Raw genomic sequence first — 56,991 nt, 5'->3', positions numbered from 1 at the left:
CGGCGGCACGACACTCGGGCTGCTGTGCACGGCACCCTCCAACTCCCCTGACGCGACGTCAGGAGACCGGTCGGACCAGACGGTCACCCGTACTGTGCTGGCCCGCTCGCTCACGGGTCAAGAGGGGCACGACGGGCCAAGAGGGTCATACGTGAGGAAGGGGCGGCAGGAGTGGGGCCGGGGGCGATGCACGTACCGTCAGAGGCGTGTGCCCTCAGGGATGCGTGCCCTCAGGAGCGCGCGTTGGCGGCGGAGCAGCGGTAGAGGTCCTGACGCGGGCCGGATGCGTGGCCGGGGCCGGCTTGCGGTCCGCTCCCGGTGCCGGTGCTGGTGCCGGTACTGGTGCCACTCCCGGTGCCGGTGCCGGTGCCGGTGCGGGTACGAGCCTGTCCCTGCTCCCCGCTCCCCGCCCGGGTCTCACCGCCGTACGCCGACGGATCCACCTTCTCGCACGCCGACCGCACCCACCGGCTGATCCGCGCCTTCTCCGACGTGCCCACGTCGTCCCCCTTGCCGACGAGCGCGAAGCGCAGTTCCCCGGCCGCCACCAGGCGCTGGTACTCGCCGAGGGTGACCGGTTCGGTCCCCGCCGCAAAGCCGCCGAGCGGCAGGACGGCGGAGCCGCCGAGACGGATGTACGGCTCCGCGGTGAGCAGCCCGGCCGAGAAGCTGTGGTCAGCTGTTCCGCGGCGGCGCTCCACGTAGTCGAGGATCTTGCGCTGGGTGTCCGTCAGCCGGGCGGGCGTGCCGAGCGTGGAGTCCTGCGGGCCCGCGGACGCCGAGTGCGCGGAGCCGGTGTAGCGCGGGTCCAGGACGGACAGCGACCAGGTGGCGGGGGCCGCGATCATCGTGACGCAGCCGGCGACCAGACCGGCGGTGGCGATACGCCGGATACGCCGGGCCCGGATGCTCCGCCGGGCGCGCAGGGCGCCGTGGGCGAGCAGGCCGAGGGCGACGAGTGCCGTCACGATGAGTACGGGGATCAGCCACGGCACCCAGTCCGAGTGGCCGGAGACGAGGTACACCGCCCAGGCCGCCTGGACCGCGACGACGGCCGGCAGCGCCCACGCCCGGAGGGCCCCGGTGTCCTTGCCGGCCTGACGCTCCGTCGCCTGCCGATACGCGCGCCACAGCGTGACGACTCCGGCGGCGGACAGCGCGGCGAGGCCCGGTGCCAGGGCCGCCATGTACGTGGCGTGCGGGACATTGATGGCGCTCATGACCGCCACCGCTGTCAGGAGCCAGCCGCCCCACAGGAGGTAGCCGCCGCGTACCGGGTCCGTACGGGGCTGCCTGCGGCGGGTGACGAAGCCGAGGACGAGGGCGGACAGCGCGAGCGGGAAGAGCCAGCCGATCTGCTGTGCCAGGGGGGCACGGAAGAGCTTTAGCCAGCCGCTGATGGGATCGCCCACCGCCACCTGCGACCCGCCGCCGCCCGGGGCCTGGCGGGCATCCCGCGCCAGGCCGGTGCCGGGCGCGGAATGGTCGCCCGCACCGGCGCTCTTACCGGGCGCGTGCCGTCCGGAACCGGCCCCCGACGGACGCCCGTCCGCCCCGGCCCCGGCTCCGCTCTTGGCGCCGTTCCTGGCGCCACCGTCGGTACCGTTCTTGGCGCCGCCCTCGGTACCGTTCCTCGCATCGTCCTTGGCCTTGTGCCCGGCCCCGCCGTCCGCTCCGGACGTGCCCTTGGCCGCGCCCGGCGTCGTACTGTCGGCGGCATCGATGTTCCAGCCGGAGCTGAGCCGGTCGAAGCCGTTGTAGCCGAACACCATCGACAGGGCGCTGTTGTCGCGCGACCCGTCCACGTACGGCCGGGCACCCTGCGGGACGACGGTCATCAGCAGAACCCAGGAGAACGAGACGGCGAACAGCACCGCGCCCGCGGTCAGCAGATGTCCGAGCCGCTTGCGCAGCGTGGCCGGTGACGCCACGAAGTACGCCACGGTCAGCGCCGGAACGATGATCCACGCCTGCATCATCGCCGCCTGGAAAGCCACTCCCACCCAGACGGCCGCCAGCAGCAGGTGCCGCGGCCGCCCGCCGGCCATCGCCTTCGCGCACTGGTCGGCGGCAAGCACCAGGCACATGGTCAGCGGCGCCTCCAGCAGCGCGTGCCCGAACATCGACGCCGCCACCGGCGTGAGCGTCAGCGCCCCGGCGGCGAGGAGGCCGGCTGCCGGGCCGCGCCAGCGCCGTACCGTGCGGTGGATCACCAGGACGCAGACGACGCCCTCGACGCACTGCGGGAGCGTCAGGGCCCAGTTGCTGAACCCGAAGAGCCGCGCGGACAGCGCCTGCGGCCACAGAAAACCGCCGATCTTGTCCAGGGTGACGGTGGAGGCCGGGTCGAAGGACGTGAAGAGGAACGCCTTCCAGCTCTCCGACATACTGCGTACGGCGGCGGCGTAGTACCCGGCATAGTCGCTGCTGGTGATGTTCCAGGCGTACAGCACCGCGGCGAGCGCGGCGATGCCCAGGAGCGCGGGCCGGTCCCAGCGCGGCCGGCCTGCGGGGGTCTGCCAGAACTGCCAGCGACTGTGCGGCCGTTCGGTGAGGACGGGCCGGTCCACGAAGGTGGTGGCGGACATGGTGGTCTCTCCCGGATGCGGAGGGGGTCGGGGCACCGCAGGGCGACGGTGGGTTCCCGGCGCGGACACGACCGAGCGGGGCGCCGCCGCGGACGGCACCTTCGGGGTCGGCGGCCTTGCGCCGAGGCCGGATTTCGGGGGCAGTGCATCACCGGCGACGACGGCACCGAACAGCGGGATGTCCCGCCACAGGAAATGGGCACGACCGTACGTGGTTTCCGGTGCCGCCTCGAACACGCAACCTCACCGTGCCACGCGAACATGAGAGAAAGATGAGCCACGGAAGCGGAATGGCGAATCCTGCTACGTCCAGCACCTTTCCGGTCAAGCTCCCTGAGGGAAACCCGTGATCACCACCGCCGGGAATTCCCTCCTGGCGGGAACGCTTCTCCTCATGCCCCCGGCACCCGCCTCCACCCATCCGACCTGCGCGTCCGCCGGCATCTCAACCCCCGCCCACGGGCGCGCTCTTGACCGATCACCCCTCAACCTGCGAGTTCCCGCCCCCTCCCCTTCGCCCTCTCCCGCGAATGACGGTACAAAGCATGGCCGATACCGGTTCCCTCACAGAATGCAGATAGTCCGCACACAGTCATTTCACAGCCGGGTTAATACCCATGACCTGACACCGGCACAACAGGACAGGCCCGAGCCACCACGTCCGCCGACCGCGCCCCGCCATCCTCCGTCGGGAATACACGGGGAACGCCGAGCGGCCGCGGGAACGTATCTTCTGCCCGTCACCGGCCCGGGGGCTTCTCAGTGCGGTCCCGTGGCGGGCCGCAACCCGGGGCGCGAGGTTCCTGTTGGATCCGGTCATGAACGGCGCACAGAGCCATCCCTACCCACCACCCCACGCGCACGCCACACATCAGGCACGCCAGCCCCACCGGCCGCCCGACGGGAACACCCCGATCTTCGACCAGCTGCTCAGGGAGTGGCGCACCGGCGTGCTCCGCCCGTGGCCGGGCCGGCCGCAGGAGGAGCGGCAGCCGGGGAAGAACACACGTGCGGGCACTGTTGCCCCTGAGGAAGTCTGTCCGCAACCGCGGTCCCGTAGCGAGGAGCCTGAACGTGAGCCTGTACGACATCCCCCTGCGCACCCTGAACGGTGAGCCCGCCTCCCTGGCCGACTACCGGGGCCGCGCCCTGCTGGTGGTCAACGTGGCGTCCAAGTGCGGCCTGACGCCGCAGTACTCGGGGCTGGAGCGGCTGCAGCAGCAGTACGGTGACCGCGGCTTCAGCGTTCTCGGCTTCCCCAGCAACCAGTTCGCGGGCCAGGAGCCGGGCAGCGCCGAGGAGATCGCCACCTTCTGCTCGGCCACCTACGGGGTCAGCTTCCCGCTGTTCGAGAAGACCGACGTCAACGGCCCGGACCGGCACCCGCTGTATACGGAACTCACCCGCACCGAGGACGGCGCGGGTGAGGCCGGTGACGTGCAGTGGAACTTCGAGAAGTTCCTCATCGACGCCGAAGGGACGGTCGTGGGGCGGTTCCGGCCCCGGACCGAGCCCGAGGCGGCGGAGCTGACGCAGGCGATCGAGGCGGTACTGCCCGCCTGACGCGGACTCTCAGGCCACGGCGGTGTCCGTGGAGGCGTCCGGTGTGGCCGGGTGTCCCCCGCCCTCGGTCCGCGCGCAGGCCCGGTCGCTGTCCGGCCGGGCCTCGGTGCAGCCCTCGGCGCGGGTCCGGACACGGGTCTCGACACGGGTCTCGGCACAGGACTCGACGCAAGTCTCGGCACGGGCCTCGGCGCGGGATTCGGCGCGGGTTTCGCAGGCCGGTTCGAACGCCGCCCCGGGGCCAGGGTCGAGGCAGAGGTCGAACGCGGACAGCAGGCCGGTCAGCCGCAGCAGCCGCAGCACGGTTGGGCTGTCGGCGACGCCGGCCAGGCGCAGGCGCCCCGCCTTGGCCTCGGCCCGGCGCCGGGCGCGGCACAGCATCGACACGCCGCAGCAGTCGATGAAGGTCACGTCCCGCATGTCCAGCACGAGATCGGGGCAGCGCGCGCCAGTGATCTCGTCGAGCCGCGCCGACAACGCGGTCGCCGCCAGGATGTCCATTTCTCCACTCAGTTCCACCACCGTGGTCGCGCCCACCACGTGTTCCCGGCTCGCGTAGTTCCGCCCCTGGTCCACCATGCCTGTCCCCATTTCCGTGCCGGTGCGCGAGATGCCGCCGCACGCTGGCGGTGGAGACGTACGGAAGTTGGGGGGGCTCGCCCGTTGCGGCCCGGGCGGGGATGACCACCGTCGGCGTTCGGCATCCGCGCGGTGCCAGCCTCCGGCGGGGTCCGGGTCGTCGGCTGCGCCCTACGTGTCTACGGCTTACCCGCTGGCCCCACCATCAGTCCGGACGGCGCATACGTAATGAAGTTGTCTCAAACTCATACTGTGCGCCACAACGGTGGACACCCGCCCACCGACGACCACCCACGGAACGGCGGTCACCGCGTACGGTGCCGGAAGGTGGGCCGGTGACAGGTGAGGCGGAAGCGGTGAAGAGAGGCCACTGATACCCGGAGGATGCGGCCCACTCCGTCCCCGGACCCACGAGTCGTCCAAAAGACCGAGCCGTTTCCGGTCAGCGCTTATCTCCTTCCCCATCTGCCTTACACGGCGTCCGCGCCTCCTCGTCGTCGATCAGCCGGACATTCGTCTCCCCCGTCCCGTCGGGCGGAACTCAAGACGGTCTTCGCCACCGGCGAAGACACCACCCCGCCACCTTCGTCAACCCCATCGGCTGACCGACGCTCTCCCTTGCGTTCCTTGCAGAGGTGCCGGGTGACCGGCAGGGTGCCGGTCAGCAGTTCCGCGCCCTACGTACCGATGACCTGCAAGGCCCCCCACAGGGCCAGCGTCGAGAAGACCAGGCCACCCGGAACGGTCAGCAGGCCGAGCCGGGTGAAAGTGCCCAGGTCCGGCGCGTCGTTCCGGTCCTGGAGGATGCGTCGCCACAGGAGGGTGGCCAGCGAACCCACGTACGTCAGGTTCGGGCCGAGGTTCACGCCGATCAGCACCGCGAGGACGGGGCCGGCGCCGCCGTGTTCCGCCACCGGCAGCAGTGCCAGCACCGCCGGCAGGTTGTTGATGACGTTGGCGAGGAGGGCGGCGAACCCGGCCACGCCGAGGAGCGCGGGCAGCGAAGCACCTTCGGGCAGCAGCCGGTCGACGGCCCCGCCGAGGCCGTTGGCGACGACCGCCTCCACCACGACCCCCAGGGCCAGTACGAAGAGGCAGAAGAACGGGTTGGCCGCCTTCACGATCCCGGTCACGGTCGTCTCCCGGCGCGTCAGCGCGCGTGCTCCCAGGACCAGTACGCCGGCCAGCGCCGCCCAGACCGGGTTGAGCCCGGCGAAGGAGGTCACGACGAACCCGGCGAGTGTCAGGGAGAGGACGACGAGTGCGAAGACGGGGAGGGGTGGATCTGTAGCTTTTGCGCTGTTTGAGGCGTCTATTGTTTCTGAGGCGTTGCCGTATCCCTCGTCGTCCGCCAGGTCCCGGCCGAAGAACCGGCGGAACACCAGGTACTCGAAGACCACCACGACGGCCCACGGCAGCGCCATCAGGGCCGCGAACCGCGTGAAGGACAGCCCGGCCGCGCCGAGGGCCAGCAGGTTGGTGAGGTTGGAGACGGGCAGCAGTAGCGAGGCGGAGTTCGACAGGTGGGCGCACGCGTACAGGTGCGGGCGGGCGCGAGCGCCGGCGTGTGCGGCGGTGGCCACGATCACCGGCGTCAGCAGCACCACCGTCGCGTCCAGACTGAGCACCGCCGTGACCGCGGCGGCGAGTACGAAGACCCCGGCCAGCAGGAGCCGCGGCCGTCCCGCGCAGCGCCGCGCCAGCGCCGAGCCCGCCGCCTCGAACAGCCCCTCCCGCGCGCACAGGTACGCCAGGACCAGCACGGCGGCCAGGAAGCCCACGACCGGCAGCAGCGTGTGCACCTGCTGCCACGCGGCGGCCGGCGACACCGCGCCGGCCAGTACGAGCAGGCCCGCCGCCGGTACGGCCGCCACCACCTCGGGGGCGCCGCCCGGCCTCCGTACGGCGAAGACCAGGACGCAGACCAGCAGCAGGAGGGAGAGGATCTCGGCGGCGGATGTGCTCACCCTCGCAAACTACAAGGGCGGACCCGCGGCCCGAGGTCGCGCCGATTAGGGTGGGTTTATTCCCTTACGCGCCTGGCCCGTGCTCAGCACATGTCCGGCACGCGCCCGGTACGCATCCAGCTCATACCCAGTACCCCCCGTACGTTCCTATACGTCCCCGTACGTGCCCGCCGAAAGGAGCGCCGGCCATGCCGATACCGGCCGCCCACGACCCCGAGATCACTCTCCGCCCCCTGCGGCCCGAGCACCTCCCCGCCGTCCTGGAGCTGGGGGAGCGGGTCTACGACACCGGCTCCATGCCGTACACCGGCTGGTCGCTGACCGCCGTCGCCACCCACCTCGACGCCTCCGTGCCCGCGTGCCGGGTCGCCATGGCCGGGGAGCGGCTAGCCGGGTTCGTGCTCGGTTCGATGACCTTCGAGCAGCGCGAGGACTGGGGCTACCTGGAGTGGATCGCGGTGGACCCGGGCTTCCAGGGGCGCGGCGTGGCCGGGCGGCTGGTGCAGGACTGCTGCGCCGTGCTGACGGAGGCCGGCGCCGCGTCCGTGGTGACCGATGTCGAGGTGGGCAATACGGCGTCGGCGACGCTGATGCGCCGTAACGGGTTCACCGAGGGCGTGACCGTCACCCTGTTCGTACGGCCCGGCGCAGGCGAGGCAGCGCACCGTGGCGGCATCTCCCTGCCGCACTTCGCCCGCACCGGCCGCCCCCGGCCCACCCACCGCGACGGCCGCTGAGCCGGGACAGCGGGACGGTCCGGACACATCGCGGCAGCCGTGACGGCCAGGACGTACCACGGCACCTGTGGCGGCCGGGACCTCCGCGACACCTGGTACCCCTGTTTCTCACCCGGTCGCAGGAGGTACCCGGTGGGCGCGGTGGCGGGGCCCGCCGCCCCGTGCCAGCGTGGCCGGGAGCCGACACAGCTGCTGACAGAGGCGAGGACGCGTCATGGAACGACCCAGAGTCCTGATCGTGGGCGGCGGCTTCGCCGGGGTGGAGTGCGCCCGGGGCCTGGAGCACGGGCTGTCCGCCGAGACGGCCGAGATCGTGCTCGTCACCCCCAACAACTACGAGCTGTATCTGCCGCTGCTGCCGCACGTCGCCGCCGGAGTGGTCACCCCGCAGTCGATCGCGCCCTCCCTGCGGCGGATCCTGCGCCGGACGCGTCTGGTGCCCGGCGGGGTGATCGGCATCGACACCGCGGCGAAGGTCTGCGTCGTACGGCTGATCACGGGCGAGACCACCGACATCCGCTACGACCGGCTGGTGCTGACGCCCGGCAGCATCACCCGCACGTTCGACATCCCCGGCCTGACGACCTATGCGCGGGGCATGAAGACGCTGGCCGAAGCCGCGTACATCCGGGATCACGTCATCGCCCAGCTGGACATCGCCGCGGCCTCGACGGACCCGGAAGAGCGCGCGGCGCGGCTGCAGTTCGTCGTCGTCGGCGGCGGCTACGCGGGGACGGAGACGGTCGCCTACCTGCAACGGCTCACCAGTGCGGCCGCCCGCCGCTACCCGCGTCTGGACACCACCCAGATCAAGTGGCACCTGATCGACATCGCTCCGAAGCTGATGCCCGAACTGGGCGACCGGCTGGGCCGGAAGGCGCTGGAGCTGATGCGGCAGCGCGGTACGGAGGTGTCGCTCGGCGTCTCGGTCGCCGAAGTGACCGAGGACTGCGTGCAGTTCACGGACGGGCGGGTGCTGCCGTGCCGGACGCTGATCTGGACGGCGGGCGTGGCGGCCAGTCCGCTGATCGGCACGCTCGGCGCGGAGACCGTACGAGGGCGGCTCGTCGTCGACGCCGACCTGACCGTGCCGGGCATGCCGGACGTGCTGGCCTGCGGTGACGCCGCGGCCGTACCGGACCTGGAGAAGGGCGCGGGCGCGGTCTGCCCGCCCACCGCGCAGCACGCCTCGCGGCAGGGCAAGCACGCCGCGCGCAACATCATCGCCGGGCTGCGCGGGGCGCCGCGCTCGCCGTACCGGCACAAGGACCTCGGCCTGGTCGTGGACCTCGGCGGCATCGACGCGGTGTCCAAGCCGCTGGGGTACGAGCTGACGGGGCTGCCCGCCCAGGTGGCGGCGCGCGGCTACCACCTGATGGCGCTGCGCACCGGCGTCGCCAGGTTCCGTACCGTGGCGAACTGGCTGATCAACGCCACTGCCGGGGACGACTTCGTACGCACCGGCTTCCAGGCCGAGAAGCCCGCGACGCTGCGCGACTTCGAGCGGACCGATGTGTACCTCTCGGCGGAAGATGTACGGGAGCGACTGGCGGCGCACGGGGCGGGGTGAGCGCCGGGGTGCACGCCGGGCCGAGAGGGTCCGGAGCGCCGAGGTGCGCGCCGGGCGCACCGGCGGTCATCAGTGGCCGCGGGGCCGCTCTCCGATTCCCGCCTTGCCCCCGGCTCCGGCCCGTTCCTCCGCCCCGCCCCCGCCCGCCTCTTCGCTCTCCGCCATGTCGGGCAGATCGCGCGCGCCGAGCCGCAGGTGCTCGATGTGGTAGACGGCCTCGTCGAGGAGCTGGGCGACGTGGGTGTCGTAGAGGCTGTAGACGATCCGGCGACCCTGCCGGGAGCCGGTGACCAGGCCGAGCGCCCGGAGCAGCCGGAGCTGGTGGGAGACCGCCGACTGCTCCATGCCGACCGCCCCGGCCAGCTCGCCCACCGGGCAGGGCCCCTGACGCAGGCGGGTGAGGATCATCAGCCGCGACGGGGTCGCCAGCGCCTGGAGAGTGGCGGCGATGGTCGCGGCGGCATCCGCGTCCAGGTGTGCTGCCGGTGTGGTCCTGCCGTCGACTCCGTGTCCCATATGCCTCATCGTATATTCGGCAATACTTGAAGACGTCTTCATGTGTTCGGCTATGGTGTCCGGGTTCCGTCCCGCCCCCCGTCCCGCACCGAGGTACCGATGACGTCCACGTCCAGCCATGGCCGTACGCAGCAGCCCCCGACCGCCGCCGAACCACCGGCCACCACCCCACCACCAGTCACCACCGCCCCGTCACCGGCCACCGCGGCATCCCCGGCATCCACCCCCCTCCACACCCCCGTAGGACCGGCGGCCGCTCCCCCGCCCCGACCGCGCCGCACCCGGCTCTTCGCCCTCCCCGAGGTGCGCTGGGCAGCCCTCTCCGCTCTCGCGTTCCTGCTCGCCTTCCCCCTCGACCTGACGGACGCCCCGGCGTGGGCGTGGGGGCCGCTGTACGTGGTGTGTTACGCGGCCGGCGGCTGGGAACCGGGCCTCGCGGGCCTGCGGGCGCTACGCGAACGCACCCTCGACGTCGACCTGCTGATGATCGTGGCGGCGGTCGGCGCGGCGGCGATCGGGCAGTTCCTCGACGGCGGCCTGCTGATCGTGATCTTCGCGGTCTCCGGCGCCCTGGAGGCCCTGGCCACCCGGCGCACCGAGGACTCGGTGCGCGGCCTGCTCGACCTCGCGCCCACCACCGCCGTACGGCTGGCGGCCGACGGCCGGGAGGAGACCGTCGAGGCGGCCGCGCTGCTGGTGGGCGACACCGTGCTCGTACGCCCCGGGGAGCGGCTGCCCGCCGACGGCACGGTGCTGGACGGCGCGAGCGAGGTGGACCAGGCCACCATCACCGGCGAGCCGCTGCCGGTGGACAGGGGACCGGACGACGAGGTGTTCGCGGGCACGCTGAACGGCACCGGCGCGCTGCGGATACGGGTCGGCAAGGACGCCTCCGAGTCGGCGATCGCCCGCATCGTGGCCATGGTCGAGGAGGCAGGCCGGACGAAGGCCCCCACCCAGGTGTTCATCGAGAAGGTCGAGCAGCGCTACTCCGCAGCCGTGGTGGCCGCGGCCCTCGCCCTGTTCGCGCTGCCGCTGCTGTGGGGCGCGGACTTCACCGCGACCCTGCTGCGGGCCATGACCTTCATGATCGTGGCGTCACCGTGCGCGGTCGTGCTGGCCACCATGCCGCCGCTGCTGTCCGCGATCGCCACCGCCGGGCGGCACGGCGTCCTGGTCAAGTCGGCGGTGGCGATGGAGCGTCTGGGCGCGGTGACGCGGGTCGCGATGGACAAGACCGGCACGCTCACCGAGGGCGCGCCACGGGTCGCCGCCGTGCGTCCGCTGGGCGGCGCGGACCAGTCGCGGGCCCTCGCGCTCGCCGCCGCGGCGGAGCGGCCCAGCGAGCACCCGCTCGCCCGCGCCGTGGTCGCCGCCGCCCGGGAGCACGGTCTGCGGGTGCCCGGCGCGTACGACTTCTCGTCCACGCCGGGCCGGGGTGTGCACGCCGTCGTGGAGGGGCGCACGGTACGGGTCGGCAGCCCTGCCGCGCTTCTGGGCGCGGGGGCGGAAGGGAGCGGTGATGGGCTCGCGGAGGAGCGCCTGCGCGAGGCGCGTGCTGCTGCGGCAGAGGTCGAAGCCACCGGTCGGACAGCGGTGGCCGTCCTGGTGGACGGTGCGCCCGTCGCCGTACTGGCCGTCACCGACCGGCTGCGCCCCGGCGCCCCGGAAGCCGTGGCCCGGCTGCAGCGCCTTACGGAAGCCGGTTCCGGGCCCGCAGCCGGTGTGACGCTGCTGACCGGCGACAACGCCCGCGCCGCCCGGCGTACGGCCGAGGAGTGCGGCATCACGGACGTACGGGCCGGGCTGCTGCCGCAGGACAAGGTGGCCGCGGTCCGCGCCTGGCAGGACGACGGGGCGAGGGTGCTCATGGTCGGCGACGGGGTGAACGACGCCCCCGCGCTGGCCGCCGCGCACAGCGGCGTCGCGATGGGCCGGGCGGGTTCCGACCTGGCGCTGGAGACGGCCGACGCGGTGGTGGTACGCGACGAGGCCGGTGCGGTGCCGACGGTCGTCGCGCTCTCCCGCCGGGCACGCCGGCTGGTGGTGCAGAACCTGGTCATCGCGTCCGTGTGCATCGGTGCGCTGGTCACCTGGGACCTGGCGGGGCACCTGCCGCTGCCCCTGGGGGTGCTCGGGCACGAGGGTTCGACCGTCCTGGTCGGACTCAACGGGCTGCGGCTGCTGCGCTCGACGGCTTGGCGACGGGCGGCGGGCGCCTGAGGGGCGTGCGCCCGGCGTACACATCAGCATGTACGCCGGGCGTCGCCGCATCCCGCCCGCTCCCCCGGCGTGCCGACAAGGGAATCCCTTGACCTCAACATTGGTTGAGGTCATAGCTTCTGGCATGTCGCCGGTCACCACGGCCCGCGATCGATCCCGTGCCGACCACGCCGCCCTGGAGGACCGCGATGGACATGGAAGTCACCGCCTGGCACTCGCTGCACAGTGCCCTGAACGCGCAGCAGGACAAGCGCCCGTTCTCCCGTTCCACCCTGCGGCGCATCGTCGCCTTCGCCCGGCCGCACCGGCGCTCGCTGGCCTGGTTCCTGGTGCTCAGCACGGTGACCGCCGTACTGGCGGTCGCCACCCCCCTGCTCGCCGGCCGGGTGGTCGACGCCATCGACCGCGACGGGGCGGCCGGGACCGTCCTGGCCTTCGCCGGACTGATCGCCGCCATCGCGGTGGCGGAGGCCGGGCTCGGACTGCTGACCCGGCGGCTGTCGGCGAGCCTGGGCGAGGGGCTGATCCTCGACCTGCGGACCACGGTCTACGACCACGTACAGCGGATGCCGGTCGCCTTCTTCACCCGTACGCGGACGGGCGCCCTGGTCAGCCGCCTGAACAACGACGTGATCGGCGCGCAGCGGGCGTTCAGCGACACGCTGTCCAGTGTGGTCGGCAACGTCGTGACGCTCCTGCTGACACTCGTGGTGATGCTGAGCCTGTCGTGGCAGATCACATTGATCGCGCTGGTGCTGCTGCCGGTGTTCGTGCTGCCCGCGCGCCGCGTCGGCCGGCGGCTGGCCGGACTGCGCCGGGAGGCGTCCGACCACAACGCCGCGATGGGCACACAGATGACCGAGCGGTTCTCCGCGCCGGGCGCCACCCTCGTCAAGCTGTTCGGCCGCCCGGCCCGGGAGTCCGCCGAATTCGCCGCGCGGGCCCGGCGGGTGCGGGACATCGGGGTCCGTACCGCCATGGTCCAGACGTACTTCGTCACCGCGCTCACCCTGGTCTCCGCCCTCGCCCTGGCCGTCGTCTACGGTCTCGGCGGCCTCCTGGCGCTGCGCGGCCACCTCGAAACGGGCGCGATCGTCTCGCTGGCCCTGCTGCTGACCCGCCTGTACGCGCCGCTGACAGCGCTGTCCGGCGCGCACACCGAGGTGATGAGCGCCCTCGTCAGCTTCGAGCGGGTCTTCGAGGTGCTCGACCTGAAGCCGCTGATCGAGCAGAAGCCGGACGCCCGTACGGTGCCGGACGGTCCGGTCTCGGTGGAGTTCGACTCCGTGCACTTCGGCTACCCGTCCGCCGACAAGGTCTCCCTCGCCTCCCTCGAAGAGGTCGCGACCCTGGACACCCGGGGCGGCGCCGAAGTGCTGCACGACGTCTCCTTCCGCGCGGAACCGGGCCAGATGGTCGCCCTGGTCGGCTCCTCGGGCGCGGGCAAGTCGACGATCGCGCAGCTGCTGCCGCGGCTGTACGACACGGACACCGGCGCGGTACGGCTCGCCGGCGTGGACGTACGCGACCTGACGGCCGACTCGATCCGCGACACCCTCGGCATGGTGACCCAGGACGGGCACCTCTTCCACGACACGATCCGGGAAAACCTGCTGCTCGCCAGGCCGGAGGCGGACGAGGAGGAGCTGTGGGACGCGCTGCGCCGCTCCCGCCTGGACGGCCTGATCGCCTCGCTGCCCGACGGCCTGGACACGGTGGTCGGCGAGCGCGGCTACCGGCTCTCCGGCGGTGAACGGCAGCGGCTGACCATCGCCCGCCTGCTGCTGGCCCGGCCGCGCGTGGTGATCCTGGACGAGGCCACCGCCCACCTGGACAACACCTCCGAGGCAGCGGTGCAGGAAGCACTGGCCGAGGCCCTGGAAGGCCGTACATCCGTGATCATCGCGCACCGCCTGTCGACCGTACGGGCCGCCGACCTGATCCTGGTGGTCGAGGACGGCCGGATCGTGGAGCGCGGCACCCACGACGCGCTGCTCGCGGCGGGCGGGCGCTACGAGGAGCTGTACCGCACCCAGTTCGAGCAGGCGCGGACCTCCGGGGAACGCGCGGCGCGCGCAGCGGCGGAACCGGCTCCGGCGCACTGACCGGCAGGCCGGTCACTTCCCGTGTGCCCCCGTCCCCGGACGGGGCACACGGCCGTACCACGCCCGGGCCCACGGCCAGGCTGTCCGGCCGCACCGCTCGGGCTCCCCCGGCCCTTGGCGCGGCCCGTTCCATGCCGAACACTGAGGCGATGACCCAGCGCGTGGAACACACCACTGTCATGGACCGCATCGCCATCGACGACCTGGTCACCGGCTATGCGATCGCCGTCGACGACGGCGACTGGGCCGCGTACCGGGCCCTGTTCGTCCCCGAAGGCCGCGTCGACTACCGCTCGGCGGGCGGCATCGCGGGCAGCGTCACCGACGTCGCGGACTGGCTCGCCGAGGTGATGCGGCGCTTCCCGGTGCGCCAGCACCTGATCGTCAACCGGCGGATCGGCATCGAGCTGCGCGACGGCGGCGCGCCCGGCGACATGGCCACCGTGCAGGCGGACTACCTCAACCCGATGCACCTCGCCGGCCCGCACGACACGCCGCCCGGCGAACCTGCGGGCGCGTCGGCCACCCCCAACTACACCTGCGCCGGCCGCTACGTCTTCGCCGCCCGCCGCGCCGCCGAGGGCTGGCGGCTGAGCGAGGTCGTCGTCCACGAGAAGTGGCGGCAGCTGGCCCCGGCACGGGCCTGACGGACCACGTCCGCCTTCTGTCCATGATCGGCCGACGCGCGCACACTGGGTGCTGCGATCCGATGGAAGGAGCGGTATGCGGGAGCCGGCCGGCTGGTGGGAGAAGACGCTCGCGTCGCCCTGGGGACGTGGTGCCGCGGCGGTCGCGGCCGGGGCGCTGCCCGCCCTGGCCTTCCCGGCGCCAGCCCTGTGGTGGCTGGCCTATGTCGCCCTCATCCCGTGGCTCCTGCTGGCGCGCTCGGCCCGTTCGAACCGCCGGGCGGCGCTGGACGGCTGGCTGGGCGGCGCCGGCTTCATGCTGGCGGTGCACCACTGGCTGCTGCCGAGTCTGCACGTCTTCATCCTCGTGCTGGCGGCGCTGCTCGGCCTGTTGTGGGCGCCGTGGGGCCTGCTCGTACGGGCCCTGCTGCACGGGACGCCCGGCGCGCGCCGGTGCGCGGCGTCCCTCGCCCTCGTACCGTCCGGCTGGCTGATGGTCGAACTGGTCAGGTCCTGGGAGTACTTGGGCGGGCCATGGGGGCTGCTCGGTGCCAGCCAGTGGCAGGTGCCGCCCGCCCTGCGGCTCGCGTCCATCGGTGGAGTCTGGCTGCTGAGCCTGCTCATCGTGGCGGTGAACACCGCGCTCGCCGTGCTCGTCGCGCTGCCGCGCGCCCGCGTACCGGCCGTGGCGGGCCTCCTCGTGTGCGCGGTCGGCGGCGCCGCGGCCTGGCTGTGGACGCCCGTGCCGCGCGCGGCGGGCACGGTCCGCGTCGGCCTCGTCCAACCGGGCGAGATCGCGGGCGCGGACGCACGGATAGCGCGCGGCGAGGAGCTGACCCGTTCGCTGGCCGGGCGCGGCGTCCGGCTGGTGGTCTGGGGCGAGAGCAGCGTCAACCGCGACCTGACCCGCAGCCCGGCCATGGCGGCCCGGCTCGCCGCGCTCTCCCGGGAGGTGGGTGCCGACCTCCTGGTGAACGTCGACGGGCGGCACGCCGGGCAGCCCGGCATCTACAAGAGTTCCGTGCTGGTCGGCCCGCGCGGCGCGACCGGCCACCGCTACGACAAGATGCGGCTGGTCCCCTTCGGCGAGTACATCCCGCTCCGCTCCGTACTGGGCTGGGCCACGCACGTCGGCAAGGCCGCGGACCAGAACCGGATGCGCGGCACCCGCCAGGTGCTGATGCCCGTCGGCACGGCGGACGGGCTCCGCGTGGGGCCGCTGGTGTGCTTCGAGTCGGCGTTCCCGGACATGAGCCGGCAGCTGGTGCGCGACGGCGCACAGCTGCTGGTCGCGCAGTCCTCCACGTCGACCTTCCAGGACAGCTGGGCGCCCGCCCAGCACGCCTCGCTGGCCGCGCTGCGCGCTGCCGAGACCTGGCGGCCGATGGCGCATGCCACCTTGACCGGGGTCAGCGCGGTGTACGGACCGCGCGGCGAGCCGGTGGGCGGCCGGCTCGGCACCGAGCGCGGCGCGGCGGCCGTGTACGACGTCCCGCTGGCCGCGGGCACCAGCCCGTACGTCCGCTTCGGCGACTGGGCGCTGTACGGCGCGATGCTGGCGCTCGGCGCGTACGCGGTCGTGACGGGAGCCCGTGCGCTCCGTTCACGCCGGGGAGCGCCCGGACCGGGCGGGAGCCGCCAGGACACGTCCTGAGCCCGCTCCAGGAGGACCGCGGTGGGTCCTACGCCCCCTGCCCCAGCGCCTCGTGGATCACCCGCTCGCACAACTCGTGCGTACGCAGCGCGTCCTCGGCGGACACGAAGCGGTCCGCCCGTACGTCGTCCAGGAACGCGAGCACGATCTGCTCGATGCCGCGCTGCCGGGCCACCGGCACCCAGTCGCCGCGCCGCCGCACACTCGGCTGTCCCTTGTGGTCGATGACCTCGGCGAGGTTGACGACCTGGCGCTTGGTGTCCTGCCCCGACACGTCGAGGATCTCCTCCGCGGAACCGCTGAGGCGGTTCATGCTGCCGATGGCGCTGAAGCCGTCGCCGGAGAGGTGCAGCACCACATGGTGCATCAGGCCGTCCTCGACCTTCGCCCGTACGTCCACGTGGTCGACGGTGCCGGGCGCCAGGAAGCGCAGCGTGTCGACCACGTGGATGAAGTCGTCCAGCACCAGCGAACGCGGGTCCTCCGGCAGGCCGACCCGGTTCTTCTGCATCAGGATCAGGTCGCGGGGGTGCTCCAGGCACTGCGCGTAGCCCGGCGCGTAGCGGCGGTTGAAGCCGACCGCCAGGCTGACGCCGCGCTCCTCGGCGAGCCGCACGATGCGCTCGGTCTCGGCCAGCTCGTAGGCGACCGGCTTGTCGACATAGGTCGGTACCCCGGCCTCGACGAGGCGGGTGACGATCTCCGGGTGCGCGGTGGTGGGCGCGTGCACGAACGCCGCGTCCAGCCCGGCGGCGAGCAGCCCGTCCAGGTCGGTGTGGCACTGGCCGGCCGGCAGGCGATACGTTCCGGCGACCCGCTCCAGGGTGGTCGGGGTACGGGTCTGCAGGTGCAGCTCGACACCGGGCTGCGCGCCGAGCACCGGCAGATACGCCTTCTGTGCGATGTCGCCGAGTCCGATGCAGCCGACCTTCACGCGTACTCCCTGGGTTGCGCCGCCGCCCCGGACCGCCTGCGGACCGGCGCGCCGGGCGTGCCGATGTTGCCGCCCGTGCCGATGCCGTACGGTCATCACGCCGGGCGCGCCGGTGGTGTGCCCGGCGCCCCGGAAGCATACGTGCCGCCCGGCGGCCGCCAGTCGGCGATGCCGTCGAGAGCACGCAGCGCGAGGTCCGGCGCGAGCCGCGCGGCACAGGCGACGGCGGCCCCGCGCAGCAGCACGCCCGGCGCGGACCGCCAGGTGGTGAGGCGGCCGACGCGCTCCGCCCGGCGCACGACCTCCGTGGTCCGCGGCAGCCGGTCCCGCGTGTACGCGTCGAGAGCGGCCGGCAGCTCCCGGCCCGACGCGAGGTGGTGCGCCAGCACGATCGCGTCCTCGACGGCCTGACAGCCGCCCTGCCCGAGGTTGGGGGTCATCGGGTGCACCGCGTCGCCGAGCAGCGCGACCCGGCCCCGGTGGCAGGCGGGCAGCGGGCGCGCCGCCGTGCTGACGTCGTTGCGCAGGATGCAGGCCGGGTCGGCGGCTTCGAGGATCTCGGGTACGGGGTGGTGCCAGCCGCCGAAGCGGCGCAGCAGCTCGGACCGTTCACCGTCGGGCGCGCGGCCCCCGGGCGGCACGACCGCGGTGGCGTACGCGTACACCCGGCCGCCGTGCAGCGGCATGCTCCCCCACGTCTCGCCACGCCCCCAGGTCTCGTGCCCGGCGTACGGTCGGCGAGGGGCCGGGGCGATCAGGCGCCAGCTGGTGAAACCGGCGTAACGGGGCTCGGGGTGGCCGGGGAAGAGCGTGCGGCGGGCGGCGGAGTGGATGCCGTCGGCGGCTATGACGAGGTCGGCGGTGAGGGTGGCGCTGCTTTCGGCGGGATCTGTGGGGTCTGCGGGGCCTGTGTGGGCTGCGGGGGTTGCGAGGTTCTGAGTGGTGCTTTCGCTTTCGGCGGGGCCGGGGCGCTCGGTGGCCGGGAGCAGACGTACTCGGGCCGGGCGGTCCGGCCGCGCGGGATCGCCCGGGTCGGTCACCCCGGCGGGCGCTGCGGTCCGTACGGCCCCCTCGGGCAGCCGCGCGACGAGCAGGCCGACCAGCTCCGCACGGTGGGCGATCACGACAGGGCCGCCGAAGCGCCGTACGGAGGCGGCGTTGTCCGTACAGGCCAGCCGTCGGCCGCGCGGCGTCCTGAGCTGCCCCTCGGTCTGCCGGACGGCCATGTCCCGTACAGCGTCGCCCACCCCGATCGTGTCCAGCGCGCGCTGGGCGTTGGGCGCCAGGGCGATTCCGGCGCCGACGGGTTCGAGCGAGGGGGCCCGTTCCAGGACGGTGACCTGCCATCCCTGCCGGTGCAGGGCTACGGCGGCGGTGAGGCCGCCGATACCGCCGCCGATGACGACCGCTGTGCGCTGCTGCATGAGCCCTCCCCGTAAGCCGTGCGGTCCGGACCGCGCCGGCGGTCACCCCCGTAACTACACCTGTAGTCGCAGGCTACTACACCCGTAGTCGGGGCGATAGGCTCACCTGCCATGACCGGTAACGCCGCACCCCGCACCGACACCCCCGCGCCGCGCGACGGAGCCGACACGCCCCGCCACGTACGCATCGCCGACGCCGCCCTGTCCCTGCTCGCCGAACGCGGGCTGCGCGGACTCACCCACCGGGCCGTCGACGAGGCCGCCGGGCTGCCGCAGGGGTCCACCTCGAACCTGGCGCGCACCCGCGCGGCCCTGCTGGAAGCGGTGGTTCGGCGGCTGGCCGAGCGCGAGGCGGCCGTCCTCACACCCCGGGAGATGCCGGGAGCGGCGGGCGGCGGCGCCGATGCGCTCGCCGAGGCCCTCGCCCTCGCCCTGCACCGTTCGCTGACCCGCCACCGCGAACTGGTCGTCGCCCGGTACGAACTGGCCCTGGAGGCCACCCGCCGCCCTGAACTGCGCGTGTTCTACGACCGGACCGGGCAGCAGTTCCGCGAGCCGCTGGTGGCGATGCTGGCGGCGGCCGGGTCGACGGCCCCGGAACGGCACGCGCTGAACATGATCGCCTGGTGCGACGGCATCCTCTTCTCCTGCGTCGCCGGACAGTTCCACGCCACGCCGCCGACCCGGCAGGAACTCCGCACCGGCTTCCGGGAACTGCTGGCCGGGATGCTCGGGCGCGGCTGACGTTCCGCCGGCCCTCCCGGCCGCGGCCGGGATCCCGCCGTCCGCCCGGCTGCGGCTGACACCACGCGACTCCGTTCGGCCTGCGCGACCGACTCGGCCGACACGGGGCAACGCCGCCCGGAGCGTTCACCCTTGCGGGGCCTTCCCAAGGGCCTTGGCGGTCGGCAGAGTTGGCCGGTGTTCCGTATCCCCGCAGCGGCGGTCCTCATGGTGACGACGGCGTTCGTCACCACCGGCTGTGTCACCGTCGCCCACCGCCCGGCCCCCGAAAGCCTGCTGCCGCGCCCCGCGCTGCCCGCCCCTTCCGTCGAGCCCAACGGCCCGGAGGTCAGCCGGGCCCCGGCGCGCGGGCGGCCGACGACACCGCCCGAGGCCGCCGCGCAGCGGTCGGCGCCCGCCCGGCCCCCTGCGTCAGGAGACCGGCGGTCGCGACCGGAGCCCGCGGCGACGGGCAAGAAGAAGGGAAAGGGCGTGGGCCGGGGCGTCCGGGGCAAACCCGAAGCTCCCCGTTCCCGCCGGTACGGACCGCCGTGGCCGCGCGCCGAGAACCGCGGCCCGGCCGCCCCGGCCCCCGGCCTGTGCAAGCTGGCCCGCGCATACGGACGCTGGCAGGACGACGACCGAGCCGACACCATCTGCCGCCACGTCTACGGCGACTGACCTCCCGCACCGCCCACGCCTCCGCCACCGTCCGAGCCGCCGTCATGGCTGCCGTCATGGCTGCCGTGGTGGCCCGGATCGCCCGCGAGCCGGTCCCCCAGCCGTTCGATCCCCCGCCGTACTCCCCGGCCGTACTCGTCGTCAGCCAGCGCCGTCGCCGTCTCCCGGGCCCGGTCGAGTTCGGCGCGGGCCTCGGCGGGCCGGTCCAGGGCGGCGTAATCGGTGGCGAGGCTCAGATGGAGGGACGGCAGCAGCGCCACCAGCGCCGGGTCGGAGCGGCGCGCCGGCGACCGCCGCTTCCGGCCCCGCTCCCGGCCCCGTCCGGCCGCCTGTGCCGTCTCCGCCTCCCGCGCCGTTTCCAGCGCGGTGAGGTCCCAGTCCAGTTCATCGGCCGGGTCGTCCTGCGTGTCGGCGAGGTAGTGCGCGAGCGTGCAGCGGTGCAACGGGTCGCCGTCCGGCCCGACCTCGGCCCACAGCTGCCCGAGACGGTTGCGGGCCTCTTCCCGGTCGCCGCCCCGGTGCAGCATGACCGCCTGCCCGATGCGGGTCAGGACGACGTCACCGCCGGCCTTCGCACGCTGATCGTCCACCGCCGCACACTCCCGCGCTCGTCCGCCGCCGTACGGCTGCCTCCCCCGACGCTAACCGGCACCGGACCGCACCGCGCGGTGTGCGCGGCGCGCCGCGGTCCTCCGGGCTCAGCCCAGGTCGGGGATGCGCCAGTCGATCGGGGTGTGGCCCTGCGCGGCGACGGCCTCGTTTATCCGGGTGAAGGGCTGGGACCCGAAGAACTTCTTCGCGGACAGCGGGGAGGGGTGCGCGCCCTCCACGACCGCGTGCCGCGCCGTGTCGATCAGCGGCAGCTTCTTCTTCGCGTAGTTGCCCCAGAGCACGAACACCGCCGGGTCCGGCCGGGAGACGACCGCCTTCATCACCGCGTCGGTGAACTTCTCCCAGCCCTTGCCCTTGTGGGAGTTGGCCTCACCCGCCCGCACCGTCAGCACCGCGTTCAGCAGCAGGACGCCCTGGCGGGCCCAGGGCATCAAGTACCCGTTGTCCGGGATCGGGTGGCCGAGCTCCTCCTTCATCTCCTTGTAGATGTTGCGCAGCGACGGCGGCGTCCTGACCCCGGGCCGTACGGAGAAGCACAGGCCGTGCCCCTGGCCCTCGCCGTGATACGGGTCCTGCCCCAGGATCAGCACCTTGACCTGGTCGTACGGGGTGGCGTCAAGGGCGGCGAAGACCTCCTCGCGGGGCGGGTAGACCGGCCCCTTCGCCCGCTCCTGCTCGACGAACTCGGTGAGCTCCTTGAAGTAGGGCTTCTCCAACTCCTCGCCGAGGACGCCGCGCCAGGACTCGGGCAGCATGTCGGTCATCACTGAGCAACCTCCGGTGTGCGATCCGTTCTCGACAACGAACTTACCGGCGACCACTGACAACGCCCGCACGCCCGCCGACTGCCCGGCTCCTACCCGCTCACGCCGTGTCGAGCCGCGCCCGCTGTGCCGCGTCCAGTTGCAGGTCGAGCGCCGCCAGGCACTCGTCCAGCTGTGTCACCGAACTCACACCGAGGACGGGTACGACCGGCACCCGGCCACCCATCAGCCACGCCAGCACCACCTGGTTCACGGTGGCCCCGGCCTCCGCCGCGACCTCGTGGACGACCCGCAGCCGCGCCACCGACCCGGGGTGGTCGTACCGTTCCGGCAGCGGCTTCTCCGGCCGCGCGTACCCGCCGTGCATCAGCGTCGAGTACCCGAGCAGCATCAGGTCGTCGTGCGCGGCGGCGTAGTCGAGCAGCTCCTCGTCGGTCTCCCGCTGGAGGCCGGACTCCGCGCCGTCCCGGGGCCGCAGGTAGGTGTGCCGCTGCTGTACGGCGCGGAAGCCGGGCAGGTCTCGCGCGCCGGCGAGCTGGCGGGCCTCGGCGAGCCGCCAGGTGGCGTGGTTGCTGGCCCCGAGGACGCCCACGCTGCCGTCCCGCACCAGACCCGCGAGTGCTTCGACGGTCTCCTCCAGGGGGACGTCCCGGTCCTCGACGTGCGCGTAGTACAGGTCCACCCGGTCGGTGCCGAGCCGCCGCAGACTGCCGTCGATCCCGGCCCGTACGGTCTTCTCACCCAGCCCCTCCCGGTTGGCGGGCCACTCGGGACCGCGGGACGGACCGGGGCGGGCGCCGACCTTGGTGGCCAGCACCGTACGGTCCCTGGCGCCCCGGCTGCGCAGCCAGCGCCCGAGCAGCAGCTCACTCTCGTCTCCGGTCGCGCCCGGCACCCAGCATGCGTAATTGTTGGCGGTGTCCACGAAGGTGCCGCCCGCCTCGGCGAAGCGGTCCAGGATGGCGAACGAGGTCGGCTGGTCGACGGTGGTGCCGAACGGCAGGGTCCCCAGGCACAGGGCGCTGATCGTGGGCCCCGTACCGCCGCCGAGTCCGCGGTGGCGCATGGTGGGTCTCCTTCACGAGGTGGGGCGCGTCGCGAGCCTTTCCGCACGGGCCCGGAACGAGTGCGGTGCCGGCCCTGTCCGGACCGGCACCGCAGACCCTGCCTCTTGGAGTGCACATCAACGCAAGCCCCGCCGGCGCATCCGCACGCGGGCGTGCACACCGGCACGCGTCACCCGGGAAGCGCCCTCTGGCCGACGCCTGCGCCTGCCCCGCGACCCCTCAGACGCCCGCGTTCAGGAACAGCCCGCCGTCGACCTGAAGCGTCTGCCCCGTGACCCAGCCGGCGGCGTCGGACAGTAGGAAGGCCGCCGCGCCCCCGATGTCCTCCGGGACGCCGAGGCGCCCCATCGGGTAGCCCGCCGCGGCCTCCTCCTCACGGTTTTCGTACAGCGCGGCCGCGAACTTGGTCTTGACCACCGCCGGGGCGATGGAGTTGACCCGTACCACCGGCGCGAACTCGTGCGCCAGCTGGAACGTCAGGTTGATCATCGCGGCCTTGCTCATGCCGTACGCGCCGATGAAGGGCGAGGCGGAGACACCGGCGATGGAGGCGATGTTGACGATCGCGCCGCCGTTGTCCTTCTGCCACGCGTGCCAGGTGCGCTGCGCGAAGCCCAGCGCGGAGACGACGTTGGTCTCGAACACCTTGCGGGCGACGTTCAGGTCGAGGTCCGCGATCGGGCCGAACACCGGGTTCGTACCGGCGTTGTTGACCAGGTAGTCGACGCGTCCGAACGCCTCCATGGCGCGCTCGACGGCCACGCCCTGGTGGGCCTCGTCGTGCGCCTTGCCCGCGACGCCGATGACGCGGTCGGCGCCCAGCGTCTCGACGGCCTCCTTAAGGGCGTCCTCGTTGCGGCCGGTGATGCAGACCTTGTCGCCGCGCGCGACGAGCGCCCGCGCGATGCCGTACCCGATGCCCCGGCTGGCGCCGGTGACCAGCGCCGCCTTGCCGGAGAGCGGGGGCAGCGGCTTGTCCTGTGCGGTCATGTTCCTTACCTCCGGCGTCAGTTGAGCGGGCCGCCGGCCACGTACATGACCTGGCCGGAGACGAAGCCGGCCGCGTCGCCCGTGAAGAAGGCGATGGCGTTGGCGATGTCCTCGGGCCGGCCGACGCGCTGGACGGGGATCTGGGTGGCGGCCGCGGCCTGGAAGTCCTCGAAGCCCATGCCGACGCGCTCGGCGGTGGCGGCGGTCATGTCGGTGACGATGAATCCGGGCGCGACGGCGTTGGCGGTGACGCCGAACTTGCCGAGTTCGATGGCGAGGGTCTTGGTGAAGCCCTGCAGTCCGGCCTTGGCGGCCGAGTAGTTGACCTGCCCGCGGTTGCCGAGAGCCGAGCTGGAGGAGAGGTTGACGATCCGGCCGAACTTGGCGTCGACCATGTGCTTCTGACAGGCGCGCGACATCAGGAACGCGCCCCGCAGGTGCACGTTCATGACCGTGTCCCAGTCGCTGTCGCTCATCTTGAACAGCAGGTTGTCACGGAGTACGCCCGCGTTGTTGACGAGCACGGTCGGCGCGCCCAGCTCCGCGGCGACCCGCGCGACCGCCGCCTCCACCTGCTCCGCGTCCGAGACGTCGCAGCCCACGGCCAGCGCCCTGCCGCCGGCCGCGGTGATCTTCTCGACGGTGTCCTTGCAGGCCGCCTCGTCCAGGTCCAGGACGGCGACGGCGCGGCCCTCGGCGGCCAGGCGTACGGCGGTGGCCGCGCCGATGCCACGGGCCGCGCCCGTCACGATGGCTACGCGCTGCTCGGTGGTGGACATGCGGGGTTCTCCTCACCCTCGAAACCTCGACGAGCGGTCCGCCGCACCGCAACCACAGGTGAGCAACCGCTTAGTAGCTTCAGCAGGGCTGACGCTAGAAGCCCGGCCACCCCCTGTCAACGCCTCCCCGGCGCGCCCGCGCACTTCAGAGCGGCCGCCGGCACCCGCACGGACCGGCGGCCGCCCCCGCTCACCGCACCACCGTCAACCCACTCAGCGCACCAGCAGATCGAGCAGCCGCTCCGCCTCCACCGACGGGTCCACGGTCAGCCCGGTGTGCACGGGGCCGGGCTGGACGACCGTGCTGCGCGGCGCGATCAGCCACCGGAAGCGCCGCCCCGCATCGTCCCCCGCGGCCTGCCCGGCCCGCTCGCCGCCCACGCAGATTCCCTCGACGGCACGCAGCGCCGCCTTGACACCCTCGACGTCGGCCGTCGCGTCGAGCGCCCGCAGCCGCCCCTCGTCCAGATACGTACGCGCCTCGACGAAGCGCCGGGCGCGGCAGTACACGACCACCCCCGCGTTGATCATTTCGCCGCGTTCGACCCGCGGTACGACCCTGAGCAGGGCGTACTCGAACACGTCACGTCCGTTGTACAGGCCGCTCACTTCACTGCCCTCCGCGGCAACTCGGTCGCCAGCCAGCCCGGCACCCGGGAGGGCCCGTCCTCCGTACGCTCCCCGATGCCGATCCGGTCACCGATCACCGTGGCACGGCTCAGCAGCGCCCGTACGTAGGCGCCGCGCAGCTCGTCCGGCGAGTCGAACCCGGGCTCGCCCACCAGCCACTCGTCCGGCACCGCGGCCGCGACCTCGGTCAGCAGCTCCTCGGTGACCCGCGGAGCGAGTTCGGCCGCCGCGGCCTCGATGTCCGGCCCGAAGCTCGCCAGCACGTGGTCGGAGGCGTCGTACGGCTTGGCCGCCGACTTCTCGGCGGTGGGCCAGTTGTGCTGCCAGATCATCGTGGCACCGTGGTCGATCAGCCACAGCTCACCGTGCCAGACCAGCAGATTCGGGTTCCGCCACGAACGGTCCACGTTGTTGATCAGCGCGTCGAACCACACCACCCGGCCCGCCTCACGCGCGGACACCTCGAAGGCCAGCGGATCGAACCCGAGCGACCCCGGCAGATAGTCCATCCCCAGGTTCAGGCCGCCACTGGCCTTCAGCAGCTCCTGCACCTCCTGGTCGGGCTCGCTCAGCCCGATCACCGGGTCCAGCTGCATCCGCACCAGCTCCGGCACCCGCAGCCCGAGCCGCCGCCCCAGCTCCCCGCAGATGACCTCGGCGACCAGGGTCTTACGCCCCTGCCCCGCCCCGGTGAACTTCATGACATAGGTACCGAGATCATCGGCCTCGACGATCCCCGGAAGCGACCCACCTTCACGCAAAGGCGTGACGTAGCGGGTCGCGGTGACTTCGGACAACATGCGGATCAGGCTACTTCCTGGGCTTCGTCGCAGGTCAGCGACGTGCGGGCGTTTCGGTCCACCGGTACTGACGCAACTATACCGATACAGTCGCATCGAATCCGTTCCGGTCGCCACCTCCAGCCGGGAGGGCCGACGAAGGAGCCTGGGGAGAATTTGGGGAGTTTCAAGCTTCAACCACACCCCCTGTCGGATCGCCGAGCAGCCCGTCGACAGCCCTACGCCCCCGCCCGCCGGCCTCCGGTCTCCTGTCTCCGATCTCCGGCATGAAGTTACGCGCGGGAGCGTACGCGGCCGGCGGACCGCAGCCGCAGGGCGTTCGTCAGGAGGGTCAGAGACTGCTCGGCGCGATGGGTGCGCTGGTGACCGGAGGTCTGCTTGGCGGCGATCTGGTGGGCGACGGCGTACTCGGCCAACTGCCAGCTGTTCTTGCGGCCCACCGGGCCCAGGCGGCCCCGAACGTAGTCCCGCAACCGGCGCCGCACCTCCACCCGGCCGAACTGCCCGCTCACGCGCAAGAACAGGTCCTCCAGCTCGGCTGTCCATCGCCCCGTGACGTAGTCCGCCATCATGCCCCAAGGGTGCCCGAGGGTGCCCGACCGCACCCGCCGCACGACGCGGCTTCCCCGAACCCGCCGCGGCCCCGTCCGCCCGCTAGAGATCTTTAACGGTGGGGGTTACGCGAGGTTGAGGTCCAGTCCGGTTCCGGTGAGGTAGCCGTCGATGAGGTCGGGCCGGTACTGCACGCGTTTGAGGCGGCTCTTAACCAGGGAGGCGAGCTGGTCGATGTCGTGCTTGGCGAGGTTGGCCAGGGAACGCTTCAGGTGGGACCAGACGGCTTCGACCGGGTTGCATTCTGGCGCGTAGGGCGGCAGATGGGCGACGGCCAGCCAGTTGCGGGCGGCGATGAGCTTGTGCATTGTGGCGCTGCGGTGAGTGGTCAAATTGTCCAGTTGTCCCACACCAGCACGGTCGGGCCGCCAAGTTGCTGGTGGGCGGCATCCAGCAGCCGAGCGTAGTCGGTCTCGGCAAAGCCCTTGTGCCGCCCGCGGGCCGGGCCGTGGTGTAGGAGTGTGCGATAGACCAGCCGGGTCCGGTGGCCGGGCCGGGTGCAGACCAAGGCCGCGACCGAGACGCGCTTGGTGCCCGCGGCGGTCACCCGCACCACCGGGGTGTGTCCGCGCCGGCCCCAGGTGCGGCCCGGCGGCGGCCTCAGCCCCTGGCCGGCCTCGTCCTCGAAGCAGAGCCAGGCGCCCAGGTGTGCCGCCGTCCTGTTAACGCCGACCACTGCTCGCCCCTCCACCTGGCGATGCGGTCCTCGTCCCGCTCAGCGGCCCGGCGGGCCGGGGCCTGCACGCTCCAGCCGATGCGGTGCAGCAGCAGGCCCACCCCGGCCAGCGTGTAGTGCACCCCGAACCGCCGGTGGATAACGGCGGTGATCCGCGCCCGGGTCCAGCACTGGCCCTCGTCCCGGCCGTGCACGGCCGGACCGGCGGCCAAAACCGTCTCCAGCTCCCGCAGCTGCCGGGCGCTGAGCCGACAGCGGGCGCCACTTGCCCCTTTGGACGCCAAGGCATCCCGTCCGCCGCCGGCCAGGGCCCGGCGCCGGCGGTTGACCGACATCCGCGTCACCCGAAACCGCCGGGCCACCCCCTGATCACCGACGCCCGCCTCGATCCACTCAGCAGCCTCCAGACGCACGTGTTCCCACCGGGCACGCCCCGCGGCGCTCAGACCGCCGCCACCGGGATACTCATCCCTGCGGCATACCGACCGCACCGCCAGCCGTCACCAAGACAGAGAACCCCCACCTTTAAAGATCTCTAGCAGTTCAGCGAACCGGTCGACCCAATAGTGCTATGGCGTGGCGTCCTGGAGGCCGAAGTCTCCTTGCTCGATTGAAAGGCGCACACCGGCGCGCAGCTTCGGGTTGGTCTGGAGTTCGCCGGCGAGGTGGAGCGTCAGGTCGATCAGCCGCTGAAGGCCGTCTTCGCCGGGCGGGATCTCCAGACCTTCACCTTGGCCGGTCATGACAGCATGGGCCAGGGCTTCCTTGAACTCAAAATGGAAGTACAAGGCGCCCGGAGTGACGCCGGCGCGTTTCATGATCTTGCTGACGCTTGCGCCACTGAAGCCATACTCGTCGATCAACTCGGCAGCCGCCTGGAGAATCGCCTCCCGCGTCTTGACCGCCCCCGCACCGCACGACACCACTTCCTTCGGCAACCATACGGTTGGTACAAAAAACCGAGCGCTCTGTCGCATTGGGCGCCTGAGTGACAAAGTTGATCATTCTGAGCAATCTGGTAGCTCCTTCCTCGCGACCGCCGCTCTTGGCCCGTGCCCCTTTAAACCACCCCAGCACCCACCACCACCCCACCCACACACGGCAAAGCCCTCGCCCGGATGACCCGGCGAGGACTCTGCTTGCTGTGCTCGACGGGCCTGGACCGACCTGAATGGCTGGAAACCGAGCGGGGTCATGGAGACCGAGAAGGATCGCGGGCAGGTGTGCCTGCCGGCACACATCGCACTTCGCCCATCAGCGGACACCATGGGCATGAGTCGGCACGCGAGCTGGTTGCGGCGCGGTCTTCATCTGGCACTCTGTTCGCCATGGCCGAGCCAACCGCGCCTCACGAACGGAACCCCAGAGATGCGCATCGCAGCCTAGGGCTGTGGTCGATTCGCCGGGCGCTACTCGCTTCCGTAGCTGCTTCCGTGCTGTTCTTGGCCGGCGCCTGGTTCTTCATCATCTGGTTCATCGGGTCCCCGCCCAGAGCGACCCCAAAGCCGCTTGATACGGCTGCGCAACTGGAGCTCCTGAAGCTGGTATTTGCCACCGTCGCCGGCCTGGGCGCCCTCGTCGCCCTAGTCACCAGCTATCGGCGGCAACGTATTGAGGAGCTGGCGGGCGAGCGCGCAGAGCTTGCACAGGCGCATACCGAGGAGGTTACGAGGATCACTGTCCACGACACCACCGAACGCCGCGTCACCGAGCTGTACGGACGCGCCGTTGAACAATTGGGGCACGAAAAGGCGACCGTCAGACTCGGCGGACTCTACTCACTTGAGCGGCTGGCCCAGCACAACGAAGATCATCGTCAAGTCGTCGTCGAGGTCATCTGCGCTTACCTCCGAATGCCCTACACGCCACCCGCTGCGCGCGGGCGGTCGGTGAGTCCGGACGGGCAGGCCGCGATCGGCGATGCTCAACAGGAGCTGCAGGTCCGGAAGGCGGCGCAGGAGATCCTGGCAAGGCATGCACGGACAGAGCCTGCCAGGGCTCGTTTCCAAGGCAGTCGAAGGGAGGCCGTACAGAATCCGTTGTACTGGCCGGAGGTCGCATATGACCTGTATGGGGCCTGTCTGGTTGATGCAGATTTCTCTGTATGCTCCCTCTTCAATCCGGTATTCGATGATGTCGCGTTCGTCGGCCAAGCCCGTTTTTCTGGCGCGGTTTTCATGGGCTTCGCGATGATGGCACGCGCGAGATTCAAGGGACATGCGGCCTTTGATGGTGCCGAGTTTTCCGGGCATCTGTCTCTGCATGACTCAACCTTTGAGGGCATAGCAGACTTCCGGGGGGCTGCGTTCCGTCGCCAATTTTCCCTGGCTCGCGTCACCTTCGAAGATGAGGCATGGTTCACCGAATCGCGTTTCCATGCTGATGTCAGGTTCGTCAGCCCATCGATACCCGTATCCCGGTCGACATTTCGGCGAGGGGTGAACCTGAGCGGGGCAAGGGTCTTGAACCGGGACGAGACGGTGATGTTGCCGAGTGATTGGCACGTAGAAAATGACGGGGAATGGAGGAAGGTTGTGAGCTCCGACGGAAATACTCCAGCGGAAGTACCCTTGAATGTCCGGCCTCCCTGTCCGCGGCTTGACCAAGACCCGGATCCGCGATGGCAAAGTTAGCCCCAGCGCCTGCCCGAGGGGCAGAGCGCCTTCGGCTGTGGCTGCCCACGGCGAAGCCTGGGCCGAGATGCCGCCCCGCCCGCCCGGGGCCGGCCATCCGCCGAAGGCAGGAGTGACGCAGCTGGTCTCCATGGCGAAGTACGGCGCACGCCGATCGAGCCGGGGCGAGCGCAAGCGGACCTCCTCGGCGATCCTGCCGCCCTGGTGCCGCAAATCCCCGAAGATCAGCGAGGTGCTGCCGCTGCTCTACCTGCACGGCCTGTCCCCGGGTGACTTCGTGCCCGCCCTGGAGCAGTTCCTCGGCAGCTCGGCCGGGCTCTCCCCGGCCACGGTCACCCGGCTCACCCAGCAGTGGCAGGCCGACCACACCGCGTTCATGGACCGCGACCTCGCGAAGGTCGAATACGTATACGTGTGGGCCGACGGCATCCACCTCAACGTCCGCCTGGAGGAAGCCAAAGCCTGCGTCCTAGTGCTCATCGGGGTCCGCGCCGACGGCTCCGAGGAACTGGTCGCGCTCAAGGACGGCTACCGCGAGTCCGCCCAGTCATGGGCCGACCTGATGCGCGACTGCGCCCGCCGGGGCATGCGCGCCCCGGTACTGGCGGTCGGCGACGGCGCCCTGGGCTTCTGGAAGGCCCTGACCGAGGCATTCCCCGAAACCCGCGAGCAGAGGTGCTGGGTTCACACAATCGCGCATGTCCTCGACACCATGCCGAAGTCCGCGCAGCCGGGCGCGAAGAAGGCCATCCGGGACATATACAACGCCGAAGACCGCGACCACGCCGAGGCGGCGGTCAAGACGTTCGCCAAGCTCTACGGCGCGAAGTTCCCCAAGGCCGTCAAGAAGATCACCGACGACCAGGACCAGCTGCTGGCGTTCTACGACTTCCCGGCCGAACACTGGATCCACCTGCGGACCACGAACCCCATCGAGTCGGCCTTCTCCACCGTCCGGCCGCGGACCGAAGTCACCCGCGGCGCCGGCTCTCGCACCGCCGCCCTGGCCATAGTCTACAAACTCGTCGAGTCCGCGCAGCAGCGGTGGCGGGCGGTGAACGCACCCCACCTCGTCGCCCCCGTCCGCGCCGGAGCCGCTACCCCAGCGAGGACAGATTTCCGGGCGTTTGGCACCGAGATAATCCCCCCGAGCAGCGGTAGGCACCCAGGCGACGAGCGCGTGCGCGAATGTTCAGGGCGGGGCAGGGTTCAACGGCCGTCGTCCGCTCCCCAGCACACCCACCCGGCGACCGCTCATGCGGGCCTTCCCCCGTCAGAGACGATTGACGTTCTCGTTTCGGCAAGCGTCACCTGGAGCGGAGCTCACGACACTCCCGTCCTCCCGTGTGCGCGGTCCTCCAGCTGCACGCGTCGGGCGGTCGCCTCTACTGAGCAGGCAGCCCTAAACCCTCGATGCAGTTGGGGAGTTCTGGTGGCGGGCAGGTTGGCGATCAGGCAGAGCAGGCGTCTGCGTCAGGTCAGGCCGACCGACGCGAGCGGCTTCACCGGCCCGCAGTGCGGGCCGGCGGCGGTCCAGCGGATGGCTGCGAACGTCAGTTGGGGCTCTGGCTCAGAGCTCCACAGTCAAGCGGGCCTGGCCCTGCCGCTGGGGGTTACGGCGGGTCGTCGAGCGCGTCAGGGCCCAGACCGCTCACTCAGTTCCGCACATCGGCGGCAAGGTCCTTCGCCATGTTATCCGCCAGGATGAGGCAGTCGGCAAGATGCTCACGCTCGCCGTCCTTGAGAGGCGTCGCCCGTACGCGGGCGAGCAGGGCCCGAGCCCGTTCGGTGTCCTCCTGGCGCAGGGCGAGTTCCGCGCGGTACACGAGGGCTTCGACGAGGTCCACGGGATGCGCCCGATCCTGTTCCCGGGCGAGGTTCGCGTCCAGGATCTTGACGGCCTGGGCGGTGTCTCCCTTGGAGTCACCGAGGACGACGGCGTTCTCCAGCGCCGTGGCCAGCCTGTTCGTCGGCGACGGCGCGACCGCCGGCTTGGTCTTCTCCACGGCGTTGAAGACCCGGATCCAGTTGCCGCCCGGATCGACCATGGTGAACCCTGTGCGACGGCCGTCGTTCTTGCGCCTGCGGGGCGCGGTGATCCTCGGTATCCCGGAGGCGGGCACCTTGCCGTACACCGCACGCAGGCCGTCCGCGAAGGCGCGGTACAGGGCGCCGGTGTCAGGGACGTAGATCGCACATGCGCCGTAGCAGTCGGTGACATCGAAGCCCTCGATGGCGAAGAAGTGCATCTCAAGGTCTTCGCGGCGGAACGCGACATAGGGGTTCGGACGGGTCTGCCGGTAGGTCGTGGTGAATCCGAGCGCTTCGTAGAACTCTGCGACTTCGTCGATGGAACGGCACGGCAGTTGGGGAATGGCCACCTCGTTGGCCATGTGGGCTCCTCAGCTGGTCGACGTTGACTACTGGCAGAGTAAGGGGCCCCAGGAGCGGTGTGACCAGCCGAACACGGATTCGTCACGGAACTGAGGGCGTATCCGGCACGGGCCGCAGCGGCGGAAGGCGCGAGTCCGGCCAGGCCGTTTCGTTCAGATCACGGAAGCGCGGCAGGCAAGCGCGCTCACGGAGTATGGCACCCTCGACGGCTTCTGTAGCCTGGCGTCGGCTGTGCGTCGGTGCGGAGCTGACCGTGGAGAACATCCTGTCCATGACCTCCGGGGCCGGTTCCGGCCTCATAGGAGTCATGTTCGGCTCTTGGTTCACTGTGCGCAGTCAGGACCGCATGTGGCTCCGCGAGCAGAAGCTCAAAACCGCGGTCGGCTTCAACACCGCCGTCTCTCAGCTCTTCGACCACCTTCGGGAAGCACAGGTGAGCGGCGACGGCGCCGGGGCCAACGAGTTGGCAGGCCGGATGCAGGAAGGATGGTCAGCTCTCTACCTATTCCCGGCCGGGGACAGTCCGTGGCCGTGGTGAGCGGTTTTGCCGACGTCCAGGCCCAGGAATACGCCCACGTCTTCGGTGTCGAACATCGCGCCCTTCTCGGGGTGTCGGACGTGCCGGCCTCGGCATCGGTGCCGTACTCGCGCATCCACGTTATGCAGACCTGCCGTCCGCGAATGGTCCGGCATTGCGCCGGACCGGACGGTGGCCGGACCTCTGATCAGCGTCTGTGACGGCACCTCCCAGGCCCGGTGACACCCCCCCCAGGTCATCCGCTCGACAGGGGGAACAGTCATGCCAGGCCCGGAGGCCAGCGGCCCTCTTGCAGGACCGCGGAAAACATAACGGGGGGAGACCCGACCCGCAGGCCAGGGGGCGGCCCCGGCATCTGGCCTGTGGACGGGCTCTCAGCGCCGAAGAGCAGCTGACCCGCGCTCTCTGAAAACTTCCGTGCGGCACTTCGGAGCGGTGCGAGCACACCGATCACTTCAGAGCTCGGTGGGACATCGCGTTGTCTCCCCGTGCCGTGTGTGGGCGATGATCAGCGTTTGAGACGGTTGTGGTCGGCATTGTGGGCGGCGAGGGGCGCCAGGCCGATGAGGACGGGCTCAGCCAGGTGAGAGGCAGCCCCGGGGCCGGATGCTGTCATGGCTGCGCATCTCGCATTCGCCGTAGTAGAAGTCGGCGGCGGCCCGGACCGGGTGGTGGACGGTGCGCACCCGCCAGTGGCGCCCTGGTCGAAGAGTTTGCGGGCGCGAGCGGCGCTTACAGCTGGTGGCGGGAGTAGCGCCGGTGTCCGCCCTGGGAGCGCAGCGGGGTGATGGGGCGGGCTTCCCCGATGGCGCGCATCCGCATCTACGCGTCATGCTTTCGGCGTGCCGAGGAGAAGAGAGCGGACCGGCTTCGCGCAGCGTGCGGCGTCTTCGAACCAGGGATTGTGGCCGCCGGGCACGATCGCCAACCGGGCCTGGGGAATCTTCGCCACGCTTGGACGACCTTGCTGCGGGGAGCAGAACACGTCCTGCTCGCCCCAGACGAACAGCAGCGGCGTCTTGATGCCGGCCAGTTCGGTGTCGGTGAGGACGTTCTCCCGGCGTGCTGTGCGTCCGTGCATCAGGCGGCACAGCAGCGCGCGGTAGGAGGCGGCCTGCCCCGGCAGGCGGAGCGGGAGGCGGTGCAGGTCGAGCAGATCGTCGGACATGCCGTGTGCCGCGCTGGTCCCGATCGCCTCCGCGAGGGCCGCACGCGCCACGGCCCTGGGCGACGGCAGCCGCATCGACCACTGGACGAGCGGGCCGCGCACCGGAGAGGTCAGTGTCGCCATCGCAGCGGTTCCGCGGATTCCGGGCAGTGCTGTCGCGGGAGTGCCGACGAGCGCCGCTCGGGATATGCGAGCCGGTGCGTCGATCGCCGTCCACAGGGTGAACAAGCCGCCCAGGGAACTGCCGACGAACGCCGCCTGTTGGAGGCCGAGCGCGTCCAGAGCTCCTGTCAGTACACGGACCGCCAGGTCGCGAACGGGGCGGCCTTGCCAGTGATAAGGCTGAGCGAGGCTGTGCCCGGGCAGGTCGAGCAGGACGTGACGGTACCCGGGCAGCCGGGCGATGAGGGGCGCGAACCCCATGGCCGGAACCGAGAGACCGTTGACGTGGATCACCGGTGTACCCGAGCCGGTGGTCAGGGCACGTAGCCGAACCGGCGGATCTTCAAGCGCGATGAGGCGTTCGGTCATCGTCAGCCCGTAGGTGGCGGCGACACGCCTTTCCGCCGCCCGGATCCGTTTCTCAAGTCTCTTGGCAGCACGCATGACCCCACTGTCGCCGTCACCGCGCGCCGGTTTCTTGGACAAATGTTCCGGTCGTCCTCGGCTCGTAGCATGGGGAGATGCGATCCACCGTGCACGAGCATGACGCTGTGGCCTTGTGGGACGTCGCGCGGCCGTTACGGTCAAGCCGGGTGGCGGGTGTGAGCATGGCCGGGTTCCGCGATCAGGGCACGGGCCCGATCGACCTGCGGGCGGTCCCGCACCCGGCCGTCACCCTGATTCTGGAGTTCGGTGACGGCTGGCTTGCGGTGGACGACGCCACCGGCCGGCAGCAGCGGGGAAGTGTCGTCGCCGGGCTCGCACCCGGCGAGATCCGAACGCGGGGCGAGAACATCGAGTGCGTGGAGGTGCACCTGTCCCCCGTGGCTGCGCGCCGTGCGCTGGGAGCCTGCCCAGCGGAGCTGGGCGGCACCGTGGTCGCCCTCGATGACCTGTGGGGCAGGGAGGCGTCGCTGATCAGAGATCGATTACGCGACGCGCCGTCGTGGGAAGACCGTTTCGCGTTGACGGACGCATGGCTCGCCCGTCGCTGCGATACAGGTCCGCCCGTGGACCCGGAGGTGGCCTGGGTCTGGGACCAGATCGTCGTCAGCCGCGGCCGGGTACGGATCGACGGTCTGGCGGTCGAGATCGGATGGAGCCGCAAGCGCCTGTGGTCCCGGTTCCGGACGCAGATCGGCCTCCCTCCCAAACGCGCCACGAACCTGGCCCGTTTCAACCATGCTGCCCACCGCTTGGCCGCGGGTGACAGCGCGGCCCGGGTCGCGGCGGAGGGCGGTTATGCCGACCAGTCTCACCTCCATCGGGAGGTCCGGGCGTTCACCGGAGGGACTCCGGCGACCCTGGCCAGTGACCCGGGGCTGGCGGTGGACGACGTCGCATGGGCGGTTCAGGAAACATTCGTACAAGACCGGCGGCCGTAAGGCACGTGAGGGTGGGGCCATGCGTAGTCACGACCCCATCGCCATCGCCAGGAATCTCTCACCCTTCGACTTCCGGGAGCTCGCTCCGTTCAACGACGCCACGTTCTGTATGTACTACGGCGACCAACTCGACCGGTCCGACTGGGAACTCCACCCCGACACCGACGAGTTGCTCATGATCCTGCAGGGCAGCGTCACCGTCGAAATCCTCACCGACACCGACCGCTGCCGTATACCGCTCACCGCCGACCAGTTCGCGGTCGTGCCCAAGGGCCACTGGCACCGGCACATCGACGTGCACGACGTCGTCGAGATGTTCTTCACGCCGGGCGCCACCGTGGAATCCACCGCCGACGACCCCCGCGTTTCCCGTTCGGCTCCAGCGGATGCATGAGGTCGGCACCCAGGGCATCTGAAGTCAGGTTCTTGGGTGCGCGTCATTCGAGATTGACACGTCATCGCCGCGTGCTGCCAGATGGCCGCGCACGCACAGACCCTGCCGCACGCGGCGCGCGACGAGGATGGACAGAGCACGCGTCAGGGAAGGCCGTCAGGGAAGGCGTTTTCACAGGTGTACGGGGTCCTTGGCGTACGAAGTGAGAGGGGCCGGCGTCTGGTGGCGCCGGCCCGTGTGCCGCGAGCGGCGGAGCGGGACGTCCGCCCGGTGCGGTACCGGGCGGGGTCCTCACCGTGAGGACCGGGTGGGCGCCCTGCGGCGGCCGTCCGGCCCCGGTCAAGGGCTCGGCTCAGCCGTCAATCTCAACCTCGTCATGCAGACCCTTGGCATCGACGCCCGGGTACATGCTCAGCGTGCCGTCGGCCCAGCGCACCATGACGTCGTTGGGCCGCTCGTTGGCCACGAAGGCGCCCGCACCGACCACCGTGGCGTGCAGCCAGTCGGACTGCCGCTGCCGGATCTGCGTCTCACCGTGCAGCCCCTCGGTGTCGACGCCCGGGTAGATGCCGGCCTCACCGTCCGACCAGCGCACCAGCAGGTCCGCGGTCTTCTTGCCGGTGAACTCGCCCGAGGTGACCTGCGTGGCGTGCGGCCACGTGGTGTTGGGCTTCACCAGCGTCTTCTCGGCGGCCGGCTTGACGCCGTTGGTGTCCAGGTCGGGGTGGAGCGTGACCTGGCCGTCGTCCCAGACGACGACGAGGTCGTCGCGCTGCGTGTTGGCCGTGTAGCGGCCCGCGGTGATCTGCGCGGCGTGGCCCCACGCCTTGTCGCTGGCCGGGGCGAGCTGCTTCTCGCCGTGGAAGCCGTTCTTGTCGACGTGGGTGTACTGGGTCAGTTCACCGACACTCCAGCGCACCACGAGCCCGTCCGAGCCGTTGCCGAAGCCGGCCCCCGTGATCCCCTTTGCGAAGTTCCAGGCGCTTTTCTTCGTGGCGGTGTTGGGCGCCGCGAGCTGGTATTCGGCGGAGAAGGGCCGCTTGGGGTCCTTGCCGTCCGAGCCCTCGTAGAGGGTCACCTCGGCGTCGCTCCACCGCACGATCATGTCCATGTGCCGGGCGCCGCCCGCCGAGCCACCGGTGAAGTACCCGGTGGCGATGTGCGTGGCCTTGCCCCACGGAGCGGAGGCACCGACACCGGCGCCCGGCTTCACGACGGACGCCTGGGAACCGCCCGCTGCGGGCGCACGGGCAACGGCCTGAGCGGGAACGGCCGTAACCACCGCACCACCGGCCACCGCCACAGCGGTCACTGCCGTCATCAACGCCCTGCGAATACTTATGCTGTCCATTTCCCCTTGGCCAAGCGAACGCGTATGGGGCTCCGGAACCGGCGGTCGAGATTCATGCCGTCTACGCGGCCTGCCCACACCATAGAAGTGGAAGACCTCCTCAGAGCGCACCCCTTTTGAGGAGGTAGAGGGGCACTTCGGCAAGTTCAGGACCAAAGCCCTCTCTCTCCCACAAATTCCACCACTCGGCTCAGCCATTGAGACCTTCCCGCACAGCCGGAGGCGCCTCACCCCCCGCGGTGAACACAGTTGGCGAGGTTGCGGTCGGTGGAGCGGGCCGCCCAGCGTCCAAAGCGACTGCCGCGACGCGCCGGGAGAACCCGTCAAAGAGGCCGCTGTTCAGGGTTTTACGGGCCCGCATCATCAGTACGGAGAGCCGTTCTTCCACCTTGCGGTGGCGCGCGACGGGGCCGAGCAGTCCGTCGATGGCCCGAGGCGTACGCACGATCGAGCGGAACGATGCCGGGCGGCCGGCTGGGCCGGCGAGGACGGCCCTGGCTGGGCCCCCTCGGTCGGCGCCCTGGACGAGGACGGCTATGAAATCGTTCGCCGCGACGCCACTCGGCACACCAGCAACTCCAGCAACTTCTGAAATACGGTGCCCCTTTTGAGTCTGCTCCCAGTGCCCGCGCCGTGTGCTGTTCCTCGTCGCTGCTCGGCAGGTCAGGATGAAGGGACGGACTGGGCAAGCCTGACGAGATCACTCTACGGTGGGACGGGCTGCTCCGTCGGGGCAAAAAAACATGAGGGGGCTGGGTGGAAGCCGAGTTGGCGGCGCTCGCGGCGTCGGGGGCGACGACGCTGGTCGGGCTGATGGTTTCGGAGTCCTGGGCGCAAGCCAAGGGAAGAGTGAGCCGGTTCTTCCAACGGCGCGGTGCGCGCGGGGCCACCGACGAGGAACTCCAGGCCGCCGGCGAGGAACTGGAGGAAGCCCGTGCGGCGGGCGACAACGGTGCGCTGGCGGAGATCGAGGCCGACTGGCGCCGGCGGATGCTCGCCGTACTCGAAACTGACCCGTCTGCCGCGGAGGAACTGCGAAACCTGCTGTCCGAGCTGAGGCAGGAAACCTCGCACGTTTCCGTCAGCGGTGGCGTGCACCACGGCCCGGCGTTCCACGGCGCGCGCATCCACGGCGACATCACCTTCCACCTCCAGCAGCCGCCCGTACCGCAGCCGATCCCGACCAGGCCGGACCAGGTACCCTCGCTGACCGTTGCGTTCGTCAACCGCACAGCGGACCTCGCCCTCCTGGACGGATGCCTGCCAGGAGGCGGGAGCAGTCCGGCGCGCGTCGCTCTGGGAGTGCTGGAGGGCTTGCCCGGAGTCGGCAAGACCGCGACGGCCTGCCGGTGGGCCGAACGGTCCCGGCAGCGGTTCCCGGACGGGCAGTTGTACGTCGACTTCGCGGCCTTGCGCGAGCCCGGCGGCAGGGGCGGTGCGGACGTCTCCGAAGCCGTCGCCATGTGTTTGAGGTCGCTGGGCGTGAGCGAGGACTACATCCCGCGCTCCCTCGCCGAACGTACGGCGCTGTTCCGATCGCGTTCGGCGAGCATGCGGATGCTGCTGGTGCTCGACGACGTCAGCGAGCCCGCCCAGGTCAGACCCCTGGTTCCCAAGGGGCCGGGCAGCGCGGTGCTGGTGACGAGCCACAGAAGACTCGGGGAACTGGCCGCCGTCGACGGCGCCGCGCTGATCCCGCTGGAGCCGCTGGACCTGCACGGCGGCCTGGCCCTGCTGGCCGAACGGTGCGGCGAACAGGCCGTGGCCGCCGAGCGCCCGGCCGCCGAACGGCTGGTCACGCTGTGCGGCGGCCTGCCGGTGGCGCTCCAGGTCGCGGCAGCGCGCCTGCTCACCAACCGCCGGTTGAGCCTGCAATCCCTGGCCGCGGAACTGGACGACGAAAGCAAGCGACTCGCCGGCCTGTCACTGCGAGGGGAGCATTCGGTGTCCGCTGTGCTCAATCCTTCCTACCGGCTGCTCCCTCCGGATGCCGCCCGCCTCTACCGCCTGCTGGGCTGGCTTCCCGTACGCAGCTTCGACGCAGGAGTGGCCGCGGCCGCGGCGGGCAGCGACACCGCGGGTGTGGAGCCGCTCCTGGACGTGCTGGAGACCGCGGGCCTCCTGGACGTGCGCGAAGACGGCCGCTACCTCCTGCACGACCTGGTGCGCCTGCACGCCCGCGAGTGCGCTGTCGCAGAAGAGCCGGCCGCCGAGGAACCGGCGCTCACCCGACGGGTCCTGACGCACTACCTCGCCCTGACGGCCTTCGCCGACCGGGCCATCCGGGAGGACCGCCTGCGCATCGCCGACCTGGCCGAACTGCTGGGCCAGGCGCGCGACCCGTTCACAGCCGGGGACGGTCCGGCCCCGCTCACGTGGCTGGAGGCCGAACGCGCCAACATCCTGGCCATCCTGCGTACGGCCGCCCGGCACCAACTGCACACGCCGGCGTGGCAGCTGGCCGAGGCGTTCACGGTGCTGTTCCTGTACCGACGTCACCTCGGGGCCTGGAAGGAGTCGCTGGAACTGGGAGCTGCTGCGGCCTCGGCCGCGATGGTGCCGGCGGCCGAGGCGCGCCTGCGCAGCCTGCTGTCGCGCCCGCTGATGGATCTGGGCGAAGACGACCGGGCACGCGCCGAACTGGAAACCGCCGTCGCCTGCGCGGAGGTGTCCGACCATCTCGTCCTCCGCGCATCCGTGCAGGAGTTCTACGGACGGTACTGGGACCGGGCCGACCCCGGGCGGGCCATCGGCGCCTACCGGTCCTCCCTCGACCTGAACCTGCGGGCCGGCGAAGCACGGGGCGCGGCCATCGCCTCCTACTTCCTGGGCTGCGCCCTGGACGCTCACGGCGATCACACGGCGGCGCTGGCCACGCTCCAGCAGGCGCACCGGGACTTCCTGGACCGCGAAGACCGACGGATGGCCGCACGGGTGACGGCCGCGCTCGGCGAGGTGCACGACCACCTGGGTGATCCCGACGCGGCTCTCCGCGCGCTCCACGAGGCCGCGCAGGTGCTGCGTGCGGAGCAGGCGACCCACTACGAGGCGCAGGCACTGATGGCCATGGCCGACATCACCGAACGGACCGGACGTCCGGGCCGGGACACCGTACGCGCCTGCCTGACCCGGGCCCTCGAAATCCACGAGGCGGGCGGCAGCCCCTTCGCGCAGACGCTCCGGGAGCGTCTGGCACGTCTCGCGGACGGAGGGTGACGCCCGCGCGGCAACCGGGTGGAGAAGGCATGCGGCAGTCAGCCGGACAGGCTCCCCCTTAGCTTGGGGCGCAGGCGTATCACGACGTCCTCCTCGCGCGCCGAGCCGATCCGCAGCACAACCGTGGTGTCATCGAGCGGACGCCGGGCGCGCAGGCAGGCATAGACGACGGCGGCAGGCAGTCCTGGGTCCAGGGCAGGGCCTGTCGCCGTGGCTTCCACGACTTGCCCGTCGCTGCACCCGACCAGGAAGCCGCCCGGGCGCAAGGCCGTCGCTGCCAGCAGGCTGCCGGGCCACTGGGCGAAAGTTCCCTGGATCCAGCGCAGTGCCTCGATCGCGGTCGCGGCCGGGCACCGGCGCAGCAGGACCGAGGCGCTCTCGACGAGCCGTCGATCGCTCTCGTCGTCCCGGCAGGCCAGGTGGGAGAACGACACGGCGGTTTCCGGGACGTCGCCATCGAGGCCGGGTGCGGTGGCGGGGAAGCGGCGTACCGTGACCGCTGTCCGCCCGCTCTGCTCGGTGGCAGTGGTGGTCACACGCCAGGATGTGACCGTGGAAGCCGACGGTTCCGGAAGTGGCAGCATCCGCGCGGCAGGTGGGGAAGCAGCCGGCTCGGGCAGCTTCAACAGGCGGTAGACAGCGGTACGGAGCCGGGCCAGCGCCTGTCCGGGCTCGGCGAAAGCCTGCTCCGCAACCGCGGCGTACCGCTGCGGAGCGTGCTCACGCACGGCGTCCTCGATCTGCTGCCGCAGGCTCCCCCGCGGGTCGAGCCGGGGCGCGACGCCTGCCAGGGCGTGAACGGCGGTGCCCGGCACCGCGTCGTGGCCGAAGGCGGCCAGCAGCACCGGCTTACCGAGCGAGGCCCCGTACAAGGTCACCGAGCCGTGGTCCCCGACCACGGCATCGGCCGCAACCAGCGCCGGCCGCCAGGCATGAACGGTCGGCATCAGCAGCAGCCCTGCTTCCAGAGCGGCGGCCTGCACGGTACGGACCTGCCACCCACCGTGGGCCGCCCACACGTTAGGGTGCACGATCGCTGCGACCCGGTATTCGTCGTACGGCAGTTGGGCGAGAAGACGAGCAGGCAGGTCCGGCTCCGCGCCCAGCAGGGAGGTAGGCCCCCAGGTCGAACTGACCACGACCAGGCGCTGATGGTCCGCCACCCCGAGCGCCTCCCGGTAGGCCCGGCGCCACGGCAAGCCGGAGGCGAGCTCGTCACGGCAGGGATCTCCGATGAGCAGCGTGCGGCCCGCAGTCTTCGGGTGCGCGGCGACCAGCTGGTCCTCCTGGTCCGGATGGGAAACGGCGAGCCAGGCACGCCCTGCTTCCAGCAACGAGTCCGGTACGACACCGGACAACCTGGTGCGGGAACTGCGCGAATCCGGCACGAACTTCTGGAAGCCCACTCCGTGCGGCAGCACCAGCACCGGGCAGTCGCCTTCCGGCACATCGACGTTCTCGCTGGCGGACAGGATCAGGTCAGGCGCCACACACTCCAGCTGGCCCCAGGGCATGACCCGGCAACCGGCATCACGAAGAAGGTCGAGGACACCGTCGTTGAAGGCGGAGGTGGGGTCGTAGGCGAACACGACGCTCACCCGGCTGTCGCCGCACAGGAGGGCGGGCAGCGCCTCAAGGACCCGGACGGTCGAGGTGACCGTGCGAGCGGGGACCACCAGGGTGCGCTCCGCCGGGAAGGTGCTCCACCGATCGGCGTCGTGCCCCACGGGCACCCGAAGTGGCCGGCTATCGTACATGGCCGCCACTTCCCGGAACCCGACTGCCGTTACACGTCAGTCCGGTTCGCGGTTCGCGGTTCGCGGTTCGCGGTTCGCGGTTCGCGGTTCGCGGTTCGCGGTTCGCGGTTCGCGGTTCGCGGTTCGCGGTTCGCGGTTCGCTTCTTTATGTTACCCGGATCACATTGCAAGTCGTGCTGCAACCATTCGGTGGTTCTGCCAAGTGGACCGGTACACGGTAGCGAAGGATGGCCAGAAGGCCAGGGCCGCGGGTCAGCCACGTGGGCAAAATGTAGGTGCACCGGTATCGGCCAGGGGTCTTCGACCGGCCGCTTCGGAGCCGTAAATAAGACCTGAGCCAAAAACCGCTCGATGCTCTGCGCGTACGCAAGCCGCTCCAGGGCGGGGGCCACCACTGATGGAGGGTGGCCGGTCCGGCCGCCCGGGACGCCACGCGCGGGCCGCGGTCGCGGTCGATGACGAAGACGTAGCCGGGACCGGCCGCCCTCGGCCCGGGGAGGCTGGGCCGATCGGCCAGGCGTGCCTCCCTCGCCGGGGCGGCGAGGATCCGGGCCGGGCACTGCCGGCCGAGCCACGCTGTCCGGGAACTCACGCCCCGGGGCCAGCGCCTACTCGCTGTTCGGCAACCTCACCAGGAGAGGGGCGCCAATCGTGTCCTCTTCTTCGGGGGCATCTCATCCGTGCGGTTTCCAAGAGGCCCCCCACACAAACCCTTGTTAGCTTTTTCTCTATTGTCCTATTTAGCTGCCGTGAGGCGGCAGACCGAGCATCATGCGGGGGCCGTCCCATGCCCACGACGCAGTACAGCTTCCGGCGCCGCGCACGGCGCCCCTGCCCAGCCCTTCCGGCCACGGCCGCGCCTTCCCCGGGCCCGGGCGAAACCGCGGAGGGACCGTACGACTATCCGCGCTTCAGCCGCCTGGCCGGTCCGCTGACCGATCCGGAGCCCTGCACGGACGGGGCCGCCTACCGGGTGCGCTACCGCAGCCTGCTGGGTTCGGGACGGCATCGGATAGGTACCGCGCTGCTGCTGGCCGGCGCGCCACTGGTCTCTTTGGGTCTGCTCGTGTGGCTGATGCAGCCGCAGCACTGGGTGTACCGGCCGGGCGTGAGCGCCTGGGAGCGGGGTGCCGACCTGGTCATGCTCATATCCTTGGGGTTGCTGGAGACCTTCCGTCTGGTCAACGTGGTGTCGAACGCGCACGCCACTTTGATGGCCCGCGACCCGGTTCCGGTGACGCCCCGTCCTGGCAGCCGGGTGGCCCTGCTGACCAGCTTCGTACCCGGAAAAGAGCCCCTGGCCATGGTGCGGGCCACGCTGCGGGGTGCGCGGGCGGTACGCCACAAGGGGCGGGTGGACGTGTGGTTGCTGGACGAGGGCAACTCGCGCGAGGCGCGGCAGCTGTGCCGCGAACTGGGGGTGCGGCACTTCTCCCGGAAGAACGTCATGAACTGGAACCAGCCGTCGGGGCCGTTCCGCGCCCGCACCAAGCACGGCAATTACAACGCCTGGCTGGACCAGCACGGTCACACCTATGAATTCATGGCCGGAGTCGACACCGATCACGTGCCATTGCCCGAGTTCCTGGAGCGCATGCTGGGTTACTTCCGTGACCCGGACGTCGCTTTCGTCGTCGGCCCCCAGGTCTACGGCAACTGTGACAGCGCGCTCGCCCGTGCCTGCGAAAGCCAGCAGTTCCTTTTCCACGCCCTGATCCAACGGGCGGGCAACGCCTACCGGGCCCCGATGTTCGTCGGCACCAACAACTGCGTGCGCATCAGTGCACTCAAGCAGGTCGGTGGCCTGTACGACTCGATAACCGAGGACATGGCCACCGGAATGGAGATACACCGGCACCGCAACCCGGCCACGGGCCGCCGATGGCGTTCGGTGTACACCCCGGACGTCCTGGCGGTCGGCGAGGGCCCCGCGGCCTGGAGCGACTTCTTCAACCAGCAGCTGCGCTGGAGCCGGGGCACCTACGAGACTCTGGGCCGCCAGTTCCCGCGCGCCGTGTTCAGCCTCCCGCCCGGCCGGATCCTCAATTACGCCCTCATGATCGCCTACTACCCGCTGACGGCCGTCAACTGGATGCTGGGGGGCCTGTCCTGCCTGCTGTTCCTGGGGCTGGGCGCCTCGGGCATCCACATCGAATCGCAGGTCTGGCTCATGCTCTACAGCGACGCGGCCGCCCTGCAGATCGGCCTGTACCTGTGGAACCGCCGGCACAACGTCAGCCCGCACGAGCCCCAGGGCTCCTCCGGAGCGGTCGGCATGGCGCTCTCGGCGCTGTCCGCTCCCCTGTACGCCCGGTCGCTGGTCGCGGCGGTGCTGCGCCGCAAAGCCGGGTTCGTGGTCACCGCCAAGGGTGACACCGCGAGTCCCGACACGTGGCGCACCTTCGCCACCCATTTGGCGTGGGCCGCCCTGTTCGCCGGCTGTCTGCTGGCCGCTCCGCTCCTCGACCACACCCAGGTGGCCATGTGCGTCTGGGCCCTGATGGCCCTGGTCATCGCCCTGGTCCCGCCGGCACTGTGGCGCTGGAGCCGACGGGCCCGGCCCGCCACCGCCCGGCCCGCGGCCGTACAAGACCCCGGCGAACCCGTCACCGCCGGCGCGGGCCTGTCCACCGCGTCATGAGGCGTGCCCGCACAGCCCCGTCACCCACCCGAAGGGCGGGCCCGCGGCCCCTGGCGCGTGCGATCGCAAGGCGGAGGGTCGATCCTGTACTGGGCGTACCGGGTCGAGTCCGGCAGGGCAGCGCGCGCGTGCCTGGGCCCTCAGTGGTAGCTGCGGGAGCGTCGCGGGCCAGGCGGGAATGTGCGACACGCCCCAGCCCGCGCAGCCGAGAGAGGGAGCCTTGTGCCGTACCGTCCCAGTGCCCGCACCCGCAAAACGGCCATCGGGGCGGCCGCCCTGCTGACCCTGGCGGGCCTGAACGCCCCGGCCGTCCACGGCATCGCCACCCGGGCCTACCACCAGTACACGATCAGCCGACCGGAGTATCTGGCCTCCTACGGGAGCTGGGAGACCGTGGAGGTCCCCGAGCACCGGCGGATCAACGCCATTCACGCCGCGCTGCTGCACACCGGCAAGGTGCTGCTGATCGCCGGTTCCGGCAACGACGAGAAGCAGTTCGCCGCCGGCACCTTCCGCAGCGTGCTGTGGGACCCGGCCGGGAACACCTTCACGGAAGTGGCCACGCCCAAGGACCTGTTCTGTGGCGGGCACGCCCAGCTGCCCGGCGGACGGCTGCTGGTGGCCGGGGGCACCGCCCGTTACGAGAAGCTCGAAGGCGACGTCCACCGCGCCGGCGGCACCATGATCGTCACCAATGAGTACCCCGACGCCCCGAAGACGCTGCCCAAGGGCACCGTCTTCCGCTCGCCGGCCGGCAAGACCTACCGCTCCCAGAGCGCCGTCCTGGTGCCCCGAGCACGGAAGGTTCTGGCCGACGGGGGCCGGCGGGTGCGGGTCACCGCCAGCCGGGTCCGGGTGTACGTGGAGGCCGACCGCCCCGGCCCCGAGGGTGCCACGCACACCGCGGCCCGGTACACCATCGGCGGACTCAGCGGCGCCGACGCCCGTAACCACTACGGCACGGCCAGCAAACTCGCGCTGGACAAGAAAGACTTCCAAGGCATCCGGGAAGCGTACGAATTCGACCCGGTCGCCGAGCGCTACCTGCCGACCGCCCCCATGTCCGAAGCCCGCTGGTACCCGACCCTGGCCACCTTGGCGGACGGCACGGTACTGGCCGCCTCCGGCCTGGACGACATGGGCCAGATGATCCCCGGCAGGAACGAGGTCTACCGCCCCGCCACCCGCACCTGGTCCCCCGGGCCCACCCGCTACTTCCCCACCTACCCCGCCCTGTTCCTGACAGCCGGCGGCCAGCTGTTCTACTCCGGCTCCAGCTCCGGCTACGGTCCCGCCGACCGCGGCCGCCTGCCGGGCCTGTGGGACGTACGCACCAACACCTTCCGGCCCGTGCCCGGACTGGACGAGGCCGACCTGGCCGAGACCTCCGCCTCCGTACTCCTGCCGCCCGCCCAGCGACAGCGGTTCATGCTCCTGGGCGGAGGCGGCGTCGGCGAGTCACCGCGGGCCACCGGGCGGACCGCCATCGCCGACCTGACACGGCCCGCGCCCCGCTACCGCCGCGGCCCGGACCTGGGCCGCGGCACCCGCTACCTGAACGCGGTCCTCACCCCCGACGACCGGGTCTTCACCACCGGCGGGTCGGGCGACTACCGCGGCAAGGGCACCAGCGACCATCTGGTCGCCCAGTTCTACGATCCGGCGCGCGATGTCTTCCGCCCGGCCGCCGAACCCGGCGTGGGCCGCAACTACCACGCCGAGGCCCTGCTGCTGCCCGACGGCCGGATCGCCACCTTCGGCTCCGACCCGCTCTTCGCCGACGAGGCCAACACCCAGGACGGCGCCTTCGAACAACGTATCGAGGTCTACTCCCCGCCCTATCTCCACCGCGCTTCCCGGCCCCGAGTGCTGCGCGGCCCGTCCCGTATCGCGCGCGGCGCCAGTGCCACCTTCACGCTGGAGGCCGCCGGCACCGCGCGCGGGGCCCGGCTGATGCGTCCCAGCGCGGTCACCCACACCACGGACGTCGAACAGCGCTCCATCGCCCTGGACATCGCCCAGCACGGCACCCGGCTGCGCGTGACGGTGCCCAGGTCCCCCGGCCTGGTGCCGCGCGGCTGGTACATGTTCACCGTCACGGACGCCCGCGGTACCCCGTCACCGGCCCGGTGGGTGCGGGTGACGTGAGGCACGCACCGGGCTCCGTCTACCCCCGCCCCAGCACGCCCCTGGCCAGCCCCACGGCATAGGACGTCCACCACTGGCCCGCGGGCGGCCCGCCCCGGCAGGTGCCGTCCGACTCACCCGGAACCTTGATCCACAGGTACGCGTCCAGACGGGGGTGTCCGGAGGAGGCGGTGGGCAGGCGCCCCAGCGTCCGCCCCGGCGGATTGCACCACTCCTCACCGCCGGCCGGCACCGGACCGGGCGCCGAGGGCGGCGGACCGTTGCCGTTGCGGCTGGTGTCGATCACGAAGTGTGCACCGCCCAGCGCCTCGGAGATCTGTTCGCCGTACGCGAGGGTGGCGTCCGTGGTGTGGAAACTGGCGACGTTGAGGGCGAACCCGTCAGCCCGCACCCCGCCCGCGGCGGAGAGCGCGGCAGCCAGCCGCCCGGTGTCGCGGACCCACCCGGGGTTGCCCGCGTCCAGGTACACCCGCGTCCCGGGCCGGTGTTTGAGCGTACGCACCGCCTCGGCGAGCAGCCGCTGCCGCAGCTCCGTACGCGGACAGCCGGTCAGCGCCTGCGCCACGGCGTCGGGCTCCAGGATCACGACGGCCCGCCGGTCCTCCAGCCCCGCCGCCAGACGGCCGACCCACTGGCGGTACCCGGCCGCGTCCGAGGCCCCGCCGGCGGAGTACTGGCCGCAGTCCCTGCCCGGGATGTGGTAGGCCACCAGCACCGGCACCCGCCCGGCGGCCTCCGCCGCGAGGGTGACCTGCCGGGCCCGCGGCAACGGGTCACTCTGCGTCAGCCAGACCGCGGTCGGCTGCTCGGCGAGCCGGCGCAGCACGGCCCGCTCCTCGCCGTCACCACCCGAGTGCCCTTCCAGCGCGCGGTGCGCGGAGCTGTCCGGATCCACCCACAGGCCCCCCTGCCAGGGAGCCGGTGGCAGGCCGGGGCCACCGGTCCACCCGACGCACGTCAGCAACACCATCACGGCCAGCAGCCGGACCGCGGCCCGGCCCGGGCCCCGCCGCCGCATCCTGATCCACCTGGCCATATCCCTGCCGTTCCTCCGTACTGGGCCGCCCCGACCTTTCAAGCCCCACCCTCGCGGAGACCACCGCACACGGCAGTCCCGCCTAGCCCGAACGGCCGGGCGCACGCAGACAAGCCTTCTGGGGTGCCGTGGTGCCGAATTCTCCGTCGGCCGGAGTGAAGCGGTTGGTCACGCCGCCGGATGTTCAGGTGGTGTGAGGGTCGCCCGGACAGTCTTGCCGACGCCCGGATCGGTCAGGACGTCCAGTGTCCGGGTCACGGCACCGACCAGAGCCAGTCCACGGCCGTGTTCCGCCCCCACGCCGGCCGGTGCCGGGCGGGGCCGTACCGGATTGCCGTCGTGGACTTCGACGGTCAGGTGCCCGCGGTGGAGGCACAGGCGCAGACGGCAGACGCCGTGCGTGTGGCGGACGGCGTTGGTGACCAGTTCGGACACCACCAGCGCCGCGTCGGAGGTGTCTATGGTGTGGGGCCCGGTGTCTTTTCGGCCGAGGTACAAGCCGGTCAGGCGCCGTGCCCATACGGCGGCGCGCTCGGTGTGGGGCAAGAGGTATTCGGCTCGCAGGGTGCGGTGGTGGTCGTACGGCTGCTGCATGGTGCTCGCTTCCGTGCACGGGGGCGGGGCGGCGGGTACGTGCCGGGTGCCCTCGCCTGCTCCGGGCAACCTGCCCTGACCCAGAGGATGCCGAGGGAGTCCGCCACAGGTGAATATCGCTCGGCACCCCTCGTGAGGGTCGCGCCGCACCCCAGGGCGGGAACGGCTTCGGCGGAGGAGCTTCCCTGAGGAGAAACCGGGGAGAACGGAGTCCCGATGGGGAGCGTCCGATGCCACCGGATCACCGGGCAGCGGCCGGCTACACCATCGCCACGTCCTCGACGAACAGTTGGAAGAGCAGGCGCGTGACGTCACTGTCACCCAAGGACAGACTGAACGGCCCCTTGCTCTCCTGCTTGAGGCCGATGTATCCACCGAGGATTCCTTCACCTCCGGCCCCTTCCTGGAAAGATCTCTTCCCGCCCGCTTCGGACTCGAAGTGACTCCTCATGTGGTACGGCGTGCCCGATGCGCCGGAGAGGGCCATGTGGTCCGGGTCGAACAGCAGTTGGTGTGCGCCCGGTTTCAGCGTGAACTCCACCATCGCCTGGGTGCTCGGATTCTTTCGGTAACGCTCGGCCTGCGCGAAGTCACCCAGGTGGTTCTTCGTGGGCAGCAGGCCGACGGTTTCGGCCTCCAGCGCGCCATGGAAATTCTTCGTGGCGTCCTTTCCGGTGTTCTCCGGATCGGAAATCCAGGCCTCCGTCGCCTGCCGTTTCCCCTTCCAGGCGAGGATCTGCTCAGCCTCCTCCCGCTCCATGGTGCGATACAGCTTCAGTTGCCCGGTCTGCCGCGTGTTCGCCAGTTCTTTCAGGAGCTTGGGCCCGACGTCGTTGAGGATGTCCTCCAGGCGCCGCGCGGTCCCCTTCTTGACCTGCCTCTTCTTGTCCGCCGGTGAAGGGACGACCGGTTTCCCGGCACTCACCCCCTTGTCCGACCAGTACTTGCTCCCCAGGACACTCTGAACGGCTTCGTCGCGCTCCGCCCGTTGCAGCACCCGTGACGCCGGATCGGCCGGCGGCCGGTGGAGGTCGGTGGCCCGCTGCACCTCGGGCCCGGCGGGAGCGGGGCCCACGAGCACCTTGCGCGCGTTCGCCTCGGCCGCCTGCTCGAACCGGTCCGAAGGGTCGGAGACCTGGAGGCCGTCGCCGTGATCGGTACCGGCCACCGGCCCTTGGCGCTGCTGGATGACGTGGGTCAGCTCGTGGGCCAGGGTGTGCTGGTCGGTGCCGTGGTCGCCGATGACGATGTGGTGGCCGGAGGTGTAGGCACGGGCCCCGACCTCGGCCGCCGAGGCCTTGGCGGCCGAGTCGTCGTGGATGCGGACGTCGGAGAAGTCCGCCCCGAGCCGCGCCTCCATGTCCGTACGGGTGGCTTCATCCATCGGCCGGCCCGGGGCACGCAGTACGTCGTGGACGGCGGACCGCTGCACCGGCGCCGCGTGCGCGGTCCCGGCCGACGGGGTGATCTGCTGGTGTCCGCAACCGGGGCCGTGCTGGTGCTGGTCGGGCTGTGTCCAGGGGTGACCGGCCTGGCGGAGCAGCTGGATCATCGCCGCGTTCCCGGCCGCCCGCTGAATGTTCAGCGACTCGGAACGGGACCGGGACGCGCGCGCCGGCGGTGCCGGATGCCTGTCGGACCGGGGTGTCGGCTGGTGCTCGTGCGTCATGCGCAGCGCCCCTCACGGGAGAAGGATTCCGAATCCATCCCACGAAACGTGAACGCCGACGGCTCCGGAAGGGCGGCGCGCGCAGTCGGTGGGGCATGCTCGGCTGCCCCGGAGGCCCTGAGGAGCACACCTTCCGCTGCGCGCAGTCGGTTCCTGACGTTCGAAGCTGCTGCGCATCCGCCGGCTGGGCCGCGCCCTCTCAGGCTTGGCCGGTGGGGGCCTGCGCTTCCAGGGCGGTGAGCAGTTCGGCGAGGGCGGGCAGGGACCGTTCCAGTGCTTCGCGGCTTTCCGGGCGCAGGTCGGCCAGGGCGCGGCGCAGGGCGGCTGTGCTGGTGCGGTCGTAGCGGTCGAGCATGTCGAGGGCCTTGGGCGAGGCGGTGAGGTGGGCGGTGCGCAGGTTGGTGGGCGAGGGGGTGCGCTCGACGAGGCCCGCTGCGGTCAGGGTGCGGATGAGGTTGCTGACCGTGGAGGGCGCTGCCTTGAGCCGGGCCGCGGCTTCCCGTGGGGTGATCGTGCCGGCTTCGGTCAGGACCCGCAGGAGTTCGATCTGGGCCTCGGGGAGGTCGGGCAGGCCCTCGGAGCGTCGGGTGCGCAGTACGGCTCGGCGCAGGGGGCCGAGGAGTCGGCCGAATTCGGTGGCGGTGTCCATGACTCCATTGTGCCCCAGCTAACATTTTGCTTCAAAACTGTTTTGATGCAAAATAGTGCGGGCGGGGTCCCGTACCGCGGAACCCGGCGCACTTCGTGGCGCCCTGGCGCCCCGCACATCCCATGCGAGGAGGACACCCATGACCACTGTCACCGACCCCACTCCCGCCCAGGACCTCTCCGGGATCGTCGGCCACCGCTTCATCTACACGTATGCCAACGGCTGGCAGTACGAGATGTACGTGAAGAACGACCACACCATCGACTACCGCATACACAGTGGTCACGTCGGCGGCCGCTGGGTGAAGGACCAGGAAGTCGACCTCGTCCAGCTCGACGAGGACAGCTACAAGGTGTCGTGGACCGAGCCCACCGGCACTTCGGTCGCCGTCAACGTCATGCCCGGCAAGCGCCGCCTGCACGGCGTGATCTTCTTCCCGGACTGGATCCGCCGGCACGGCGAGCGCACTGTCTGCTACCAGAACGACCACCTGGACGCGATGCGCGCTTATCGCGACCAGGGCCCGACCTACCCCGTCTACGTCGTCCCCGAGTTCGCGAAGATCACACTGTTCGAACACGTCGGCGCCGACGACGACTCGGTCGTCTCCACCGCCCCTGGTGACCTTCCCACCGGCTGGTCCCAGCGCACCAACTGACCTGTCCACTCCGGGCAGACCGGTCCGCTGCGCCGATGCCTCGACCGTCTGCGTCACCGAGCGCGTGGTGCTGTGTCGCGGCGGCCGGCATCGGGCGGTGGCCACCCCCGGCCGTCGCGGTCCAGTGCGGCCAGGTCTTCCGGGCCGGATTCGGCGGCCGAGCCGGGCCGCTCATCTCTTCTCCGCCGCCAGCCAGCCGGCCAGGCCCCACATCGCCACGGCGGTGACGATGTCGAGGCGGCGCCGGGTGCCGTTGCCGATCCCCGCCTTCTTCAGCCGTCCTCCGAGGGCGGCATAGCCCCAGGCGCAGAAGAATTCCACCGCGATATAGGCGAGGCCGAGAGCCAGCAGCGGGACAGCGACCCGGTGGGCGTCGCGGGACACGAATTGCGGCAGGAATACGGCGAACAGGATGAGCGCCTTCGGATTCGTCACCGCCACGAGGAACTCCTGCCGCGCCAGCCGCCATGCCGGTACTGTCCGGCACGCGTTCTGTTCCCTGGCAGAGCCTTCCGGGGCCTCCACCCGGAGCTCGCGTGATCCCTCCTTTCCGGGCACGGATCGCGGCCCCTCACCACCAGCCCCGGACTCCGCGCCGGACGTGGAACGCAGCGCCGTACGCAGGCTCTGCAGCCCCAGCCACAACAGGTAGGCCACCCCACACCACTTGATGACGTTGAAAGCCACCGCTGACCTGGCCAGCACGGCGCCCAGTCCGGCGGCCACGGCGGCCGCCATCAAGATGAACGCCGTGAACCGGCCGAGCGAGGCACCGAGCGCCGGACGTGCCCCGTGCCGTACGCCGTTGCGCAGGGCCAACAACTGGTTGGCGCCGGGCGTCGCGGCGAGCAATATCGCGGAGGGAAGGAAAGCCGCCCATGACACGTCGGGAAACATGGCAGACGTGTACCCGCACCGCGCGTCTCACCGCTCACCTACGCGTCTCGCTCTCCCCGGGCAGTCCCCTGGGGCGGCAGGCCGGGGCCGAACCGCCGTCAGCTCCGAGCGGGCGTTCGTGCGCTGAGCTCCCGGCCACGTCAGGGTGTCACTCCAACGCCGCCAGCACCGTTGCCAGTTCCGCCGGGTCCTGGGGGCCGACGTGCGGGGCGTCGAGGGTGACGACGTCGAAGGGGTTGTGCGGGGTGAGCGCGTCGGCCTCGGTGATCATGCGGTCCTGGAGGGCGGGCGGAATGGCGCGGTCCGCGCTGAAGCGTACGTAGGTCCGCGGGACACTGCCCCAGGTCCCGGCCTCGCAACGGGCGTCGGACCGGCCGATGGCGGCGGTCTCGTCCGGTTCGTAGGAGTTGAGCAGGGCGAGGAACGCGGCCTCCGGGTAGCTCGCCGCGTACGCCGCGCGTACCGCCGCCTGCTCCTGCCGGTCGCCGGAGCGCCAGTTGACCCGCATGACGCCCAGTTCCCCGGGCGTTTCCACGGCCGGCATGTCCGACAGCAGGCTCTGCTGCCCCTCCGGCGTCCTGGTGATGTAGTCGACGAGGGTGGGGAGCGTCACGCAGCAGAAGGCCGAGACGTAGACCAGGCGTGCCAGCAGTCCGGGCACCGCGTTGCCGACCCGGTCGAGGGTGGCGCCGCCCTGGCTCGTACCCACCAGGACGACCGGGCCGTACGGATGGACGCGGCGCACCACGCCCGCCACCCGGTCGGTGTAGTCGTCCAGGGTGATCGTGCCCAGCGGGGAGGGTACGGTGCGCAGCGCGGCGAGGTCCTGCGGGGCCTGGTAGCACTGTGGGAAGAACGCCTCCGGGCCGTGCCCGGGGAGGTCCACGGCGAGGGCGCGGTGTCCGCGCAGGGCCAGTTCCCGTACGACTCCCGCCCAGTCGGCGGACGAGCCGTTGCCGCCGTGGACCAGGACGAACGTCGGCGAGCCGGTGCCGTGGGGCGGTGGCATGGCGGACCTCCCTGTAGGGCGGGTGCCTGCATGCGCGGGCAGACGGCTCCGGGCCGGTCTGCCCGCGCTCACCCTACGTTCGCTCGCGCGCGCCCGCCTCCGGAGGCCACCTCACGGATCGGCGCGGTGCCCCCTCAGCCCCCGCACACCCCGTCGCAGTTCTGCTGCCACAGCCACCCGCAGCCTGTCGGCTGCGGGGTGCACGGCACGGAGTTGCCGCAGGAACTGCAACCGCTGGCCCCTTTGTGGCAGTCGCAGTTCATCAGCAGGCGGGAGTCGGCGGGGGCGGGCGACTCGGCCGGGCCGAGCACGCCGAGCGCGGCGAACGACACGTCGGGGCCGAGCACCGCCGCCGACTCCGCCCGCAGCCGCTCGATGTCCGCCGGCGGCCACGCGGCGGTCCCGGCGAAGACGGCCGGTACCGCGCCGGCGACCTTCTCCAGCATCGCCGACCGCGGCCCGGACAGCTCGGGGTGCGCCGCGCGGTAGCGCTGGACGTGTTCCAGCCACAGCCCGGCCTTCGCGCGGTCCGGGATGCGGGCGTACACGGCCCGGCGCTGCGGCATCGGCAGCGCGGTCACCTCGCGGTAGCCGGTGGGGAGCCGTGTGAGCCCGGCGGCCCACTCCTCGGCGCCGGCGGCCGTCATCCGGCGCCCGGGCGAGGCCAGGGCCGGGGCGGCGAGCCCGCCGGAGACGAGGAACGCGCCCAGCGCCAGGCCCGGCACGGCCTTCAGGAGCCTGCGCCGGTCGCCGTGCACCAGCACATCGGTCCGGTTCAGGGCCCGTACCACCCGCAGCGAGCCGACCGGGCCCAGCAGGCGGCACAGTCGCGCCGACAGCGCCGGGCCCGTCCACGCCCGTACCCGCTCCCCGTCCACGGCCAGCAGCGTCGGGACGAACGGCGGTTCGCCGCCCAACGCCCGCCGCCGCAGGGCGCGTACACGTGCCTCGCCGAGCCCCACCAGCGTCAGCCGGTCATCGACCAGACCGCCGATCCTCCCGGCCACCTCGCCGCACGCGCCGCAGCCCGCGTCGAACGCCAATAACCACTCCGTCATGGCCACTCCCCTGCTCGCACCGGCACTGCCGCCCCATGCATACCCGGCTTTCCGGCACACCAGGCCCTCTGGGACGGGGAGTTCACGGGCGCGGCGCTGTGCCGCGCGGTGTCACGAGCATCCGGATGTCGTCCTCCGCCCACAGCACGAACCGTTCGACCGGCGTCACCCGGTGTCCCGGCGCGGGCCGGAACCGGAAGCGTTTGAGCAGGACGGCCAGGACGAGTTCGGCCTCGACCATGGCCAGTCCGGCGCCCTCGCAGCTGCGTGGCCCGATGCCGAACGGGATGTAGGCCAGCCTCGGCCGCGCGGCCACCTCCCGCGGGACGAACCGTTCGGGTACGAACTTCTCGGGCTCGGGCCAGTGGTCGGGGTTCAGGTGCACGGCCCAGAACGGGTAGAAGACCGTCGTCCCGGCCGGAACCCCGTAATCGCCGAGGACGAGGGGCCCGGTCGTCTCCCGCGCGCCGTACGGGCCGGGCGGGTAGAGCCGCATCGCTTCCTTCAGCACCATGTCCAGGTACGGCAGGCGCCGCAGGTCGGCGTACTCGGGCACCGTGCGGTCCCCGAGTACGCGGTCCAGTTCGGCGGCGACGCGTTCGGCCGCCTCGGGGTGGCGCCCCAGGAGGTGCAGGGTCCAGGAGACGGCCACTCCGGTGGTGTGGTGGGCGGCCAGCAGCGTCACCATGACGGTGTCGCGGATCCGTGCGGGGCTCTCACCGGCCTCGACGAGCGCCCCGACCAGGTCGCTCCGGTCCGTGCGGCTGCCGGAGCGGTGGGCCGCGACGGCCCGGTCGACCGTCGCGCGCAGGTAGGCGAGGGCCCGGGCCGCCCGTTCGGCGCGTTCTTCCTGGGTGCCGGGGACCGGCACCTGGTAGAGCCGTCCCAAATATTCAGTGAGCACTTCCTCGAAGGCGGCGACGACGGCGTCCGGGTCAGCGGCCTCGCCCTCCAGCGCGTAAGCGCAGATCATCCGCAGCGACAGCGCGGTGAGGTCCTTCTGCAGCGCGACGGGGCCACGGCCGGCCTGCTCGCCCCAGCGGTCCGCGAGGCCGGCCGCCAGCGCGGTGAACCGCGCGGCGTGCCGCTCGTGGGACGGGCGCCCGGCCAGCACCGACAGCAGGACGCGCCGCCAGGGGGTGTGCTCCTCGGCCGGCAGCACCTGCAGGTTGCCGGCCTCACACAGCGGGGCCAGGAACGCGAACAGCCGCTCCGGCCGTTTGTCGAGGTGGGCCGTGGCCTCCAGCAGTACGGGGTCGGCGACCGACACGGCCGTCTCCGCGCCCGGCAGCTGGAACCGTACGACGGGCCCGTACTCCGCGTGCAGCCACAGCTGGTAGGTGTGCAGTCCGCCCGCCGCGGCGACCGCCCCCACCCCGCCGTCCGGCCGGGGCTCGGGACCAGGGATACGCATGGCCAACGCCTCCTGACTGACGCCCGGTCCCGCCGTGAGGTGGGCCCTCGGCGGCGGGAGTGCAGCCTCCATCATCGGCGGATCCGGGCGGTGGGGAAGTCCCGGCGGCCGGTCAGAGGCAGGAAGCCCCGGTGACCGGCCGGAGGCGGAGTGGCCGCCCTCGCCGCCACGGCGAAGCCGGCCACTCCGCCGCCCGGCCCGGAGCCCGAGGCTCGAAACGGCCCCCGGGCGCGGCGAGTGGATCTGTTGCATGACCGTGAGGCGCCCGACCGATATGACACGTTCGAGCCGGGCCACGGGCGGTGTGCTGCGGGGCGGTATCCCGGTGACCGGCTCCGGCGGGCGGTGGTCCCCGTACTGCACACATCGCGCGCCCTGTCAGCGGCGCCGATCGAGACAACCACTCAGGTCACTCTGTTGCGGTGGCGGGAGCGCCTCTACGCTGATGTGCGCAGTCGGTTCGCGCCACGGTCCGTGGGGCGTCGTAAGAGGGAACCCGGTGGGAATCCGGGACTGTCCCGCAGCGGTGAGTGGGAGCGGAAGCCGCCAACAGCACCGGACCCGGTCGAAGGGTGCGGGAAGCGGCGGCCGGTAGGTGTCGCCGGACGGTCCGGCCGACGTGCCCACGAGTCCGGATACCTGCCACTGCGCGCGTGCGTGGACGGACGCACGCGCTGTCCACGGTGACCTCGAGGGCTGGGTCGGCGGTGCAGGCGGAGCAACGCGCATACGGCGCGGCCGCCCTCTCACTCACCGGTCGATCCCCGGGCCGGGTACGGCGAGAGAGGGCGTGTTCGTGACCGAGGCATACAGCCGGGGCGGCCGACGGCCGGTCCACGCACGGCCGTCGTACGGTGCCCGGTGCTGACCGCGTCCGGCGGCGCCGCGGCGCGGTGGGTCTCCGGCGTCTGCCAGGGGACGCTGGGCGAGCTGTTCCAGGGCCCGTTGCGTCCGGGCGGTGACCGGGACATCGCGATCGTGTCGTTCCCCGTGGACCGCCACTCCTGGGTCTACTTCACGCCCGGCGCCGCCCCCGGGGACGCACCGCCCCTCGGTGAGAAGGCGGCGACGGCCGCGCGGCTCTTCCTGGAGCACTTCGGCCTGACGCTGCCGCCGGGCCGCTGGAGCACCCACTCGGACCTGCGGGTCGGGGTGGGCATGGCCAGTTCGACGGCCGACATCGTGGCGACGCTGCGCTGTCTGTTCCGGGTCTTCTCACTACCGTACGACACCGGGGCCGTCCAGCGCGTCCTGTCGGCGATAGAGCGGGCCGACAGCGTCTTCCTCGACGAGTTCGCGCTCTACCTGAGCGGCCGGCACCGTGTCGTACGGCGGCTGGGCACCGGCATCGGCTTCCACACCGCCTTCGTCATGGAGCCGGGCACGGTGGACACCGCCAC

General features: G+C 71.6%; 46 protein-coding genes, 4 pseudogenes and 1 riboswitch (2 of these 51 running past the window's edge). Of the genes and pseudogenes, 20 read left to right on the top strand and 30 right to left on the bottom strand.

Going from position 1 to position 56,991, the window contains the following annotated elements; genetic code table 11:
• Together ACZ4Z1_RS33120 and ACZ4Z1_RS33115 are read right to left on the bottom strand one after the other, a co-directional pair.
• Positions 1–30 carry the 5' portion of a M20 family metallopeptidase gene (locus tag ACZ4Z1_RS33120; RefSeq protein ID WP_468490357.1) on the bottom strand. Its footprint begins 1,293 nt before the window's first position, so 30 of the gene's 1,323 nt are visible here — the first part of the coding sequence; it begins with the start codon at positions 28–30; its stop codon lies beyond the left edge, outside the window.
• A 200-nt stretch (positions 31–230) separates the two neighbouring features.
• Positions 231–2,588 carry an ArnT family glycosyltransferase gene (locus ACZ4Z1_RS33115; protein WP_468490356.1) on the bottom strand — a complete coding sequence of 786 codons (2,358 nt, stop codon included), beginning with the start codon at positions 2,586–2,588 and terminating at the stop codon, positions 231–233.
• Positions 2,589–3,662: 1,074 nt separating this feature from the next.
• Here ACZ4Z1_RS33115 and ACZ4Z1_RS33110 point away from each other — a divergent pair.
• Positions 3,663–4,151, top strand: a complete 489-nt coding sequence (locus tag ACZ4Z1_RS33110; protein ID WP_468490355.1) for a glutathione peroxidase — start codon at positions 3,663–3,665, stop codon at positions 4,149–4,151.
• Positions 4,152–4,160: 9 nt separating this feature from the next.
• Here the strand turns inward: ACZ4Z1_RS33110 and ACZ4Z1_RS33105 are convergent, their stop codons facing one another.
• Positions 4,161–4,730 carry an STAS domain-containing protein gene (locus ACZ4Z1_RS33105; RefSeq protein WP_468490354.1) on the bottom strand — a complete coding sequence of 190 codons (570 nt, stop codon included), beginning with the start codon at positions 4,728–4,730 and terminating at the stop codon, positions 4,161–4,163.
• A 677-nt stretch (positions 4,731–5,407) separates the two neighbouring features.
• Complete coding sequence (locus ACZ4Z1_RS33100; protein ID WP_468490353.1) at positions 5,408–6,697, bottom strand: SLC13 family permease; 1,290 nt, start codon at positions 6,695–6,697, stop codon at positions 5,408–5,410.
• Positions 6,698–6,885: 188 nt separating this feature from the next.
• On the opposite strand from ACZ4Z1_RS33100, the gene ACZ4Z1_RS33095 reads away from it, so the two are divergent.
• Positions 6,886–7,434: a GNAT family N-acetyltransferase gene (locus ACZ4Z1_RS33095; protein ID WP_468490352.1), complete on the top strand. Its 549-nt coding sequence runs from the start codon at positions 6,886–6,888 to the stop codon at positions 7,432–7,434.
• A gap of 214 nt (positions 7,435–7,648) precedes the next feature.
• The gene (locus tag ACZ4Z1_RS33090; RefSeq protein WP_468490351.1) at positions 7,649–9,004 is read left to right on the top strand and encodes an NAD(P)/FAD-dependent oxidoreductase; all 1,356 of its coding nucleotides are present in this window, start codon (positions 7,649–7,651) and stop codon (positions 9,002–9,004) included.
• Positions 9,005–9,073: 69 nt separating this feature from the next.
• On the opposite strand, the gene ACZ4Z1_RS33085 is transcribed toward ACZ4Z1_RS33090, so the two are convergent.
• Entirely contained in the window at positions 9,074–9,520 is a 447-nt protein-coding gene (locus ACZ4Z1_RS33085; RefSeq protein WP_468490350.1) for an ArsR/SmtB family transcription factor, read from the bottom strand.
• Between the two features lie 99 nt (positions 9,521–9,619).
• On the opposite strand from ACZ4Z1_RS33085, the gene ACZ4Z1_RS33080 reads away from it, so the two are divergent.
• The 4 genes from ACZ4Z1_RS33080 (at position 9,620) to lnt (ending at position 16,128) form a co-directional block, all read left to right on the top strand.
• Positions 9,620–11,743, top strand: coding sequence for a heavy metal translocating P-type ATPase (locus ACZ4Z1_RS33080; RefSeq protein ID WP_468490349.1), 2,124 nt, complete (start codon positions 9,620–9,622; stop codon positions 11,741–11,743).
• 188 nt (positions 11,744–11,931) lie between these two features.
• On the top strand, positions 11,932–13,848 hold the full coding sequence (locus ACZ4Z1_RS33075) for an ABC transporter ATP-binding protein (protein ID WP_468490348.1): 1,917 nt from the start codon (positions 11,932–11,934) through the stop codon (positions 13,846–13,848).
• A gap of 149 nt (positions 13,849–13,997) precedes the next feature.
• A complete protein-coding gene (locus tag ACZ4Z1_RS33070) occupies positions 13,998–14,495 on the top strand; it encodes a nuclear transport factor 2 family protein (protein ID WP_468490347.1) in 498 nt (165 codons plus the stop codon).
• A gap of 76 nt (positions 14,496–14,571) precedes the next feature.
• A complete protein-coding gene (gene lnt, locus ACZ4Z1_RS33065; RefSeq protein ID WP_468490346.1) occupies positions 14,572–16,128 on the top strand; it encodes an apolipoprotein N-acyltransferase in 1,557 nt (518 codons plus the stop codon).
• A gap of 28 nt (positions 16,129–16,156) precedes the next feature.
• On the opposite strand, the gene ACZ4Z1_RS33060 is transcribed toward lnt, so the two are convergent.
• Entirely contained in the window at positions 16,157–17,062 is a 906-nt protein-coding gene (locus tag ACZ4Z1_RS33060) for a Gfo/Idh/MocA family protein (protein ID WP_468490345.1), read from the bottom strand.
• 95 nt (positions 17,063–17,157) lie between these two features.
• Positions 17,158–18,486, bottom strand: a complete 1,329-nt coding sequence (locus tag ACZ4Z1_RS33055; RefSeq protein ID WP_468490344.1) for an FAD-dependent oxidoreductase — start codon at positions 18,484–18,486, stop codon at positions 17,158–17,160.
• Positions 18,487–18,597: 111 nt separating this feature from the next.
• Here ACZ4Z1_RS33055 and ACZ4Z1_RS33050 point away from each other — a divergent pair, with 111 nt between their 5' ends.
• Both ACZ4Z1_RS33050 and ACZ4Z1_RS33045 read left to right on the top strand, forming a co-directional pair.
• Positions 18,598–19,230 carry a TetR/AcrR family transcriptional regulator gene (locus tag ACZ4Z1_RS33050; RefSeq protein WP_468490343.1) on the top strand — a complete coding sequence of 211 codons (633 nt, stop codon included), beginning with the start codon at positions 18,598–18,600 and terminating at the stop codon, positions 19,228–19,230.
• Positions 19,231–19,407: 177 nt separating this feature from the next.
• A complete protein-coding gene (locus ACZ4Z1_RS33045) occupies positions 19,408–19,890 on the top strand; it encodes a hypothetical protein (RefSeq protein ID WP_468490342.1) in 483 nt (160 codons plus the stop codon).
• On the opposite strand, the gene ACZ4Z1_RS33040 is transcribed toward ACZ4Z1_RS33045, so the two are convergent.
• From ACZ4Z1_RS33040 to ACZ4Z1_RS32995, 10 genes and pseudogenes are all read right to left on the bottom strand, one after another.
• A complete protein-coding gene (locus ACZ4Z1_RS33040; protein WP_468490341.1) occupies positions 19,878–20,480 on the bottom strand; it encodes a hypothetical protein in 603 nt (200 codons plus the stop codon). The two genes, ACZ4Z1_RS33045 and ACZ4Z1_RS33040, sit on opposite strands and share 13 nt — an antisense overlap.
• A 108-nt stretch (positions 20,481–20,588) precedes the next feature.
• A complete protein-coding gene (locus ACZ4Z1_RS33035) occupies positions 20,589–21,266 on the bottom strand; it encodes a uracil-DNA glycosylase (protein ID WP_468490340.1) in 678 nt (225 codons plus the stop codon).
• Between the two features lie 100 nt (positions 21,267–21,366).
• A complete protein-coding gene (locus ACZ4Z1_RS33030; RefSeq protein WP_468490339.1) occupies positions 21,367–22,332 on the bottom strand; it encodes an aldo/keto reductase in 966 nt (321 codons plus the stop codon).
• A gap of 220 nt (positions 22,333–22,552) precedes the next feature.
• Entirely contained in the window at positions 22,553–23,323 is a 771-nt protein-coding gene (locus ACZ4Z1_RS33025) for an SDR family oxidoreductase (RefSeq protein WP_361159901.1), read from the bottom strand.
• Between the two features lie 17 nt (positions 23,324–23,340).
• Entirely contained in the window at positions 23,341–24,102 is a 762-nt protein-coding gene (gene fabG / locus ACZ4Z1_RS33020) for a 3-oxoacyl-ACP reductase FabG (RefSeq protein ID WP_468490338.1), read from the bottom strand.
• Positions 24,103–24,315: 213 nt separating this feature from the next.
• Positions 24,316–24,711, bottom strand: a complete 396-nt coding sequence (locus tag ACZ4Z1_RS33015) for a DUF3037 domain-containing protein (RefSeq protein ID WP_468490337.1) — start codon at positions 24,709–24,711, stop codon at positions 24,316–24,318.
• Entirely contained in the window at positions 24,708–25,532 is an 825-nt protein-coding gene (locus ACZ4Z1_RS33010) for a HipA family kinase (protein WP_468490336.1), read from the bottom strand. The genes ACZ4Z1_RS33015 and ACZ4Z1_RS33010 overlap by 4 nt, the downstream gene beginning before the upstream one ends.
• Positions 25,533–25,933: 401 nt before the next feature.
• Positions 25,934–26,104 (bottom strand): annotated as a pseudogene (locus tag ACZ4Z1_RS33005) (IS701 family transposase); the annotation flags it as partial.
• Positions 26,105–26,209: 105 nt separating this feature from the next.
• Positions 26,210–27,311 (bottom strand): annotated as a pseudogene (locus ACZ4Z1_RS33000) (IS630 family transposase).
• A gap of 78 nt (positions 27,312–27,389) precedes the next feature.
• Entirely contained in the window at positions 27,390–27,758 is a 369-nt protein-coding gene (locus ACZ4Z1_RS32995) for a TetR family transcriptional regulator (RefSeq protein ID WP_468490335.1), read from the bottom strand.
• Positions 27,759–28,148: 390 nt separating this feature from the next.
• Here ACZ4Z1_RS32995 and ACZ4Z1_RS32990 point away from each other — a divergent pair, with 390 nt between their 5' ends.
• Both ACZ4Z1_RS32990 and ACZ4Z1_RS32985 read left to right on the top strand, forming a co-directional pair.
• Positions 28,149–29,453: a pentapeptide repeat-containing protein gene (locus tag ACZ4Z1_RS32990; protein WP_468490334.1), complete on the top strand. Its 1,305-nt coding sequence runs from the start codon at positions 28,149–28,151 to the stop codon at positions 29,451–29,453.
• 163 nt (positions 29,454–29,616) lie between these two features.
• Positions 29,617–30,549 (top strand): annotated as a pseudogene (locus ACZ4Z1_RS32985) (IS256 family transposase); the annotation flags it as partial.
• Positions 30,550–31,108: 559 nt separating this feature from the next.
• Here ACZ4Z1_RS32985 and ACZ4Z1_RS32980 read toward each other — a convergent pair.
• Positions 31,109–31,846, bottom strand: coding sequence for a bleomycin resistance protein (locus ACZ4Z1_RS32980; RefSeq protein ID WP_468490333.1), 738 nt, complete (start codon positions 31,844–31,846; stop codon positions 31,109–31,111).
• A 254-nt stretch (positions 31,847–32,100) separates the two neighbouring features.
• Between ACZ4Z1_RS32980 and ACZ4Z1_RS32975 the strand changes: the two genes are divergently transcribed.
• Together ACZ4Z1_RS32975 and ACZ4Z1_RS32970 are read left to right on the top strand one after the other, a co-directional pair.
• On the top strand, positions 32,101–32,385 hold the full coding sequence (locus tag ACZ4Z1_RS32975; protein ID WP_468490391.1) for a hypothetical protein: 285 nt from the start codon (positions 32,101–32,103) through the stop codon (positions 32,383–32,385).
• Positions 32,373–32,585, top strand: coding sequence for a hypothetical protein (locus tag ACZ4Z1_RS32970; RefSeq protein ID WP_468490390.1), 213 nt, complete (start codon positions 32,373–32,375; stop codon positions 32,583–32,585). Before ACZ4Z1_RS32975 ends, ACZ4Z1_RS32970 begins: the two co-directional genes overlap by 13 nt.
• Before the next feature lie 497 nt (positions 32,586–33,082).
• On the opposite strand, the pseudogene ACZ4Z1_RS32965 reads toward ACZ4Z1_RS32970, so the two are convergent.
• Both ACZ4Z1_RS32965 and ACZ4Z1_RS32960 read right to left on the bottom strand, forming a co-directional pair.
• A pseudogene (locus ACZ4Z1_RS32965) lies at positions 33,083–33,207 on the bottom strand (MerR family transcriptional regulator); the annotation flags it as partial.
• A 7-nt stretch (positions 33,208–33,214) separates the two neighbouring features.
• Complete coding sequence (locus ACZ4Z1_RS32960) at positions 33,215–34,159, bottom strand: alpha/beta fold hydrolase (RefSeq protein WP_468490332.1); 945 nt, start codon at positions 34,157–34,159, stop codon at positions 33,215–33,217.
• Between the two features lie 77 nt (positions 34,160–34,236).
• On the opposite strand from ACZ4Z1_RS32960, the gene ACZ4Z1_RS32955 reads away from it, so the two are divergent.
• Both ACZ4Z1_RS32955 and ACZ4Z1_RS32950 read left to right on the top strand, forming a co-directional pair.
• Positions 34,237–35,100: a helix-turn-helix domain-containing protein gene (locus ACZ4Z1_RS32955; protein ID WP_468490331.1), complete on the top strand. Its 864-nt coding sequence runs from the start codon at positions 34,237–34,239 to the stop codon at positions 35,098–35,100.
• Between the two features lie 19 nt (positions 35,101–35,119).
• Complete coding sequence (locus tag ACZ4Z1_RS32950; protein ID WP_468490330.1) at positions 35,120–35,494, top strand: cupin domain-containing protein; 375 nt, start codon at positions 35,120–35,122, stop codon at positions 35,492–35,494.
• Between the two features lie 352 nt (positions 35,495–35,846).
• Here ACZ4Z1_RS32950 and ACZ4Z1_RS32945 read toward each other — a convergent pair whose 3' ends face one another.
• Complete coding sequence (locus tag ACZ4Z1_RS32945) at positions 35,847–36,707, bottom strand: hypothetical protein (RefSeq protein ID WP_468490329.1); 861 nt, start codon at positions 36,705–36,707, stop codon at positions 35,847–35,849.
• A gap of 894 nt (positions 36,708–37,601) precedes the next feature.
• Here ACZ4Z1_RS32945 and ACZ4Z1_RS32940 point away from each other — a divergent pair.
• Positions 37,602–40,061, top strand: coding sequence for an ATP-binding protein (locus ACZ4Z1_RS32940; RefSeq protein WP_468490328.1), 2,460 nt, complete (start codon positions 37,602–37,604; stop codon positions 40,059–40,061).
• A gap of 38 nt (positions 40,062–40,099) precedes the next feature.
• On the opposite strand, the gene ACZ4Z1_RS32935 is transcribed toward ACZ4Z1_RS32940, so the two are convergent.
• Positions 40,100–41,818, bottom strand: coding sequence for a hypothetical protein (locus ACZ4Z1_RS32935; protein ID WP_468490327.1), 1,719 nt, complete (start codon positions 41,816–41,818; stop codon positions 40,100–40,102).
• A gap of 787 nt (positions 41,819–42,605) precedes the next feature.
• Between ACZ4Z1_RS32935 and ACZ4Z1_RS32930 the strand changes: the two genes are divergently transcribed.
• Complete coding sequence (locus tag ACZ4Z1_RS32930) at positions 42,606–44,459, top strand: glycosyltransferase family 2 protein (protein ID WP_468490326.1); 1,854 nt, start codon at positions 42,606–42,608, stop codon at positions 44,457–44,459.
• Positions 44,460–44,681: 222 nt separating this feature from the next.
• On the top strand, positions 44,682–46,607 hold the full coding sequence (gene glxA / locus ACZ4Z1_RS32925) for a radical copper oxidase GlxA (RefSeq protein ID WP_468490325.1): 1,926 nt from the start codon (positions 44,682–44,684) through the stop codon (positions 46,605–46,607).
• A 19-nt stretch (positions 46,608–46,626) separates the two neighbouring features.
• Here the strand turns inward: glxA and ACZ4Z1_RS32920 are convergent, their stop codons facing one another.
• From ACZ4Z1_RS32920 to ACZ4Z1_RS32905, 4 genes are all read right to left on the bottom strand, one after another.
• The gene (locus tag ACZ4Z1_RS32920; RefSeq protein ID WP_468490324.1) at positions 46,627–47,643 is read right to left on the bottom strand and encodes a glycoside hydrolase family 6 protein; all 1,017 of its coding nucleotides are present in this window, start codon (positions 47,641–47,643) and stop codon (positions 46,627–46,629) included.
• A gap of 168 nt (positions 47,644–47,811) precedes the next feature.
• Positions 47,812–48,237 carry an ATP-binding protein gene (locus tag ACZ4Z1_RS32915; RefSeq protein ID WP_468490323.1) on the bottom strand — a complete coding sequence of 142 codons (426 nt, stop codon included), beginning with the start codon at positions 48,235–48,237 and terminating at the stop codon, positions 47,812–47,814.
• Positions 48,238–48,496: 259 nt separating this feature from the next.
• Positions 48,497–49,789 carry an eCIS core domain-containing protein gene (locus ACZ4Z1_RS32910; RefSeq protein WP_468490322.1) on the bottom strand — a complete coding sequence of 431 codons (1,293 nt, stop codon included), beginning with the start codon at positions 49,787–49,789 and terminating at the stop codon, positions 48,497–48,499.
• A 316-nt stretch (positions 49,790–50,105) separates the two neighbouring features.
• Entirely contained in the window at positions 50,106–50,555 is a 450-nt protein-coding gene (locus tag ACZ4Z1_RS32905; protein ID WP_468490321.1) for a MarR family winged helix-turn-helix transcriptional regulator, read from the bottom strand.
• A 139-nt stretch (positions 50,556–50,694) separates the two neighbouring features.
• Here ACZ4Z1_RS32905 and ACZ4Z1_RS32900 point away from each other — a divergent pair, with 139 nt between their 5' ends.
• Positions 50,695–51,213 (top strand): phenolic acid decarboxylase, encoded by a 519-nt coding sequence (locus tag ACZ4Z1_RS32900; protein ID WP_468490320.1) that lies wholly within the window; start codon positions 50,695–50,697, stop codon positions 51,211–51,213.
• A gap of 171 nt (positions 51,214–51,384) precedes the next feature.
• Here ACZ4Z1_RS32900 and ACZ4Z1_RS32895 read toward each other — a convergent pair whose 3' ends face one another.
• From ACZ4Z1_RS32895 to ACZ4Z1_RS32880, 4 genes are all read right to left on the bottom strand, one after another.
• Entirely contained in the window at positions 51,385–52,110 is a 726-nt protein-coding gene (locus ACZ4Z1_RS32895; protein WP_468490319.1) for a LysE family translocator, read from the bottom strand.
• Positions 52,111–52,258: 148 nt separating this feature from the next.
• The gene (locus ACZ4Z1_RS32890) at positions 52,259–53,119 is read right to left on the bottom strand and encodes an alpha/beta fold hydrolase (protein ID WP_468490318.1); all 861 of its coding nucleotides are present in this window, start codon (positions 53,117–53,119) and stop codon (positions 52,259–52,261) included.
• Positions 53,120–53,253: 134 nt separating this feature from the next.
• Positions 53,254–54,177, bottom strand: a complete 924-nt coding sequence (locus ACZ4Z1_RS32885; protein ID WP_468490317.1) for a bacteriocin fulvocin C-related protein — start codon at positions 54,175–54,177, stop codon at positions 53,254–53,256.
• Positions 54,178–54,259: 82 nt separating this feature from the next.
• Complete coding sequence (locus ACZ4Z1_RS32880; RefSeq protein ID WP_468490316.1) at positions 54,260–55,591, bottom strand: cytochrome P450; 1,332 nt, start codon at positions 55,589–55,591, stop codon at positions 54,260–54,262.
• 438 nt (positions 55,592–56,029) lie between these two features.
• A riboswitch (cobalamin riboswitch) is annotated at positions 56,030–56,252 on the top strand.
• A gap of 200 nt (positions 56,253–56,452) precedes the next feature.
• On the opposite strand from ACZ4Z1_RS32880, the gene ACZ4Z1_RS32875 reads away from it, so the two are divergent.
• Positions 56,453–56,991, top strand: partial view of a GHMP family kinase ATP-binding protein gene (locus tag ACZ4Z1_RS32875; RefSeq protein ID WP_468490315.1) — the 5' portion only. The gene runs 346 nt beyond the window's last position; the window shows 539 of its 885 coding nt (coding positions 1–539); it begins with the start codon at positions 56,453–56,455; its stop codon lies off the right edge, out of view.

This window comes from Streptomyces sp. NPDC030165 (assembly GCF_055573595.1).
Note: the sequence above shows the minus strand (reverse complement) of the source record. Positions and strands in the feature narration are given on the sequence as shown.

What these genes read in the sequence shown, in the direction of transcription:
- ACZ4Z1_RS33105 (WP_468490354.1), bottom strand. Translation starts at nt 4,730, where the DNA reads ATGGTGGACCAGGGGCGGAACTACGCGAGCCGGGAACACGTGGTGGGC.
- ACZ4Z1_RS33080 (WP_468490349.1), top strand. Translation starts at nt 9,620, where the DNA reads ATGACGTCCACGTCCAGCCATGGCCGTACGCAGCAGCCCCCGACCGCC.
- ACZ4Z1_RS33010 (WP_468490336.1), bottom strand. Translation starts at nt 25,532, where the DNA reads ATGTTGTCCGAAGTCACCGCGACCCGCTACGTCACGCCTTTGCGTGAA.
- ACZ4Z1_RS32955 (WP_468490331.1), top strand. Translation starts at nt 34,237, where the DNA reads ATGCGATCCACCGTGCACGAGCATGACGCTGTGGCCTTGTGGGACGTC.
- ACZ4Z1_RS33055 (WP_468490344.1), bottom strand. Translation starts at nt 18,486, where the DNA reads ATGCAGCAGCGCACAGCGGTCGTCATCGGCGGCGGTATCGGCGGCCTC.
- ACZ4Z1_RS32915 (WP_468490323.1), bottom strand. Translation starts at nt 48,237, where the DNA reads ATGCAGCAGCCGTACGACCACCACCGCACCCTGCGAGCCGAATACCTC.
- ACZ4Z1_RS32990 (WP_468490334.1), top strand. Translation starts at nt 28,149, where the DNA reads ATGGCCGAGCCAACCGCGCCTCACGAACGGAACCCCAGAGATGCGCAT.
- ACZ4Z1_RS32960 (WP_468490332.1), bottom strand. Translation starts at nt 34,159, where the DNA reads ATGCGTGCTGCCAAGAGACTTGAGAAACGGATCCGGGCGGCGGAAAGG.
- ACZ4Z1_RS33115 (WP_468490356.1), bottom strand. Translation starts at nt 2,588, where the DNA reads ATGTCCGCCACCACCTTCGTGGACCGGCCCGTCCTCACCGAACGGCCG.
- ACZ4Z1_RS32980 (WP_468490333.1), bottom strand. Translation starts at nt 31,846, where the DNA reads ATGGCCAACGAGGTGGCCATTCCCCAACTGCCGTGCCGTTCCATCGAC.
- ACZ4Z1_RS33050 (WP_468490343.1), top strand. Translation starts at nt 18,598, where the DNA reads ATGACCGGTAACGCCGCACCCCGCACCGACACCCCCGCGCCGCGCGAC.
- ACZ4Z1_RS33090 (WP_468490351.1), top strand. Translation starts at nt 7,649, where the DNA reads ATGGAACGACCCAGAGTCCTGATCGTGGGCGGCGGCTTCGCCGGGGTG.
- ACZ4Z1_RS33030 (WP_468490339.1), bottom strand. Translation starts at nt 22,332, where the DNA reads ATGCGCCACCGCGGACTCGGCGGCGGTACGGGGCCCACGATCAGCGCC.
- lnt (WP_468490346.1), top strand. Translation starts at nt 14,572, where the DNA reads ATGCGGGAGCCGGCCGGCTGGTGGGAGAAGACGCTCGCGTCGCCCTGG.
- ACZ4Z1_RS32905 (WP_468490321.1), bottom strand. Translation starts at nt 50,555, where the DNA reads ATGGACACCGCCACCGAATTCGGCCGACTCCTCGGCCCCCTGCGCCGA.
- ACZ4Z1_RS32900 (WP_468490320.1), top strand. Translation starts at nt 50,695, where the DNA reads ATGACCACTGTCACCGACCCCACTCCCGCCCAGGACCTCTCCGGGATC.
- ACZ4Z1_RS33075 (WP_468490348.1), top strand. Translation starts at nt 11,932, where the DNA reads ATGGACATGGAAGTCACCGCCTGGCACTCGCTGCACAGTGCCCTGAAC.
- ACZ4Z1_RS32890 (WP_468490318.1), bottom strand. Translation starts at nt 53,119, where the DNA reads ATGCCACCGCCCCACGGCACCGGCTCGCCGACGTTCGTCCTGGTCCAC.
- ACZ4Z1_RS32930 (WP_468490326.1), top strand. Translation starts at nt 42,606, where the DNA reads ATGCCCACGACGCAGTACAGCTTCCGGCGCCGCGCACGGCGCCCCTGC.
- ACZ4Z1_RS32895 (WP_468490319.1), bottom strand. Translation starts at nt 52,110, where the DNA reads ATGTTTCCCGACGTGTCATGGGCGGCTTTCCTTCCCTCCGCGATATTG.
- ACZ4Z1_RS32910 (WP_468490322.1), bottom strand. Translation starts at nt 49,789, where the DNA reads ATGATCCAGCTGCTCCGCCAGGCCGGTCACCCCTGGACACAGCCCGAC.
- ACZ4Z1_RS32920 (WP_468490324.1), bottom strand. Translation starts at nt 47,643, where the DNA reads ATGGCCAGGTGGATCAGGATGCGGCGGCGGGGCCCGGGCCGGGCCGCG.
- ACZ4Z1_RS33095 (WP_468490352.1), top strand. Translation starts at nt 6,886, where the DNA reads ATGCCGATACCGGCCGCCCACGACCCCGAGATCACTCTCCGCCCCCTG.
- ACZ4Z1_RS33035 (WP_468490340.1), bottom strand. Translation starts at nt 21,266, where the DNA reads ATGACCGACATGCTGCCCGAGTCCTGGCGCGGCGTCCTCGGCGAGGAG.
- ACZ4Z1_RS33085 (WP_468490350.1), bottom strand. Translation starts at nt 9,520, where the DNA reads ATGGGACACGGAGTCGACGGCAGGACCACACCGGCAGCACACCTGGAC.
- ACZ4Z1_RS32885 (WP_468490317.1), bottom strand. Translation starts at nt 54,177, where the DNA reads ATGACGGAGTGGTTATTGGCGTTCGACGCGGGCTGCGGCGCGTGCGGC.
- ACZ4Z1_RS32950 (WP_468490330.1), top strand. Translation starts at nt 35,120, where the DNA reads ATGCGTAGTCACGACCCCATCGCCATCGCCAGGAATCTCTCACCCTTC.
- ACZ4Z1_RS33025 (WP_361159901.1), bottom strand. Translation starts at nt 23,323, where the DNA reads ATGACCGCACAGGACAAGCCGCTGCCCCCGCTCTCCGGCAAGGCGGCG.
- fabG (WP_468490338.1), bottom strand. Translation starts at nt 24,102, where the DNA reads ATGTCCACCACCGAGCAGCGCGTAGCCATCGTGACGGGCGCGGCCCGT.
- ACZ4Z1_RS32935 (WP_468490327.1), bottom strand. Translation starts at nt 41,818, where the DNA reads ATGTACGATAGCCGGCCACTTCGGGTGCCCGTGGGGCACGACGCCGAT.
- ACZ4Z1_RS32880 (WP_468490316.1), bottom strand. Translation starts at nt 55,591, where the DNA reads ATGCGTATCCCTGGTCCCGAGCCCCGGCCGGACGGCGGGGTGGGGGCG.
- ACZ4Z1_RS33070 (WP_468490347.1), top strand. Translation starts at nt 13,998, where the DNA reads ATGACCCAGCGCGTGGAACACACCACTGTCATGGACCGCATCGCCATC.